This window comes from Nonomuraea sp. LPB2021202275-12-8, assembly GCF_037044575.1.
Lineage (GTDB): Bacteria > Actinomycetota > Actinomycetes > Streptosporangiales > Streptosporangiaceae > Nonomuraea.
Genome location: NZ_JBAHWD010000003.1, coordinates 342795 through 398210 on the forward strand (window position 1 = coordinate 342795; position 55416 = coordinate 398210).

General features: G+C 71.6%; 57 protein-coding genes (2 of these 57 running past the window's edge). 28 read left to right on the top strand and 29 right to left on the bottom strand.

Going from position 1 to position 55416, the window contains the following annotated elements:
- From V5E28_RS07855 to V5E28_RS07865, 3 genes are all read right to left on the bottom strand, one after another.
- Positions 1-551, bottom strand: the 5' portion of a protein-coding gene (locus V5E28_RS07855; RefSeq protein ID WP_336205732.1) for a YihY/virulence factor BrkB family protein. The gene continues 313 nt to the left of window position 1, outside the view; only the first 551 of its 864 coding nucleotides appear in the window; it begins with the start codon at positions 549-551; its stop codon lies off the left edge, out of view.
- A gap of 109 nt (positions 552-660) precedes the next feature.
- The gene (locus tag V5E28_RS07860) at positions 661-1056 is read right to left on the bottom strand and encodes a YccF domain-containing protein (protein ID WP_336205733.1); all 396 of its coding nucleotides are present in this window, start codon (positions 1054-1056) and stop codon (positions 661-663) included.
- Between the two features lie 42 nt (positions 1057-1098).
- Entirely contained in the window at positions 1099-1863 is a 765-nt protein-coding gene (locus tag V5E28_RS07865; protein ID WP_336205871.1) for a TIGR03084 family metal-binding protein, read from the bottom strand.
- Between the two features lie 241 nt (positions 1864-2104).
- Here V5E28_RS07865 and V5E28_RS49465 point away from each other — a divergent pair, with 241 nt between their 5' ends.
- The 5 genes from V5E28_RS49465 (at position 2105) to V5E28_RS07880 (ending at position 5666) form a co-directional block, all read left to right on the top strand.
- Entirely contained in the window at positions 2105-2188 is an 84-nt protein-coding gene (locus tag V5E28_RS49465; protein ID WP_354532976.1) for a putative leader peptide, read from the top strand.
- A gap of 103 nt (positions 2189-2291) precedes the next feature.
- Positions 2292-3965 carry a nitrite/sulfite reductase gene (locus V5E28_RS07870; protein WP_336205734.1) on the top strand — a complete coding sequence of 558 codons (1674 nt, stop codon included), beginning with the start codon at positions 2292-2294 and terminating at the stop codon, positions 3963-3965.
- The gene (locus V5E28_RS49470) at positions 3962-4105 is read left to right on the top strand and encodes an Insertion element protein (protein ID WP_442945786.1); all 144 of its coding nucleotides are present in this window, start codon (positions 3962-3964) and stop codon (positions 4103-4105) included. The genes V5E28_RS07870 and V5E28_RS49470 overlap by 4 nt, the downstream gene beginning before the upstream one ends.
- Positions 4102-4830, top strand: coding sequence for a phosphoadenylyl-sulfate reductase (locus V5E28_RS07875; protein ID WP_336205735.1), 729 nt, complete (start codon positions 4102-4104; stop codon positions 4828-4830). Before V5E28_RS49470 ends, V5E28_RS07875 begins: the two co-directional genes overlap by 4 nt.
- Before the next feature lie 59 nt (positions 4831-4889).
- A complete protein-coding gene (locus V5E28_RS07880) occupies positions 4890-5666 on the top strand; it encodes a sirohydrochlorin chelatase (protein WP_336205736.1) in 777 nt (258 codons plus the stop codon).
- 73 nt (positions 5667-5739) lie between these two features.
- On the opposite strand, the gene V5E28_RS07885 is transcribed toward V5E28_RS07880, so the two are convergent.
- A complete protein-coding gene (locus V5E28_RS07885) occupies positions 5740-6402 on the bottom strand; it encodes a DUF1707 SHOCT-like domain-containing protein (protein WP_336205737.1) in 663 nt (220 codons plus the stop codon).
- A 157-nt stretch (positions 6403-6559) separates the two neighbouring features.
- Between V5E28_RS07885 and V5E28_RS07890 the strand changes: the two genes are divergently transcribed.
- Positions 6560-7933 (top strand): ankyrin repeat domain-containing protein, encoded by a 1374-nt coding sequence (locus V5E28_RS07890; RefSeq protein WP_336205738.1) that lies wholly within the window; start codon positions 6560-6562, stop codon positions 7931-7933.
- A gap of 7 nt (positions 7934-7940) precedes the next feature.
- On the opposite strand, the gene V5E28_RS07895 is transcribed toward V5E28_RS07890, so the two are convergent.
- Both V5E28_RS07895 and V5E28_RS07900 read right to left on the bottom strand, forming a co-directional pair.
- Positions 7941-8834 (bottom strand): maleylpyruvate isomerase family mycothiol-dependent enzyme, encoded by an 894-nt coding sequence (locus V5E28_RS07895; RefSeq protein WP_336205739.1) that lies wholly within the window; start codon positions 8832-8834, stop codon positions 7941-7943.
- On the bottom strand, positions 8834-9391 hold the full coding sequence (locus V5E28_RS07900) for a sigma-70 family RNA polymerase sigma factor (protein ID WP_336205740.1): 558 nt from the start codon (positions 9389-9391) through the stop codon (positions 8834-8836). Before V5E28_RS07900 ends, V5E28_RS07895 begins: the two co-directional genes overlap by 1 nt.
- Before the next feature lie 150 nt (positions 9392-9541).
- On the opposite strand from V5E28_RS07900, the gene V5E28_RS07905 reads away from it, so the two are divergent.
- The gene (locus tag V5E28_RS07905) at positions 9542-9967 is read left to right on the top strand and encodes an OsmC family protein (RefSeq protein ID WP_336205741.1); all 426 of its coding nucleotides are present in this window, start codon (positions 9542-9544) and stop codon (positions 9965-9967) included.
- Positions 9968-10000: 33 nt separating this feature from the next.
- The gene (glgX, locus tag V5E28_RS07910; RefSeq protein ID WP_336205742.1) at positions 10001-12121 is read left to right on the top strand and encodes a glycogen debranching protein GlgX; all 2121 of its coding nucleotides are present in this window, start codon (positions 10001-10003) and stop codon (positions 12119-12121) included.
- Here glgX and V5E28_RS07915 read toward each other — a convergent pair.
- Entirely contained in the window at positions 12115-12513 is a 399-nt protein-coding gene (locus V5E28_RS07915) for a hypothetical protein (RefSeq protein ID WP_336205743.1), read from the bottom strand. The genes glgX and V5E28_RS07915 overlap by 7 nt on opposite strands.
- A 133-nt stretch (positions 12514-12646) precedes the next feature.
- Between V5E28_RS07915 and V5E28_RS07920 the strand changes: the two genes are divergently transcribed.
- From V5E28_RS07920 to V5E28_RS07930, 3 genes are read left to right on the top strand one after another with little or no spacing between them, the layout of a single operon-like run.
- A complete protein-coding gene (locus tag V5E28_RS07920) occupies positions 12647-13369 on the top strand; it encodes a pyrimidine reductase family protein (protein WP_336205744.1) in 723 nt (240 codons plus the stop codon).
- On the top strand, positions 13362-14576 hold the full coding sequence (locus V5E28_RS07925) for an ATP-dependent DNA ligase (protein ID WP_336205745.1): 1215 nt from the start codon (positions 13362-13364) through the stop codon (positions 14574-14576). Before V5E28_RS07920 ends, V5E28_RS07925 begins: the two co-directional genes overlap by 8 nt.
- Before the next feature lie 26 nt (positions 14577-14602).
- Complete coding sequence (locus V5E28_RS07930; protein ID WP_336205747.1) at positions 14603-14950, top strand: hypothetical protein; 348 nt, start codon at positions 14603-14605, stop codon at positions 14948-14950.
- A gap of 336 nt (positions 14951-15286) precedes the next feature.
- Here the strand turns inward: V5E28_RS07930 and V5E28_RS07935 are convergent, their stop codons facing one another.
- Both V5E28_RS07935 and pgeF read right to left on the bottom strand, forming a co-directional pair.
- A complete protein-coding gene (locus V5E28_RS07935; RefSeq protein ID WP_336205748.1) occupies positions 15287-16510 on the bottom strand; it encodes a beta-ketoacyl-[acyl-carrier-protein] synthase family protein in 1224 nt (407 codons plus the stop codon).
- Between the two features lie 219 nt (positions 16511-16729).
- Positions 16730-17434, bottom strand: coding sequence for a peptidoglycan editing factor PgeF (gene pgeF, locus V5E28_RS07940; protein ID WP_336205749.1), 705 nt, complete (start codon positions 17432-17434; stop codon positions 16730-16732).
- Between the two features lie 135 nt (positions 17435-17569).
- Here pgeF and V5E28_RS07945 point away from each other — a divergent pair, with 135 nt between their 5' ends.
- Together V5E28_RS07945 and V5E28_RS07950 are read left to right on the top strand one after the other, a co-directional pair.
- Complete coding sequence (locus V5E28_RS07945; RefSeq protein WP_336205750.1) at positions 17570-18499, top strand: hypothetical protein; 930 nt, start codon at positions 17570-17572, stop codon at positions 18497-18499.
- 174 nt (positions 18500-18673) lie between these two features.
- Entirely contained in the window at positions 18674-19261 is a 588-nt protein-coding gene (locus V5E28_RS07950; RefSeq protein ID WP_336205751.1) for a histidine phosphatase family protein, read from the top strand.
- A 25-nt stretch (positions 19262-19286) separates the two neighbouring features.
- Here the strand turns inward: V5E28_RS07950 and V5E28_RS07955 are convergent, their stop codons facing one another.
- The 5 genes from V5E28_RS07955 to V5E28_RS07975 form a co-directional block, all read right to left on the bottom strand.
- Entirely contained in the window at positions 19287-20861 is a 1575-nt protein-coding gene (locus V5E28_RS07955) for a pyruvate, phosphate dikinase (protein WP_336205752.1), read from the bottom strand.
- Positions 20858-21484: a transcriptional regulator gene (locus tag V5E28_RS07960; protein WP_336205753.1), complete on the bottom strand. Its 627-nt coding sequence runs from the start codon at positions 21482-21484 to the stop codon at positions 20858-20860. The genes V5E28_RS07955 and V5E28_RS07960 overlap by 4 nt, the downstream gene beginning before the upstream one ends.
- Positions 21481-21981, bottom strand: coding sequence for a hypothetical protein (locus V5E28_RS07965; RefSeq protein WP_336205754.1), 501 nt, complete (start codon positions 21979-21981; stop codon positions 21481-21483). Before V5E28_RS07965 ends, V5E28_RS07960 begins: the two co-directional genes overlap by 4 nt.
- Positions 21982-22112: 131 nt before the next feature.
- Complete coding sequence (locus tag V5E28_RS07970) at positions 22113-22382, bottom strand: hypothetical protein (protein WP_336205755.1); 270 nt, start codon at positions 22380-22382, stop codon at positions 22113-22115.
- 127 nt (positions 22383-22509) lie between these two features.
- Complete coding sequence (locus V5E28_RS07975) at positions 22510-23079, bottom strand: TetR/AcrR family transcriptional regulator (RefSeq protein ID WP_336205756.1); 570 nt, start codon at positions 23077-23079, stop codon at positions 22510-22512.
- A 101-nt stretch (positions 23080-23180) separates the two neighbouring features.
- Between V5E28_RS07975 and V5E28_RS07980 the strand changes: the two genes are divergently transcribed.
- From V5E28_RS07980 to V5E28_RS07990, 3 genes are all read left to right on the top strand, one after another.
- Entirely contained in the window at positions 23181-23363 is a 183-nt protein-coding gene (locus V5E28_RS07980; protein WP_336205757.1) for a hypothetical protein, read from the top strand.
- A gap of 294 nt (positions 23364-23657) precedes the next feature.
- Complete coding sequence (locus V5E28_RS07985; protein WP_336205758.1) at positions 23658-25328, top strand: ABC transporter ATP-binding protein; 1671 nt, start codon at positions 23658-23660, stop codon at positions 25326-25328.
- Positions 25325-27040 carry an ABC transporter ATP-binding protein gene (locus tag V5E28_RS07990; RefSeq protein WP_336205759.1) on the top strand — a complete coding sequence of 572 codons (1716 nt, stop codon included), beginning with the start codon at positions 25325-25327 and terminating at the stop codon, positions 27038-27040. Before V5E28_RS07985 ends, V5E28_RS07990 begins: the two co-directional genes overlap by 4 nt.
- A 144-nt stretch (positions 27041-27184) precedes the next feature.
- On the opposite strand, the gene V5E28_RS07995 is transcribed toward V5E28_RS07990, so the two are convergent.
- Positions 27185-27784 carry a GNAT family N-acetyltransferase gene (locus V5E28_RS07995; protein WP_336205760.1) on the bottom strand — a complete coding sequence of 200 codons (600 nt, stop codon included), beginning with the start codon at positions 27782-27784 and terminating at the stop codon, positions 27185-27187.
- Positions 27785-27872: 88 nt separating this feature from the next.
- On the opposite strand from V5E28_RS07995, the gene V5E28_RS08000 reads away from it, so the two are divergent.
- Together V5E28_RS08000 and V5E28_RS08005 are read left to right on the top strand one after the other, a co-directional pair.
- Positions 27873-29312, top strand: a complete 1440-nt coding sequence (locus tag V5E28_RS08000) for an aldehyde dehydrogenase family protein (RefSeq protein ID WP_336205761.1) — start codon at positions 27873-27875, stop codon at positions 29310-29312.
- Between the two features lie 18 nt (positions 29313-29330).
- Positions 29331-30209: a tetratricopeptide repeat protein gene (locus V5E28_RS08005; protein ID WP_336205762.1), complete on the top strand. Its 879-nt coding sequence runs from the start codon at positions 29331-29333 to the stop codon at positions 30207-30209.
- A 35-nt stretch (positions 30210-30244) separates the two neighbouring features.
- On the opposite strand, the gene V5E28_RS08010 is transcribed toward V5E28_RS08005, so the two are convergent.
- Positions 30245-30670 carry an RNHCP domain-containing protein gene (locus V5E28_RS08010; RefSeq protein ID WP_336205763.1) on the bottom strand — a complete coding sequence of 142 codons (426 nt, stop codon included), beginning with the start codon at positions 30668-30670 and terminating at the stop codon, positions 30245-30247.
- A complete protein-coding gene (locus V5E28_RS08015; RefSeq protein WP_442945789.1) occupies positions 30667-31029 on the bottom strand; it encodes an RNHCP domain-containing protein in 363 nt (120 codons plus the stop codon). The genes V5E28_RS08010 and V5E28_RS08015 overlap by 4 nt, the downstream gene beginning before the upstream one ends.
- A gap of 386 nt (positions 31030-31415) precedes the next feature.
- On the opposite strand from V5E28_RS08015, the gene V5E28_RS08020 reads away from it, so the two are divergent.
- Positions 31416-33551, top strand: a complete 2136-nt coding sequence (locus V5E28_RS08020; protein ID WP_336205764.1) for an acyl-CoA dehydrogenase — start codon at positions 31416-31418, stop codon at positions 33549-33551.
- A gap of 27 nt (positions 33552-33578) precedes the next feature.
- On the opposite strand, the gene ligD is transcribed toward V5E28_RS08020, so the two are convergent.
- Positions 33579-34583 (bottom strand): non-homologous end-joining DNA ligase, encoded by a 1005-nt coding sequence (gene ligD, locus V5E28_RS08025; protein WP_336205765.1) that lies wholly within the window; start codon positions 34581-34583, stop codon positions 33579-33581.
- Positions 34584-34961: 378 nt separating this feature from the next.
- Here ligD and msrB point away from each other — a divergent pair, with 378 nt between their 5' ends.
- Positions 34962-35363 carry a peptide-methionine (R)-S-oxide reductase MsrB gene (gene msrB / locus V5E28_RS08030; RefSeq protein WP_336205766.1) on the top strand — a complete coding sequence of 134 codons (402 nt, stop codon included), beginning with the start codon at positions 34962-34964 and terminating at the stop codon, positions 35361-35363.
- Positions 35364-35531: 168 nt separating this feature from the next.
- On the opposite strand, the gene V5E28_RS08035 is transcribed toward msrB, so the two are convergent.
- The 3 genes from V5E28_RS08035 to hemG all read right to left on the bottom strand — a co-directional run bounded on the left by V5E28_RS08035 (position 35532) and on the right by hemG (position 38926).
- Positions 35532-36299 carry a hypothetical protein gene (locus tag V5E28_RS08035; RefSeq protein ID WP_336205767.1) on the bottom strand — a complete coding sequence of 256 codons (768 nt, stop codon included), beginning with the start codon at positions 36297-36299 and terminating at the stop codon, positions 35532-35534.
- A 517-nt stretch (positions 36300-36816) separates the two neighbouring features.
- The gene (hemQ, locus tag V5E28_RS08040) at positions 36817-37518 is read right to left on the bottom strand and encodes a hydrogen peroxide-dependent heme synthase (RefSeq protein WP_336205768.1); all 702 of its coding nucleotides are present in this window, start codon (positions 37516-37518) and stop codon (positions 36817-36819) included.
- A 4-nt stretch (positions 37519-37522) separates the two neighbouring features.
- Complete coding sequence (hemG, locus tag V5E28_RS08045; protein ID WP_336205769.1) at positions 37523-38926, bottom strand: protoporphyrinogen oxidase; 1404 nt, start codon at positions 38924-38926, stop codon at positions 37523-37525.
- Between the two features lie 107 nt (positions 38927-39033).
- Between hemG and V5E28_RS08050 the strand changes: the two genes are divergently transcribed.
- Positions 39034-40005, top strand: coding sequence for a DUF4349 domain-containing protein (locus tag V5E28_RS08050; protein WP_336205770.1), 972 nt, complete (start codon positions 39034-39036; stop codon positions 40003-40005).
- Positions 40006-40020: 15 nt separating this feature from the next.
- Here the strand turns inward: V5E28_RS08050 and hemE are convergent, their stop codons facing one another.
- On the bottom strand, positions 40021-41043 hold the full coding sequence (gene hemE / locus V5E28_RS08055) for a uroporphyrinogen decarboxylase (protein ID WP_336205771.1): 1023 nt from the start codon (positions 41041-41043) through the stop codon (positions 40021-40023).
- A gap of 327 nt (positions 41044-41370) precedes the next feature.
- Between hemE and V5E28_RS08060 the strand changes: the two genes are divergently transcribed.
- The 6 genes from V5E28_RS08060 to V5E28_RS08085 all read left to right on the top strand — a co-directional run bounded on the left by V5E28_RS08060 (position 41371) and on the right by V5E28_RS08085 (position 46856).
- Positions 41371-41580, top strand: coding sequence for a hypothetical protein (locus V5E28_RS08060; protein ID WP_336205772.1), 210 nt, complete (start codon positions 41371-41373; stop codon positions 41578-41580).
- 60 nt (positions 41581-41640) lie between these two features.
- Positions 41641-42237 carry a DUF3000 domain-containing protein gene (locus V5E28_RS08065; protein WP_336205773.1) on the top strand — a complete coding sequence of 199 codons (597 nt, stop codon included), beginning with the start codon at positions 41641-41643 and terminating at the stop codon, positions 42235-42237.
- 58 nt (positions 42238-42295) lie between these two features.
- Complete coding sequence (locus tag V5E28_RS08070) at positions 42296-43522, top strand: ribonuclease D (protein ID WP_336205774.1); 1227 nt, start codon at positions 42296-42298, stop codon at positions 43520-43522.
- Between the two features lie 79 nt (positions 43523-43601).
- On the top strand, positions 43602-44747 hold the full coding sequence (locus V5E28_RS08075) for a Gfo/Idh/MocA family protein (protein WP_336205775.1): 1146 nt from the start codon (positions 43602-43604) through the stop codon (positions 44745-44747).
- Positions 44744-45907, top strand: a complete 1164-nt coding sequence (locus V5E28_RS08080; protein WP_336205776.1) for a dihydrodipicolinate synthase family protein — start codon at positions 44744-44746, stop codon at positions 45905-45907. The genes V5E28_RS08075 and V5E28_RS08080 overlap by 4 nt, the downstream gene beginning before the upstream one ends.
- 52 nt (positions 45908-45959) lie before the next feature.
- The gene (locus V5E28_RS08085; protein WP_336205777.1) at positions 45960-46856 is read left to right on the top strand and encodes a sugar phosphate isomerase/epimerase family protein; all 897 of its coding nucleotides are present in this window, start codon (positions 45960-45962) and stop codon (positions 46854-46856) included.
- Between the two features lie 47 nt (positions 46857-46903).
- On the opposite strand, the gene V5E28_RS08090 is transcribed toward V5E28_RS08085, so the two are convergent.
- The 6 genes from V5E28_RS08090 to V5E28_RS08115 all read right to left on the bottom strand — a co-directional run bounded on the left by V5E28_RS08090 (position 46904) and on the right by V5E28_RS08115 (position 54117).
- Positions 46904-49495 carry a PEP/pyruvate-binding domain-containing protein gene (locus tag V5E28_RS08090; RefSeq protein WP_336205778.1) on the bottom strand — a complete coding sequence of 864 codons (2592 nt, stop codon included), beginning with the start codon at positions 49493-49495 and terminating at the stop codon, positions 46904-46906.
- A 77-nt stretch (positions 49496-49572) separates the two neighbouring features.
- Positions 49573-50520, bottom strand: a complete 948-nt coding sequence (locus tag V5E28_RS08095) for an alkaline phosphatase family protein (RefSeq protein WP_336205779.1) — start codon at positions 50518-50520, stop codon at positions 49573-49575.
- Between the two features lie 8 nt (positions 50521-50528).
- Positions 50529-51302: a sugar phosphate isomerase/epimerase family protein gene (locus tag V5E28_RS08100; RefSeq protein WP_336205780.1), complete on the bottom strand. Its 774-nt coding sequence runs from the start codon at positions 51300-51302 to the stop codon at positions 50529-50531.
- A gap of 27 nt (positions 51303-51329) precedes the next feature.
- Positions 51330-52322 (bottom strand): LacI family DNA-binding transcriptional regulator, encoded by a 993-nt coding sequence (locus tag V5E28_RS08105; protein ID WP_336205781.1) that lies wholly within the window; start codon positions 52320-52322, stop codon positions 51330-51332.
- Positions 52323-52388: 66 nt separating this feature from the next.
- Complete coding sequence (locus V5E28_RS08110) at positions 52389-53381, bottom strand: hypothetical protein (protein ID WP_336205782.1); 993 nt, start codon at positions 53379-53381, stop codon at positions 52389-52391.
- A 160-nt stretch (positions 53382-53541) separates the two neighbouring features.
- Positions 53542-54117, bottom strand: a complete 576-nt coding sequence (locus V5E28_RS08115; protein WP_442945787.1) for a TetR/AcrR family transcriptional regulator — start codon at positions 54115-54117, stop codon at positions 53542-53544.
- Between the two features lie 75 nt (positions 54118-54192).
- Here V5E28_RS08115 and V5E28_RS08120 point away from each other — a divergent pair, with 75 nt between their 5' ends.
- Complete coding sequence (locus tag V5E28_RS08120; protein ID WP_336205784.1) at positions 54193-54921, top strand: SDR family NAD(P)-dependent oxidoreductase; 729 nt, start codon at positions 54193-54195, stop codon at positions 54919-54921.
- A 45-nt stretch (positions 54922-54966) separates the two neighbouring features.
- Here the strand turns inward: V5E28_RS08120 and V5E28_RS08125 are convergent, their stop codons facing one another.
- Positions 54967-55416, bottom strand: partial view of an LCP family protein gene (locus tag V5E28_RS08125; protein WP_336205785.1) — the final stretch only. Its footprint extends 966 nt past the window's final position; only the last 450 of its 1416 coding nucleotides appear in the window; the start codon falls outside the window, past its right edge — the gene reads right to left on this strand; the stop codon is at positions 54967-54969.

A 55416-nucleotide genomic window follows, 5' to 3' on the forward strand; every position in this document is an offset into this window, starting at 1 on the left:
TAGAGCAGCTCGATCAGGGGGCTGTACTGCTCCGGCACCACGCCCTTGAGCAGGGTCGGGCCGATGACCAGGATGGGCATCACGATGATGCCGATGACCAGGCCGATCACGTACAGGCCGAAGGACATCAGCCGGGTGCGGATGATGCCGCGCTCCTCGCCCAGCCCGTAGGCGACGGAGATGAGGTCGACGTAGACGTACAGCGCCCGCGAGCCCGACCAGAGCGACAGCAGGAAGCCGAGCGAGATGATCGACACCTTGCCGGCGTCGTCCCTCAGCACGTCGGTCAGGAGGGGCCGGACCACGCCGGTGATCGTGTCCTCGGTGAAGAGCAGGCCGGCGCGGTCGATGACCCAGAGCTCGACCTCGCGCACCTGCTGCCTGCCGAGCCAGGTGCCGAGTTTGGCCAGCACGCCGATCAGCCCCAGCACGAACGGCGGCAGCGACAGCAGCGCGAAGAACGCCGCCTCCCCCGCCAGGCCGGTGACCCGGTAGGCCACCCCGGCGTTCGTGGTCGCGCGGATCGTCGCCCACAGCTTCGTGTCGCGCACCCAGCTCAGCCCGTGCCGGGCGTGAGAGACGATTCGCCTCTTGGACCGGTTAGGCGCATCCGTGGACGTCATGGCACCCAACGTTTTCGCAGTGACTCTCCGGGACAGCTTACGTCCCTGATGTCCTGCCCTGGTCGTTGTCGACGATGCGTGCGCCGAGCGGCAGCAGCGACACGGGGATCATCTTGATGTTGGCCACGCCCATCGGGATGCCGATGATCGAGATGAACAGCGGGATGGACGTGACCACGTGCCCGATGGCCAGCCAGATGCCGGCCACGACGCACCAGATGATGTTGCCCAGCAGCGAGAACACCCCGGCGTCCGGGTCGCGCACCACGGTCCTGCCGAACGGCCACAGCGCGTAGGCGGCGATGCGGAACGAGGCGACCCCGAACGGGATCGTGATGATCAGGATGCAGCAGATCACGCCCGCCAGGGCATAGCCGATGGCCAGCCAGATCCCGGCGAAGACGAGCCAGATGACGTTCAGCAGGGTGCGCATGCTCACAGCATGTCACCACCCGGCGCCGTCGATCATCAGGGATCACCCGGATCGTGGCGCCCGGCCCTGTCCCGGCGGACCGGCGAACGCCTGCGCGATCCGCATCCAGTCGCGCGCCGTCTCCCCGGTGATCTCCAGGGCGGTGTCGGCCACGTTGATCCGCTGCGTGACGGCGAGGCAGAAGTCGAGCATCGGGCCGCGCACCACGTCGGCGGCGTCCGGCGGGCCCGCCGTCCACTTCCCGCCGCCGGGCATGGCGAGCTCGGCCCGCACCGGCCGGTCCGGGGCCGGCAGGCCGCGCACGGCGAAGGAGTAGGGCATGGCCATTAACCCGATGCGCGCCACGTGCCGCAGCCGGTCGGTGGGCTTCCTGGTGACGCCGGTCGCGTCGGCGACGTCCTGTCCGTGCGCCCAGGTCTCCATCAGCCGGGCGGTGACGAAGGAGGCCGCCGACATCTCGGTCCCGTACCAGGGCAGCCGGGTGCGGGGGTCGAGCGGGGTGAGCGTGTCGACGAACCGGGCCCGCGCGGTTCCGAACCAGTCGCGCAACTCTCCCGGCGACAGCCCCCTCGCCTGCATGGCCAGCTCGTCGACGGACGTGACGCCGGCCAGGATGGCCTGGAAGGCGGCCGGGTCCGTCACCGCCGTGCAGGCGGCGTCGTCGAACCAGGCCAGATGGCTCACCTGGTCGCGGACGGCCCACCCCTCGGCGGGCGTGGGCAACTCCCAGTCCTCGGGGCGAAGCGGGGCCAGGAGGGTCTCGAACGAGGCGGTTTCGGCACGCACGTCGTCGAGGAGTTCGGCCATGAGATCCACGGCCGAAAGCCTAACCCGAACATTGTTCCAGGAGAATAATGCAGGTGTGATCTGTGAGAGCTGCAAGGAACGACGCCACGAGGAGTGCCGGGGCGGCTCCTGGTGCGACTGCCAGCATCAGCCCCCTGAGCAGCCGAAGGAGTCCGAGCTGGATTGGCCGCGCCAGGGGTGATCCGTCCCAGACTGTGGACCCGGTCTTGGACATACCGGATCGCCGGAGTATCTTCGAGGTATGCCAGCGGACCCCATGCTCGTAGGTCGACGCCACGTCGACCTTCTGCGTGTCCGCAGTGCCATCTGTTGCGACGCCCGCTAACCGCCAATCTTTACCGCTGAGCGCGTCGCATCTCTCTGTTCCCTGCACTCGATGACGAGGCAGGAGGAACGCTGCGCGCGCCCATGAATCAGAAGGACGCGCAATGAGCACCCCTGCCAGCCGGCATCACAAGCGCCCGCGCGGCGAAGGTCAGTGGGCTCTCGGTTACCGGGAGCCGCTCAACAAGAACGAAGAGAACAAGAAGAACGACGACGGGCTCAACGTCCGCCAGCGGATCATCGACGTCTACTCCAAGCAGGGCTTCGACTCGATCGACCCCGCCGACCTCCGGGGCAGGATGCGCTGGTACGGCCTCTACACGCAGCGCAAGCCCGGCATCGACGGCGGCAAGACGGCGATCCTGGAGCCGGAGGAGCTCGACGACCGCTACTTCATGCTGCGGGTGCGCATCGACGGCGGGCAACTCGACCTGCGCCAGCTCCGGACGATCGCCGGCATCGCCAACGACTACGCCAGGGGCACCGCCGACCTGACCGACCGGCAGAACGTGCAGCTGCACTGGATCGAGATCGAGTCGGTGCCCGACATCTGGGAGCGGCTGGAGGCCGTGGGCCTGTCGACGACCGAGGCGTGCGGCGACACCCCGCGGGTGATCCTGGGCTGCCCGCTGGCCGGGATCGACGCCGAGGAGGTGTTCGACGGCAGCGCCGAGATCACCGAGATCAACGAGCGGTTCATCGGCGACCCGGCCTTCTCCAACCTGCCGCGCAAGTTCAAGACCGCGGTCAGCGGCTGCCCGGCGCACTGCACCGTGCACGAGATCAACGACGTGGCGTTCGTGGGCGTGACGAACGAGCGGGGCGAGCAGGGCTACGACCTCTGGGTCGGCGGCGGGCTGTCGACCAACCCGATGCTGGCCAAGCGCCTGGGCGTGTTCGTCCGGCCCGAGCAGGCGAGTGACGTCTGGGCCGGGGTGATCGGGATCTTCCGCGACTACGGCTACCGCCGGCTGCGGCACAGGGCGCGGCTGAAGTTCCTGGTCAACGACTGGGGCGCGGAGAAGTTCCGCGAGGTGCTGGAGACCGAATACCTCAAGGAGGCGCTGCCCGACGGCCCGGCGCCCGAGCTGCCGCGCGGCAGCCGCCGCGACCACGTCGGCGTCTACCCGCAGAAGGACGGCGACTTCTACGTGGGCTTCGCGCCCAGAGTCGGCCGCCTCGACGGCGACAAGCTGCACGCGATCGCCGACATCGCCGAGCGGCACGGCTCCGGCCGGGTCCGCACCACGGTCGAGCAGAAGATGGTCATCCTGGACGTCGCCGCCGATCAGGTCGACTCGCTCGTGGCCGAGCTGGAGGCCGCCGACCTGAGGGTCAAGCCGTCCACGTTCCGCCGCCAGACGATGGCCTGCACCGGCATCGAGTTCTGCAAGCTGGCCATCGTCGAGACCAAGGCCACCGCCTCCGACCTCATCGACGAGCTGGAGAGGCGGCTGCCGACGTTCGACGAGCCGCTCACCATCAACGTCAACGGCTGCCCCAACTCCTGCGCCCGCATCCAGACCGCCGACATCGGTCTCAAGGGCCAGCTCGTCCTGGACGAGAACGGCAAGCAGGTCGAGGGCTTCCAGATCCACCTGGGCGGCTCCCTCGGCGTCAACTCGGGCTTCGGCAGGAAGGTGCGCGGCCTCAAGACCACCGCCGAGGCGCTGCCCGATTACGTGGAGCGCGTCGTGACGCACTACGACGACCAGAAGAAGGAAGGCGAGAGCTTCGCCGACTGGGTGCAGCGCGCGGACGAGGCGGACCTGAAATGACCACCCGGGCCGTCCCGTTCCACTGCCCCTACTGCGGAGACGAGGATCTGGAGCCTTACGAGGGCGACGGCGGCTGGTACTGCCGGTCCTGCGCTCGCGCCTTCAAGCTGAAATTTCTCGGAATCGGAGTGAACATATGACGCTCGTCGACATCGAGGTCGGATTGGGGCAGCAGCGGAGCACGCTCGACCTGCAGGACATCGTCGAGTCTGCCGCGATCTTCCTTGAGGACGCCTCCGCCCGCGAGATCATCCGCTGGGCCGCGGCCACTTTCGGCGATCGGCTCTGCCTGACCTCCTCGATGAGCGACGCGCTGCTCATCGATCTGGTCAGCCGGGTCAAGCCGGGCGTGGACGTGCTGTTCATCGACACCGGCTATCACTTCGCCGAGACGGTCGGCACGCGTGACGCGGTCCAGCAGGTCTACGACGTCAATGTGATCAACGTCAAGCCGTCGCGCACGGTCGAGGAGCAGGACCGCGAGCTCGGCCCGCGCCTGTTCGGCCGCAACCCGGACCTGTGCTGCTTCCTGCGCAAGGTGGAGCCGCTCAACCGGGCCCTGGAGCCCTACCTGGCGTGGATCTCCGGCATCCGCCGCGACGAGTCCTCCAGCCGCACCGGCACCAAGGTCGTGGAGTGGGACGCCAAGCGGCAGATGGTCAAGGTCAACCCGATCGCCGCGTGGACCCAGGACGACGTCGACAACTACATGGCCGACAACGGCGTGCTGATCAACCCGTTGCACTACGACAACTATCCCTCGATCGGCTGCGGTCCCTGCACCCGCCAGGTCGCCGAGGGCGAGGATCCGCGCAGCGGACGCTGGGCGGGGCTGGGGAAGGTCGAATGCGGCATTCACCTGTAACTCCCAGCCGGTGGCCCGCCCCGTTGGCAGACGGGGCGGGCCAGGGCCGAGTTCCGCTGGTGGCGGTGGCTCACGGGTCTCGCGATCCGCGCGCCGCCGCGACCGTGGAGGCGCTGCTGGACGAGGTACGGCGCGCCCGCCCGTGGCTTGAGGTGCGCACCGCCTACCTCGACCACTCGACGCCGACGCTCGCCCAGGCGCTGAACGGCCTGGAGGAGGCCGTGGTGCTGCCGCTGCTGCTGACTGAGGCGTACCACAGCAGGGTGGACCTGCCCGCGGCGCTCAACGAGGCCAGGGCGCGCGAGCCGCGGCTGCGCGTGCGCTACGGCGCGACGCTCGGCCCGCACCCGTTGCTGACGGCCACCCTGACGCGGCGGCTGGCCGAGGCGGGCGTCACGCCGGGTGATCCGGACACCGCGGTCGTCCTGGTCGCGGCCGGCTCCAGCGACGCCCGCGCGAACGCGGTGATCACCGACATGGCTCGCTCCTGGAGCCGCCGCGCCCCCGCGGCGGGCCGGTCCCTGCCGGTCGGCCTCCGCGGGGCCACGCTGGGCGGGCGCGGGTGGTGGGCGGTGACGGCCGCCTACGCCTCCGCCGCGGCTCCCACGCCCGAGCAGGCGGTCGCCCGGCTCAGGCGGGCCGGCGCGCCGCGGGTGGCAGTCGCCCCCTACCTGCTGGCTCCCGGCTACTTCGCCGACAAGGTGCGCCGCACCACCCTCGATGCGGGCGCGGACGTGGTCGCGGACGTGCTCGGGCCGGCGCCGGAGATCGCCCGGGTGCTGCTGGAGCGCTACGAGGCGGCCCTGATGAGCCCGGCGGGCGTGGTGGCGTCGTAGCTCGGCCGGCCCCGGCACAGGTCGAACACGCCCGGGTCCGGGGCGACCGCGAGGACGCCCCGGATCCGTCGCGTCAGTGGCCGCGCTCGATCGAGCGGCCGCTGTCGCGCCAGTCCTCGCCGTGCAGCTCGCGCCAGTGCTCCCGCCAGGCCGCCCAACGGCGCTGGAGCGGCTTGGCGCGCGAGTCGCCGAGCACCTTGACGTCGCCCATCACCGCGTAGGCGCGCACCCTGACGACCGGCGCTTGCGTGCCCGGCGCCGCCTCCTGCACGTCGACGCGCTTGTCACCCATGATCGCCATGCCGTCGAGGTCGACGTTGACGCCGTCGGGGACGATGATCTTGACGTCGCCCATGACCGAGACGGCCAGGATCTCGATCGTGTCCGTGCGGACCTCGGCCTCACGCAGGTCCAGCAGCACGTCGCCCATCACGGCGACCGCGCCGAGCTCCTGGTCGATCCGCCAGGTGCCGCGCCGCTTGGTGTCGCCCATGATGCCCACGAACCAGCGCCGCTTGCCGCCCTCGGACGGCCGGACCGGCGCGGGGGCCGCTCCCGCGGGCAGGTCCTGCGTGAGCAGGGTGAGCTCGGCGTGCGTGGTGGCGGTGTAGGCGGCCTCGGTGCGGTCGGTGAGCTCGGCCAGCGTGAGCCTGCCTTCCACCGAGGCCTCGCGGAGCTGCTCCACGACGGCCTCGCGCTCGGCGTCGGAGGCTCTAACCTCCCCAGGGTCAGTCATACTCGCAACATATCGCGTTTACCGGCTTACCTGCTCCTCCTATGGGAGGAATCATCATCAATCGAACGGATTGAACCCCTGCGGGAGGCGCCGCGTACCAGGACACAGGGCCCAGCCTGGTCCCGCGGCGCGGCCGGGCCAGGCTAGGGTCCCTTTCATGCATGAGGAACAGCTCTACCGGGCGGCGTTGAACGGCGAGTCGGAGACGGTGAGCGAGCTGCTCGCCCAGGGTGCCGACCCCAACCGGGCCAGCGAGGCCGCGGAAGACGCGGCGGGCGGCACCGGGGGCGACACCGGGGACGGCGGCCTGCCGCTGTGCGCGGCGGCGGCCACGGACCGGGTCGAGGTCGCCGAGGCGCTGCTGGCCGCCGGCGCCGAGGTGGACGGCAGGGAGGGCGGCGGCTGGACCGCGCTGCTCTGGGCCGCCGCCAACGGCAACGCCGACACCGCCAGGCTGCTGATCGAGGCCGGGGCCGACGTGGACGCGGCCAACGACGGCGGCGACACGCCCCTGTCGCTGGCCGCCAGGCGCGGCGCCCTCGGCGTCGTGCGCGAGCTGCTGGCGGGCGGCGCCGACCCGCGCCGGTACGACGGCGACGGCGACACCCCGCTCGACATCGCGGCCGACTGGGTGGGCGTGCACCTGGAGAGCGCGCTGCTCGACCAGATCGAGCAGGACGGCTGGGAGTACGTGGTGGCCCGGCAGTACGCCAAGGACGGCACCGAGCTGGTCACCGTGGCGGGCCGTTCGGCCGACGGATCGCAGAGCGAGCAGGTGCAGGCCCAGCGCGGCCACGCCGCGATCGCGACCCTGCTGGAGGAGGCCACGGACGTCTTCACGCCGGTCGATCGGCTCGTGGCCCGCGCCCTGGCGCACCGCGACGTCGACGAGGACGCCGAGACCTGGTGGGCGGTGGCCGACACGCTGGCCAAGCGGTCCGACGACGAGACCTACGAGGCCCTGGCCCAGCTGTGCCTGAGCGAGGACGCCAGGGAGCGCGAGTTCGGGGTGGACGCCATCGCCCAGTTCGGCTTCACCGACGACGACAAGCCGTACCTCGACCGCACGCTCCCGCTGCTGCAGAAGATGACCACCACCGAGGGCAACCCCCAGGTGCTCCGCTCGGTCCTGGCCGGGCTCGGCCACCAGGGCGATGCGCGGGCCCTGCCGCAGGTTCTGGACATCATCGGCCGCCCCGGCCACAAGCGCACGATGACCGACGCGATCGCACTGGCGGACGTGCTGCCGCCGGACCACGCCGGCGGCCTGGCCCTGCTGGTCGACATGACGCGCGACGCCGAGGACGAGGTCCGTGACTGGGCGACGGCGGGGCTGGCCGGGCTGGAGGCCGACACGCCGGAGATCAGGGAGGCGCTCGCCGCCCGGCTCGACGACAGCGACCTGCGTACGGTCGCCGAGGCCACCCGCGGGCTCGCCCGGCGCGGCGACGCGCGGGCCGAGCAGGGCGCCAAGCGGGTCCTGGCGGAGTCCGACGACCCCTACGACAAGGAGCTGGTGACCGAGCCCTGACCCGCGGTCAGGGGCCGGAGAGCGCGGGCGCCGTGGTGAGGACGTCGCGCGCCAGTGCGAGGTCGCCCGCCACGGCGGCCTCGAACGTCTCCGGGTCGCCGCGCCCGCCCAGCAGGAAGCAGAAGCCGACCACGTCCGCCGTGATGCGGGCGTCCGGCTCGCCTGAGGCCGGGCCGTCCTCCACGCCGAGCGCGAGATGCCATTCGCCGCCGCCCGGGCCCGTGAGCTCCAGCAGGAGCGTGCGGCCCGACCCGTCGTGCCCGGACAGGAGCATCGTCCACGGCAGCAGCCTGGCGCACATGTCCGCGGTGGGATGGATGTGCTCGGGGATCGGGTGCGGCAGGCGGAGGCGGGCCGTGCGAGCGGCGTCGTCGGTGTGGATCCACGTCTCCAGGGCCCTGGCCAGGATGTGGTCCATCACGGGGGCGTTCAGGCCGTCGAGGGCGGCGGGGGCGGAGGCGGGCAGGTTCGCCAGGTGGCGGCAGAGGGCGTCCGCCTGGGCCCGCCAGTCCCTGCGCGTCTGCTCGGGATCGCGCGCCCGCTCGTAGGACTGCACGTCGGCCGTGCGGGTCGCCGAGTCGGTGGCGATGAGTTCGGGGCCGAGCACGGGCGCGCCGACCGACGCCGCGAGCAGGCCGTCCTTGGCGGCCAGGTGCGCGACGAGCTCCTGCAGCGTCCAGCCTTCGACGATGCCCCGGGACCAGTCGTCGTCGACGGCAGCGGCCAGCAGCGCGTCCAGGGCGGCGACGCGACCGGCGTACGGCCGGGCCCAGTCGGCCGTGGGAGCCGCCGGCCTGCGCCGCGCCCTCGCCCCGGCCAGCAGTTGCGGCCGCAGCGAGAGCTTCGGCTCCGCCGGTTCGTCCAGCAGCGCGTCCAGGTACAGACGCTCGAGCGGGTCCATCACACCTCTTCCTGTGCCAGCGCGTCGGCCAGCCGGCGCAACGCCAGCCGGATGCGCGACTTGGCCGTGCCCTCCGGCACGCCTAACTCCTCGCCTACCTGCCGGTAGGTCCTGCCCCCGAAATAGGCCAGCTCCACGACCTGGCGCAGGCTGTCGGGCAGCTCCGTGACGGCCTGCCGCACCCGCTGCGCCTCGTCGGCGGCGAGCACCTTGTCCTCCAGCCTGTCAGGCTCCCGCTCGAAGAGCCGGGGCCCCAGCACCGAGACACGCCGGCGTTCCTCCGCCCGCACGTGGTCGACCGCGCGCCGGTGCGCGATCGTGGCGAGCCAGGCCCGCAGCGTGCCCCGTTCGGGGTCGTAGGCCAGCGGGCGTTCCCAGAAGACCAGGAACACCTCCTGCGTTATGTCCTCGGCGATCACACGGTCCCTGGTGACACGCAAAGACAGACCGAAGATCAGCGAGGAGAGCCGATCGTAGATCTCTCCGAGCGCGGCCTCGTCGCCGCCGACCACCCGCTGGTGCAGCAGACGGTCGTCGTACGGTGCCTCCACTGGCACCACACTCCCGTGATCCGGACCTAGGCGGCGAGTGCGCCGCGACCCGAGCATGTCACTATTCGCCGGAAAAGGGCAGACGGATGTCGGAGCGCCGACACTTTGTCGGACCGAGATAATGTCGGAAGTCCACTAAGCAGAAGGAGCACTCGCATGGCCACCACCCGCACTGCCACCACCCAGTGGAAGGGCGCCCTGCTCGACGGCTCGGGCACCGTTTCCCTCGACACCTCCGGTGTCGGGACCTTCGAGGTCTCCTGGCCGTCCAGGGCCGAGGCCGCCAACGGCAAGACCTCGCCCGAGGAGCTCATCGCGGCGGCCCACTCCTCGTGCTTCTCCATGGCGCTCTCGCACGGTCTCGCGGGCGCGGGCACCCCGCCCGAGTCGCTGCAGACCAGTGCGGACGTCACCTTCCAGCCCGGCGAGGGCATCACGGGCATCGTGCTCACCGTGAAGGGCCAGGTGCCCGGCATCAGCGCCGAGCAGTTCCAGCAGGCCGCTGAGACCGCGAAGGCGAACTGCCCGGTCAGCAAGGCTCTGGCGGGCACGACGATCACTTTGAACGCCGAACTGCTCTAGCGGGAGCGCGATCGCATGCGACAATCGGGTCACATGCGCGAAGTCTGGCCGGGCGAACCTTATCCACTCGGCGGCACCTGGGATGGCGTTGGCACCAGTTTTTCGGTGTTCTCCGAGGTCGCCGAGCGGGTCGAGCTATGCCTTTTTCACGATGACGGCTCCGAAGAGCGGGTCGATCTTCCTGAGGTGGATGGGTTCGTCTGGCACGGCTACCTGCCAGGCATCATGCCCGGGCAGCGCTACGGCTATCGCGTGCACGGTCCCCACAACCCGGCCCACGGGCATCGCAGCAACCCGTCCAAGTTGCTGCTCGACCCCTACGCCAAGGCCGTCGACGGGGATCTGACCTGGAACGAGGCGCTGTTCCCCTATCACTTCACCGATCCGTCGAAGATCAACACCGCCGACAGCGCCCCCTTCATGCCGAAGAACGTGGTGATCAATCCGTTCTTCGAGTGGGGCAACGACCGCTCCCCCCGGACTCCGTACCACGAGACGGTGATCTACGAGGCGCATGTGCGCGGGCTGACCATGCGCCATCCCGGCGTGCCCGAGGACCTGCGCGGCAGCTACGCGGGGGTCGGCCATCCGGCGATCATCGACCATCTGCTCTCGCTCGGGGTGACCGCGGTCGAGCTGATGCCGGTGCACCACTACATGCCCGAGCACTTCCTGGTGGCCCGGGGGCTGACCAACTACTGGGGCTACAACACCATGGCCTATCTGGCCCCCCACGGCCGCTACTCCAGCTCCGGCACCCGCGGCGAGCAGGTGACCGAGTTCAAGGCCATGGTGAAGGCGCTGCACGAGGCGGGCATCGAGGTGATCCTCGACGTCGTCTACAACCACACCGCCGAGGGCGACCACATGGGGCCCACGCTCGGTTTCCGTGGCATCGACAACGCCGCCTACTACCGGCTGCACGACGGTGACCGGCGCTATTACCTCGACTACACCGGCTGCGGCAACTCACTCAACGTCCGCTCCCCGCACGCGCTGCAGCTCATCATGGACTCGCTGCGCTACTGGGTGCTGGAGATGCACGTCGACGGGTTCCGCTTCGACCTGGCGGCGGCGCTGGCCAGGGAGCTGCACGACGTCGACCGGCTCAGCGCCTTCTTCGACCTCATCCAGCAGGATCCGGTGATCTCGCAGGTCAAGCTGATCGCCGAGCCGTGGGACGTCGGCCCCGGCGGCTACCAGGTCGGAAATTTCCCGCCTTTGTGGACGGAGTGGAACGGGAAGTTCCGCGACACCGTACGAGACTTCTGGCGGGGCACGCACTCCGCGCTGCCGGAGTTCGCCTCCCGGCTGACCGGCTCGGCCGACCTCTACGAGACCTCCGGCCGCCGCCCCGTGGCCTCGATCAACTTCGTGACCTGCCATGACGGTTTCACCCTCACCGACCTCGTGTCCTACGACCGCAAGCACAACGAGGCCAACGCCGAGGACAACCGCGACGGCACCAACGACAACCGCTCCTGGAACTGCGGCGCCGAGGGCCCCGTGGAGGATCCGGAGATCGTCGGGCTGCGCCACCGCCAGCGGCGCAACTTCCTGGCCACGCTCTTCCTCTCCCAGGGCGTGCCGATGCTCTCCCACGGCGACGAGCTCGGCCGCACCCAGCGGGGCAACAACAACGCCTACTGCCAGGACAACGAGATCGCCTGGATCGACTGGTCGCTGCTGCACACCGAGTCCGACCTGCTGGCGTTCGTCCGCCTGCTGTCGCAGCTGCGGCGCGAGCACCCGGTCTTCCAGCGCCGCCGCTTCTTCCACGGCCGCCATCCCGACAACGGCAAGCGCGACCTGGTCTGGCTCACCCCCGGCGGCACCGAGATGACCGCGGGTGACTGGCATGTGAGCTACGCCAAGTCGCTGATGGTCTATCTGAACGGCGAGGCCATCACCGAGCCGGGGCCGCGCGGCGAGCGCATCGTGGACGACTCGTTCCTGCTGCTGATCAACGCCCATCACGAGGACATGACGTTCACCCTGCCCGGCGAGGCGTTCGGCGCCACCTGGCTGCCCGTGCTCAACACCAGCGACGAGAGCTGCGAGAACCTCTACGTCGACGATGCCTGGCGGCCCGGTGACCTGGTCGCCGTCACCTCGCGCTCCCTGCAGGTCCTGCGCCAGCCCCGGGTTCAGTAGGACAGCGCGGAGCTCGCCGTCAGCAGCACCAGGACGAAGGTGACCAGTCCGGCCACTCCATGCAGGATCACGGCCACCATCGGGAAGCGCGCCCTGCCACCGTGCCGTCCGGAGCCGAGCCATCGGGTGAACATCACGAAGCCCAGCAGCGCCGCCACGGCCAGGCCGCCGAACGCGACCCAGGCCAGTGCGCGGCTGCCGGTGAGCAGGTGGGCGATCCAGCAGGCCAGCGCCGCCACGGCCAGCACCGGATGGGAGAAGATCAACGTCGCCGGCAGCGGGGTGACCTTGGCGGTCTGCCTGCGCAGGCCACCGCCCGCCAGCCAGAGGTAGAGCAGGTAGATGCCGACGAGCGCGGCGAATGACCACGTCACTGCAGTCGCCAGGCCCACATGCCCTCCCTGAGGTCTGCCGCCACGTTATGCACATCTCCCCCGAGGCGTCATTTGATACACCAAAGCGCTATCCATCCGGCCAAAACCACCACTCGCGCTGGTTGTCGGGGGCATGTGCCAAGGTAGAGGGGTGCGCCGGATCCATCCCGACATAGCAGACAACCCGGACATCGAGCAGGCCTACGCCTATCCCCGGGACAGCCCATGGCTGCGCCTCAACATGGTGGCCAGCGCCGACGGCGGCGCCTGGCTGCAGGGGCTGTCCGGCGGCCTGTCCAGCAAGGGCGACAAGCGCGTCTTCGGAGTGCTGCGCGGGCTGGCCGACGTGATCATGGCGGGAGCCGCCACCGTCCGGGCCGAGGGCTACGGCGCCGTCAACCCGCGCGAGTCGTGGCGGGAGATGCGGGCGGGCAGGCCGGCCGCCCCGCCGCTCGCGGTCGTCAGCCGGGGCCTCGACCTCGACCTGACCGGCCCGCTCTTCGGCGGCGTGAGCCGCACCATCATCGTCACGTGCGAGAGCGCGCCGGCCGCCCGGCTCAAGGCCGCGGCCGAAGTGGCCGACGTGATCGTGGCCGGCGACGAGGCCGTCGACCTGCGGGCCGCCGTCGCCGAGCTGCACGAGCGCGGCCTGACCAAGATCCTCTGCGAGGGCGGCCCGAGGATCAACGCCCAGCTCGCGGCGGCCGGGCTGGGCGACGAGCTGTGCCTGTCGGTCAGCCCGATGCTGATCGGCGGGGACGCGGCGCGCATCCTCGACGGCGAGCCGTCGCAGGTCAAGCTGGAGTTGAGGCAGGTGCTGGAGGAGGAGGGCGTCCTCTTCTGCAGCTATACGAGGAGTCGATCAGATGACTGACCCGACCACGGGACCGGCAGCAGAGCCCGACCCGCTCGCGGAGCCTCCGGAGGCGGCGAGCGGGCGCGGGAAGAGGAAGGCCAAGGAGCCCGAGCCGATCCCGGATCTCGATCTCCCGGTGCGGCCGCCGGTGTCGCCGATGCTGGCCAAGCCGGTCAAGGCGATGCCCAAGCAGGACGGCAACCTGCTCTACGAGCCCAAGTGGGACGGGTTCCGGTGCATCGTGTTCCGCGACGGGGACGAGGTCTACCTCGGCAGCCGCAACGAGCGGCCGTTCACCCGTTACTTCCCCGAGCTGGTCGAGGCCGTCAGGGCGGAGCTGCCAGACAAGTGCGTGGTCGACGGCGAGATCGTGCTGCCGCGGGGGGCACAGCTCGACTTCGAGGCGCTCCAGCAGCGCATCCATCCCGCGGCCTCGCGGGTGAAGATGCTGTCGGAGCAGACCCCGGCCTCGTTCGTGGCCTTCGACCTGCTGGCGCTCGGGGACGAGTCGCTGATGGAGACGCCGTTCGCGGAGCGCCGTGCCCGCCTGGAGGGGATCTTTCCGGAGAAGGGACAGTCCATCCGGCTCACGCCCGTCACGACCAACGACGAGCAGGCGGTCGAGTGGTTCGAGATGTTCGAGGGCGCCGGACTCGACGGCATCATCGTCAAACCGGGCGACCAGCCGTACATCCCGGACAAGCGGACCATGTTCAAGGTCAAGCACGAGCGCACCGCCGACGTGGTGATCGCCGGCTACCGCGAGCACAAGACGGGTCCCATCGTGGGCTCGATCCTGCTCGGCCTCTACGGCGACGACGGCAGGCTGCATCACGTGGGCGTGGCGGCCTCGTTCCCGATGGCGCGCAGGGCCGAGCTGGTGGAGGAGCTCCAGCCGTACGCCGCCGACCTGGGCGAGCACCCGTGGGGTCACTGGGCCGAGCAGGCGGCGGCCGGCATCGGCCAGCCCGCGGCGGGGCCCGCGACCGGCGGGCAGCGGGTGCCGGGCGCGATCTCGCGCTGGAACGCCAAGAAGGACCTGTCGTTCATCCCGCTCCGCCCGGAGCTGGTGATCGAGGTGGCCTACGACCAGATGGAGGGCGACCGGTTCCGGCACACCGCCCAGTGGCGGCGCTGGCGGCCCGACCGCACGCCGGAGTCGTGCACGTACGAGCAGCTGGAGCAGCCGGTTTCGTACAACCTCGATGACATCCTTGCCCGATAGCTGCAAATGACGTTATATCTCGACATATGAGCACCGGAGATGAGCTGCGGGCGGCGGTGGGCGCACGCCGCGACCTCGGCCCCGAATTCGAGGACGCCGTCGTCGAGTCGTTCCTCGACAAGATGGGGCAGGAGGTCGACCGGCGAGTGGACGAGCGCCTGGCGGCGGTCACTCCGAAGGCGAAGGACCTGGACCGGCATGACAGGACGCGAGACGCTCAGCGGCTCGCCCTGGCGATCGTCTCGCTGGCCCTCGGCACGGTCGCCACGGTCCTGCTCACCCTGTTCGGCGATGCCAGCAATGGCACGTTTGTCGCCGTCTGGATCGGCATCGTGGTGGTCAACGTGGTGTTCAACAGCCCCCGTTCCCGCTGACCCCGCCTCCACCCACCACCGCGGCCGCCCCGTACGAAGATCAGGACCTGAAGACCGAGATCACCATCTTGTACGGGTCCGCAGGCACGCGCCCACCCGCCGCACGGGCGGGGCCTCCGGGAAGACCGCCGCGGGCCGACAGGCGTCGCACGGTCACCGTCACGTCGCACGGGCACGGCGCACGGGCACGGCGCACGGGCACGGCGCACGGGCACGGCGCACGGGCACGGCGCACGGGCACGGCGCACGGGCACCGGGACGAGGGTTGCGCGACGACCGTCCGGGCTCCGTCACCGGGACGCCCGCGCATCCGCGGGGGCCGGCCGGGGCCGGAGCTCATGGGGTGGTGAAGGCCAGGGAGGTGTTGTGGCCGCCGAAGCCGAAGGAGTTGGTCATCGCGGCCGCCCACCCGCCCTGGCGAGGGGCACCCGTGACGATGTCGAGCTCGATCTGGGGATCCACGTGGTCGAGGTTCTTGGTGGCGGGGACCAGGCCGTCGCGGAGGGCGAGGATGGCGGCGACGCCGCCCAGAGCGCCGGCGGCCCCGCAGAGGTGGCCGGTCATCGACTTGGTGGCGGTGACCGCGGGATGCGTGCCCAGCGCCTCGGCGATCGAACGGCACTCCGTCAGGTCGCCGGTCGGGGTTGAGGTGGCGTGGGCGTTCACGTGCCCGACGTCGAGAGGGTCCAGCCCCGCGGCGGCCAGGGCCAGCCGCATCGCGCGCACCTGGCCGCCCACGTCGGCGGCGGTGATGTGGTGGGCGTCGGAGGTGGTGCCCGCGCCGGCCAGCGTGGCGTACGTCCTGACGCCACGGTCCACGGCGAACCCCTCCCTCTCCAGCACCAGCACGGCGGCCCCCTCGCTGAGCACGAACCCGTCACGCCCGGCGTCGAACGGCCTGGAGGCCTCCTGCGGAGCGTCGTTGCGCGTGGACAGCGCCCTGGCCTGTGCGAACCCGGCGAGAGTCAGCGGATGCAGGCACGCCTCGGCGCCACCGGCGATCACCACGTCGGCGCGGCCCAGGCGAATCAGGTCCAGCCCCATCGCGATCGCCTCGGCACCGGAGGCGCACGCGCTCACCGGCGTGTGCGCACCGGCCCTGGCTCCGAACTCGATGCTGACCACGGCCGCGGCCCCGTTCGGCATCAGCATGGGGACGGTGTACGGCGAGATCCTGCGCGGGCCGGACGCCTCCATGACGTCGTCCTGGGCGAGCATGGTCAGCATCCCGCCCACGCCGGTGCCGATGACCACCGCCAGACGTTCGGGTTCGACCTCGGGGGCTCCGGCGTCGGCCCACGCCTCCCGCGCGGCGACGAGCGCGGCCTGCTGGCAGCGGTCCAGCCGCCTGGCCCGCACCCGCCCCAGCACCTCGGCGGGCTCCACCAGCATCCGCCCGGCGATCCGCGCGGGCAGCCCGTCGGCCCACTCCTCCTCGATCAGGCTGACGCCGGAGCGCCCTTCCAGCATGCCCGCCCAGGTGGAGGCCACATCCCCGCCCAGCGGCGTGGTGGCTCCGAGCCCGGTGACCGAGGCACCCGCCGTCAGCTCGCTCCGCATCAACGCCCCCTTCGTCCGTGGAGCCACCCCGTTTCAGGGCGCTCCTGGATCACGTTGCCAGCACCGGGGGGCACGGGCAGACGCTGTGATCGACGAAAAAGTCGCGGCAGATTTGTCCGCGATGCCATGACCTCCGGCGAGTCGTACGGCTCCTCAGGGAGTGGACGCGAATCTCGGGACATGCGGCAGATCGCCGGATCAACCCGCTTCAAGAGTGGCCTACGCGAGCCAGACGAGGCCGGCGAAGCGGCCCGGGTCCTGGCGGCGGTGCGAGTAGAGCTCGGCCGCCTCGATCGTGCACCGGGCGTCGTGCCGCACGTCGGGGACCCCTGCCGCGAGGAGCTGGGCCTCGATGCCGGCGCGCAGGTCGAGCGCGGGGGTGCCCCAGGAGGTCGTGGAGTGCGCCTGCGGCACCTTGGCCGCCACCTGGTCGCGCAGCTCGGCGGGCACCTCGTAGCAGTGGCCGCACGCTCCCGGCCCGATCAGCGCGACCATCCGCCGCGGGTCCGCGCCCTTGTCGGCCATCGCGCCGACCAGCGCCGCCGCGATGCCCGCCTCCGTCCCAGGACGGCCCGAGTGGGCGGCTCCCACCATGCGCGCCACCGGATCGGCCACCAGCACCGCGGGGCAGTCCGCGCCGAGCGAGGCCAGCGCCAGACCCGGCTCGGTGGTGAAGACGCCGTCGACGGGCGGCGCGTCGCCGCCGAACGGCTCGCTGACGTAGGCCACCTCGGCGCCGTGCACCTGGCGCATGAACACGATGGCCCGCACCCCGAGCTCCGCCGCGACGCCGTCCCGGTTCGCCCGCACGGCGACGGGGTCGTCGCCGGTGAGCCCGCCCAGGTTGCGCGTGTCGTAGGGCGGGGCGCTCACGCCTCCGTGGCGGTCGGTGACGGCGACGTGAACTCCGGGGACCAGCTCCATGCCCCGATCCTATGACCCGCCTCCGGCCTCGCCACGCGTCCGGCGGGGTACCCCTCCGGCGTCGGGCGGGCGAAGCTGGGACCGTGGGACGAAGCCCGACCGTACTGACATGATCTACAGCGAGGAGACCCCCGCATGACCAGCCTTGCCGACCTGCACGCTCTGATGGCCCGGCTCGGCCACCCGGTGATCCAGGTTCCCCTGGTCTCCGGCGCGCGCTTCGCGGACGGTGCCCCGTACAGGTTCGAGATCCCCAGCGTGGAGGGACCGGAGGTGCTGGAGGCCGTGGTCGAGGAGGCGGACCGGCTGGGCGTGTCCGTGGCGCGCACCTCGCAGGGCAGCGGCGTGATGATGCTGTCGGACGCGGAGATCTCCGCGATGGCGGAGCTCGGCGCCGAGCGGGGCATCGAGGTCAACCTGTTCCTCGGCCCCCGCGCCGCCTGGGACACCGGCGGCCAGGCCAAGCTGACGCAGGCGGTCGGCGCGGCGGCGCGCGGCAACTCGATGGTGGCGGCGTGCGTGGCGGACGCTGAGCGGGCCTGCTCGCTGGGCATCCGCAGCCTGCTCGTCGGGGACCTGGGCACGTTGGAGGTGCTGTGGCAGCTCAAGGCCGACGGCACGTTGCCGGCGAACCTGGTGCTGAAGACCTCCGTCCTGATGCCGCTCACGAACGGCCCGACGGCGGCCATCTTCGAGCGGCTCGGCGCCGGCACGCTCAACGTCGGCACCGACCTGACGGTGCCGCAGCTCGCCGAGATCCGCGCCGCCACCAGCCTGCCGATCGACCTCTACCTGGAGGTGCCGGATGATCAGGGCGGGTTCGTACGGTTCTACGAGGCGGTGGAGATCGTCCGGGCGGCGGCGCCGGTCTATCTGAAGATGGGGCTGCGCAACGCCCCGAACATCTACCCCTCGGGCAGGCACCTGGGAGTCATCCCGAAGGAACTCGGGCGGGAGCGGGTGCGCAGGGCGGCGCTGGTGCGGCGGCTGGTGGAACAGCTCGATCCCGCCCTGGCCAAGCCCGCCTCCGGCCGTCCCACCGACCTGGGCGTGCCCGAGGTGTGATGGCCGGGCTCGTTCGCGGGGCACCGCGCCCGGCGAGCGCCGCCGGCGCCGGACGCGGTGTGCCAGCATGAGCCGGTGACCGAGCTGCTGCGGGCCCAGCACTCTCACCGACCTGGCAGATGATGATAACATCTGGATGTTACGAACATCCGAGACTCTGAAGGGGGAGCGCTGATGGCGACGCGGCATCTGTACGTGGTGCGGCACGGCGCGGCTGACCCGTTCGGGGAGTTGACCGAGGCCGGGCGGCGGCAGTCGGAGTTGGTGGCCGACCGGCTCGCCCGCCTGCCGGTCGACGTTGTGTGGCACTCGCCTCTGTCGCGTGCGGCGCGTTCAGCGGGGATCATCGGCGAGCGCCTGCCGGGTGTTCCGGTACGGGAGGCGGCCGAACTGGTCGATCACGTGCCTCATGTGCCGGACCGGGTCCTTCCCGCGTGGGCGGGGTTCTTCGACGGCTACGACGCCGCGGAGGCTGCGGCGGGCGCTCGCATTGCGGATGCCCTGGTCGAACGGTTCGCCCGTCCCACCGAGTCCGAGACCCACGAGGTCCTGGTGACGCATGCGTATCCGGTGGCCTGGTTGGTGCGGCACGCTCTGGACGCGCCACCCGCGCGATGGCTGGGGTTGGACTGCGGCAACGCGGCGTTGACGGCGATCCGGTACCACGATGGTGTGGCGCCGACGGTGCTGGTCTACAACGACATGGGGCACTTGCCGCCCGACCTGCGCTGGACGGGGTTCGGGCCCGGCGTCCGGCTATGAGGTCGGGGCGGCAGGTGCCCCGTGGTCACCCTGGGGGCGCGTGACCGAGCGCGGCGCGGGCCGCGTTGAGGCGCTGGACCTCGTCGCGTTCGGTGCGGTCGCCCGATACCTCGTCCGCCCATGAGAGCAGTCGGCGCAGATGCGCGTCGGCCGTGTCCGTGGTGATCGGAGGGCTGCCGACGGCGACCGTCCCGCTGGTCCCGTCGATGGTGACCAGGGTGCCTTCGCCGATGGTGCGTCCGCCGACCGTCACCGAGGCGCCGGCGGCGTCGATCGCCAGGCCGGTGATGCCGACGACGGCGGGTTTGCTCATCGCCCGCGCGACGACCGCCGCGTGGCTGGCCGGTCCGCCGCGGGCGGTGACGATGCCCGCCGCGGCGGCCAGGCCACGCATGTCGTGCGGGGAGGTCTCGGGGCGTACCAGGATGACGGGGCCGTCGGCGGCCATCCGTACCGCCGCGTCGGTCGTGGTCGCGACCTTGCCGACCGCAACGCCGGGACACGCCCCCACCCCTCGGGCCAGCACGTCGGCCTGCGCGGACGCTGCGATGCGCGGGGTACGGACGTGCCGGAGGTGTTGCGGTGAGATCCTGCGCAGCGCTTCGTGGCGGGTGATCAGATGCTCGTCGGCCAGGTCCGCCGCGACGCGTACCCCGGCCGCGCCACCGTACCGGCCGGGCCGGACCTGCAACAGCCACAACTCGCCGGCCTGGAAGGTGAACTCGACGTAGCAGGCGTCGCGGTGGTGCCGCTCCAGCCGGGCCAGGGCATCGGTCAGGGCGGCCCACACGGCCGGTTCTCGCGAGTGGAGTTCGTGCAGGGGCCGGGCCGATGACCGGCCCGAGACGACGTCCTCGCCCTGGTGGCCGAACAGGACGTCGCCGAACGGGACGTTCTTCCCGGTGTTGGGGTCGCGGCTGAAGGCGACTCCGGTGCCGCTGCGGTCGTCGCGGTTCCCGAACACCATGGCCTGCACGATCACGGCGGTGCCGAGATCGTGCGGGATGCCGTGGAGTTCGCGGTAGGTTCGCGCGCGCGGCGCGTTCCATGACGAGAACACGGTCTCGACCGCCAGCTCCAGTTGCCGGGACACGTCGTCCGGAATCGATTCGCCGCGTCGCTGCTGGGTCGCCTGGATCGCCTCATCGAGGCGCCCGGCGGCGCCGGTGTCGGCGAGCGCGGAGGCGAAGCCGGACAGCAACCGCAGCCGCGAGTCGCGGGCGAACTGCGCGTCGCCGGTCTCGGCCGCCAGTGCCTCCGTCGCTTCGTTCGTGAGACCGAGGTTGAGGATGGTGTTCATCATGCCGGGCATCGACACGCTCGCCCCGGAGCGGACCGACACGGTCAGCGGGGTCCGTGTACCGCCGAAACGTCGTCCCGTCGCGGCTTCCAGGCCGCTCATCGCGGTCGCGAGTTCGGCGTCGAGTCCGGCGGGAAGGCGCCCTTCGCTCAGGAAGGCCCTGCATGCCTCGGTGGTGACGACGAACGCGGCGGGCACCGGTAGTTCCAAACGGTGCAGTGCCACGAGTCCGTGTGCTTTGGCGCCCAGGGTCTCGGCGGATTCCTCGACCTGCGCGGAGATCTGGCGGATCCACTTCATCGGGGGATCCCGAGGGTGGCGAGCAGGTCTTCGTGCAGTTCGGCCCACACGGCGTGGTACGACGCGATGTGGTCGGCCACGTACTCCAGCTGCCCCGAGGCGGCACGGGTGAGGGCGCCGGCGAGGCGGTGCCGGTAGAGGCCGAAGCGGGGCACCGCCGCCGCCAGTTCGGCGCACACGGCCGCGGCCCGCCGGTCCAGGTCGGTGAATCGGCCGAGAACCCGGGCGTCGTAGGAGGGATCGCCGTGGTCGTTGACGGTCATGACGCCGTCGACGGGTTTCAGTTGCCAGGCCGTGCAAAGGTCGAGCAGCTCCGGGTTGAGCACCATGAACCGCTCGTACGCCCCGGCCACGGCCGCGCGGGCGCCGGCTGCTTCGAGCTGGTGGGCGATGCGCTCGGCGTCCGCGACGCGGCCGGCGTCCGTCAGCCCCCATGCGCTGAACGCGCCGGGCTCGTAGGTGACGAGCCCGGCGACCGCGAGGTCGATCAGCTCGGACTCGACCGCGGACTCGTCCATGCCGGTGGCGGCCGCCAGGCGTGCGGTGCCCGTGTGGCCGCAGCAGCGCAAGGCGTGCAGCACCAGCAGGTCGTTGTCGATTGAAGAAGGTCCAGGCGAAGTCATGTTCCTGCTTTCCGTGACCGTGGCGCGTGCGCGGTGTTGGCGGTGGCGGCCGCGTGGGCGGCGCCTCGCCCCTGGGCTCGGGCGACGATCGCCCCGTCCTGGATCCGAACCGCGGCCTCGGTCCTGTCGTTGGTATCGGTCAGGCCGACGGCCGTCGCCGCTACGGCTGCGTCGTCGATGACCAGCCGGAAGTGCCGCCAGACCTCGGAGGGGAACACGCGGCGCAGGCAGAAGGCGAGGTCCGGCGACTCCGTTCGGCGCGCAGCTCTCCAGCCCGATGGCCAGTAGCAGCGCGTCCAGCCGGGCGATCTGTGCCGGCACGGTGCGGCTCTGCTCGTCGTCGATGACCTCCGCCGCCCCGGGTCAGCTGCGCCCGTCGCGGCGATCTGGTCGACCTTCGCCAGGGCGTAAGCCTGCTCGATGAACTCCTGCCTGGCCGCCGCCAGCACCGGTGCGCGCGTGCATGCCTGCCGCTGGACCCGTGTCAGCCGGGACATCACCACTCCCTCCCTTCGGCAACCCTCTCAAGATACTGCCACCATCTGAATGGTGACACCATCTGAAAGTCGATCGTCCCTCCGAGACCGAGGGGACGATCGACGAGAAGGGAGGGCAGGCGCATGGAGGACTACGCGCGTTCCAGACCGAAGGGCTGGTCAAGGGGTTCGGGACCACCACCGCTCTGGCCGGGGTCGATCTGCCCGCTCGCCCCGGGACAATGCCGGGCGTGCTGGGACCCAACGGCGCCTCGGCCGGCACGCCCGCCTACCCACACGTTGTGGGACATGCCGCTCGTGCCTGCCTGTTCGGCGGCCGGATTCAGGAGGGCGTCCAGGCTCAGGACGTGGAAGGTGCCCTCCAGGGTGCCGAGGGCGAGCCAACTGACCTGCCGTGACATGGTGTTCCACACCGAGGCGGAAGGACCCGTTGTGGTTATCGGCGTTGAGGGCTGATCTGCGGGCCGGCGAAGTCAGAGCCTTGGCGGAAGGCTGCGTACTCGGCGTGGGCCTGTTCAATTTCCTTGATCAATGCGTCGTGCCGAAGAGGAGCCGGATCACCGACCGGGCCAGGGTCTCTGGATCACTGTGGGCGGTTTCGGGCAGGGCGCCGCTCAGCCAAAGGCCGGCAAAGCCGTGGGCCAGAGACCAGCCGGCGATGGTGGTCAAGCGGTCTTGCCCCGGACCCGGCGACAGCCTGCCTGCGCTGGTGACGAGCACATGGGCCGCGCGCTCACGCGCCGTTTCCACGCTGGGATCATCCACTCGGTACAACTCCGGCCGGAACATCACCTCGAAGTAGGGCCGATGGCTGATGGCGAAACGGACATAGGTAACTCCGACCTCCAGCGCGTCATCGGCCGCTCGCTCCAAGGCGTCGGCGAACACCTCGAATCCCTCGGCAGCCACGGCCGTCAGCAGTCCGGCCCTGTCGCCGAAGTGGTGGGCGGGGGCAGCGTGCGAGACGCCCGCGCGTCGGGCCAGCTCGCGCAGGCTCCATCCGGCCGGGCCGGATTCCGTGATGGCCTGGAGAGCGGCGTCGATGATGGCGCGCCGCAGGTTGCCGTGGTGGTAGGCGGTCCGCTTGATCTGCCTCACCTCCGCCTTTCCGCGATAGAGGGTGCCACCCTCATCATATCTTGACGTTGACAAGATAGGGACTCTCCTCCAATCTATCCGATGACAAGATTGGAGGAGCGATGGTTCCGTTCATCGCCCTGATCGGCAGTTTTGCCGTCTTGCGGCTGCTCGGCCTGGCCGGCATCGACACTGGCCGGCTCCGCCGGGCTGCTGGTCCCGCCCCTGGCGCCCTGGGCCGCGATCGGGCTCGCGCTGCTCATGATGGCCGCCATGTTCCCGCCGCCATCGCCGCGGCCGCGTAGGTCACGGCCCGAGCGCTCCGCGCCTCACCCGTCCGCGCACACCGCGACAGTCACCGCCAGCATCTGTCGGTCACGGGCACGCTCGACAGGCCCACACCCCGCACCGAACGGCGTGGACATCCGCGCCCTCCCTATGAGTTCGACGAAGAAAGGAGGGCGATGACCGCCACCGGCTTCGCCCAGGCCAGAGAACAGTCCCCACCGCCATCAGATGCCGACCCCGAGACGGGACAGAGCATGACGCGGCTGTTGCGTCCGTATGGATGGCCTTTCGCGCTCGTTGTCATCCTGCAGATGATCGGCGCTCTTGCGGGTTTGGCGCCGCTGCTGGCGGTCGTCGAACTGGGTCGTGCCCTGTTGGCCCCCGGCCCGATCCATCACGGTCATGTGTGGCCGGTGGTGATCGGGGGTGTGGTCGGCTTGCTGGTCCGGCTGGTGTTCACGGCCGCGTCGTCCGGCCTCGGGCATCTTCTCGACGGCCGGGTGCAGCTGTCGTTGCGGCGGCAGTTGGCCGCGCGGCTGGGGCGGGTGCCGATTGGCTGGTTCTTCCGGCGCCGGACAGGCGAACTGGCCAAGGTGGTGGGTGAGGACGTCAGTGCCGTGCACCCGTTCATCGCCCACGCGCCGGGCGAGGTCGTCTCCGCATTCATGGTGCCGCTGGTGTCGCTGATCTACCTGTTCGCCGTCGACTGGCGGCTCACGCTGATCACGCTGATACCGGTGATGATGGCGATACTGCTGGTCCCACTGCTGATGCTCCCCGCACGGCAGCGCGAGCAGGAGGAGTTCGACGCGGCCATGGGACGGATCGCGGGTTCGGTCGTCGAGTTCGTGCAGGGCATCGCGGTGGTCAAGGCGTTCGGCGGATCCGAGCGCGCGCACCATAAGTTCCTCAAGGCCACCGACGATTTCGTCAGCGTCTTCTCCCGGTGGGTGCGTGGCATGTCCCTGGTCGCCGCCGGGATGCAGCTGGCGCTGTCGCCGCCGTTCGTGCTGCTGGTCGTGCTGATCGGCGGCGCGGCTCTGATCACGCGCGGATCCCTGACCCCCGCGGACCTACTGCCCTTCCTGCTGCTCGGACTGGGCCTGACCGCGCCGGTGGCGGCCCTCGGCCACGGCTTCGACGACATGCAGGCCGCCCGGCGCGCGGTCGGCCGGATCCGCGACGTGCTCCAGGTGTCGCCGCTGCCGGAGCCCGCGCACCCGGTCGCGCCACGGGGGCACCGGGTGGAACTGCGCGGCGTCCGCTTCGCCTACGAGGCCGGTCACGAGGTGCTGCGCGGGATCGACCTGGTCCTCGAACCGGGGACGGTCACCGCGCTCGTCGGCTCGTCGGGAAGCGGGAAGTCCACGCTGGTCCAGTTGTTGCCGAGGTTCTTCGACCCGACCCACGGCTCGGTACGGCTGGGCGGTGTCGACCTGCGCGAGATCGGCAGCCGGGACCTCTACCGGACGGTCTCCTTCGTCTTCCAGGACGTTCGCCTGCTGCGCGCCTCGGTCACCGACAACATCGCGCTGGCCGTACCGCATGCCGACCGTGACGACGTGGTACGCGCCGCCCGGCAGGCCAACATTCATGACCGAATTCTTCAGCTGCCGCGCGGGTACGACACGGTGATCGGCCAAGAGGCCCGGCTCTCGGGTGGCGAGGCACAGCGCATCTCGCTCGCCCGCGCGCTGCTCGCCGACGCGCCCGTTCTGGTGTTGGACGAGGCGACCTCCTTCGCCGACCCGCAGACCGAACAGGCGGTGCGCCGGGCTCTGGCGAAGTCGGCGGGTGATCGGACCCTTCTGGTCATCGCGCATCGCCTGGAGACGGTCGCCGACGCCGACACCGTCGTAGTGCTGGACAACGGGTCGATCGTCGAGCGCGGCAGCCCCGCCGACCTGCTGGCACAGAACGGCAGGTTCGCCGCGCTCTGGCGATCCCACCAAGCCGCGATCCAAGGAGACCAGCCCCGATGATCCGAATGCTGCTGCGCGTGCTGGGACACCAGTACGCCAGGGCCATGCGCGCCACCGTGGCCCTCATGACGGCGACCGCCATCGCCGAGGGCCTGTCCTACGCCCTGCTGATCCCGGTACTGCGGGCACTGCTCGGCAGCACGCCGGCCGATGCCGGGCCGTGGCTGATCGCGTTCGGCACCGCGGTCGCGGCCTACGCCGTTCTGCGCTACTTCAGCGATCTGTCCGGTATGCGGGTGGGGACCACCATGCTGCGTGGCATGTACCACCGGCTCGGCGAGCACCTGGCCCGACTGCCCATCGGCTGGTACGACACCGGGCGGGTCGGCGAGGTGTCCGTCATGGCCAGCCGCGGCCTCCTGGAGGCGATGGGCGTGGCGGCGCACCTGCTGGCGCCGTTCATCTCCGCCCTCGTGACTCCCGTGACGATCGTCGCCGTGATGCTCGCCTTCAACTGGCAACTGGGGCTGGCCGCGCTGCTGGCCGCACCCGTCGTGGCGGCGATCATGGCCTGGACGGCACGCTCGGTGGCCGCCACCGATGCCGAGCGGCACGAACGCGACAAGGAAGCCACCGGGCGGGTCATCGAGTATCTTCAGGCCCAGCCGGTGCTGCGAGCCGGCGGACGGACCGGCGAACGGTTCACGATGCTCGACGACTCGCTGCGGGAGGTCCAGCGCGCCTCCCGCCGTACCGTGCTGGCGACGCTGCCCGGCATGGTGGGCCTGACGCTCACGGTGCAAGCGATCTTCACCGCCCTGCTGGTCCTGGGCGGCTACCTCGCGCTCGGCGGGAACATCGGCGCGGCGGAGCTCCTGACGATCCTGGTGCTCGCCGCCCGCTGCGCCGATCCGCTGCTGTCGCTGTCTGACATCGGCGGCAAACTGCGCAGCGCACGGTCCGAGCTGGACAGGCTCGACCAGGTGTTGCGCACCGAGCCGCTGCCGGAACCCCGCGAACCGATCCGGCCGGAGCGCTATGACCTGGAGTTCGAGTCCGTCTCCTTCCGGCACGGCGACCGTACGGTGATCGACGACCTGTCGCTGTCCGTGCCGCAGGGGCAGCGGCTGGCCGTCGTCGGGCCGTCGGGGGCGGGCAAGAGCACCCTGCTGCAGTTGCTCGCCCGGTTCTACGACGTGGACGCGGGCGCAGTGCGCATGGGAGGTGTGGACGTGCGCGCGATCAGCACCGAGGTGTTGATGGAGCAGATCGCCATCGTCTTCCAGGACGTCTATCTCTTCGACGGCACGATCGAGGAGAACGTGCGCCTCGGCCGTCCCGACGCCTCCGAGGCCGAGGTACGGGCGGCGGCGACCGCGGCGCGGCTGGACGAGGTGATCGAGCGACTGCCCGGCGGATGGGCGACCAACGTCGGCGAGGGCGGCGCACTGCTGTCGGGCGGTGAGCGCCAGCGTGTCTCGATCGCGCGAGCGCTGCTGAAGAACGCGCCCATCGTGCTGCTCGACGAGGTCACCTCCGCGCTCGACCCGGTGAACGAGGCGGCCCTCCACGAGGGCATCGAACGCCTGATGGCGGGCCGGACGGTGGTGATGGTGGCGCACCGGCTGCGCACCGTCCGGCGCGCTGACCGCATCGTCTTCCTGGACGACGGCCGGATCGCGGAGGATGGCGCCCACGACGAACTGCTGCACCGCGGTGGCCGCTACGCCGACTTCTGGTCTGTCTCCGCGGCGCCCGCGCTGGGTGATTGAACCCGTGTGAAGCCAGGCAGCGCGGGTACCGGTGGTCGCCCGATGTCCCACAGCAGCACGAGGTCGTCGCGGCCGCCGGTGGCCAGAAGCTCCCCGCCGGCGGCTGAAGCCATCGGACCGCCTGCGAGGCGATGGACGCGGAGGTCAGAGGGAGCCGGCCGCCGGTCTGCGGGGGGACGAGCCGGGGCCGCCGGGGGCGGAGCCGTGCAGGATGACGTCCGGCGCCTTGCCGAGGTCGAGGAACATGTGCACCTCGTCGAAGCGCCGCCTGCCCACTTCGACCACGTTCGGGAGCCGGCCCCACTCCTTGAACCCGAGCGCCTCGTACAGCCCGATCGCGCCGTGGTTGTTGCCCCGGACGCTGAGCCTGAGCGTTTCGATGCCGGCCTCGCGGGCGCTGGCGGTGAGCGCGGAGACGATCCGCCCGCCCAGGCCGAGGCCCCGGGCCGACGGGTGGGCCATGATCTTGCCCACCTCCGCCGAGTGGGCGAACACGGCCACCGGTTCGCGCCGCCACAGGCCCATGCCTTCGACGACCCCGTCCACCGTGGCGAGGGCGAGGCGGGCGTCGCCGTTCCTGACGGCTTTCAGCGTCTCCTCCACCCAGGGGTCGGTCTGTTCGCGGCCGGGCGGCTCGAGGTAGCCGATGGCTCCGCCGAGCTCGGCGACGGCGTGCATCACCCGGTGCACGGCGGACAGCAGGGCTTCGTCGGCGGTATCCGGCCAGGTCAGCTCAGTTCGCACGATTGGACATTATGCCGCTCGGCGGACTGCCGGCCGCCGGCGGGCCCGCCCCTGGCCGCGCACATCAAGCAAGCATATGCTTGGTCACGTGGCTGACTACAGGAACCTGATCGGCGGCGAACTGGTCCCCGCGACCGGCGGCGCGACCATGGACTCGGTGAACCCGGCGACCGGCGAGGTGTGGACGCAGGTGCCGGCGAGCGGACGCCCCGACGCCGAGGCCGCCGTCGAGGCGGCGCGGCGGGCGTTCCCCGGCTGGGCGGCGATGCCCGCGCTGGGCAGGGCGCGCTTCCTGCGCAAGGTGGCGCAGGTCTTCGCCGAGCACGCCGAGGAGCTCGCCAGGCTGGAGACCAGGGACAACGGCAGGATCCTGCGCGACACCCTGAAGAAGGACCTGCCCGGCATGACGTACCTGTGGGAGATCGCGGCGGGCCAGTGCCTGGACGCGGTCAAGGGCGACACGGTGATCCTGGGGCCGGACCAGCTCGGCCTGACGCGGCGGGAGCCGTACGGGGTGGCCGTCTGTGTCATTCCGTGGAACTCCCCCATCTCGACGTTCTCGGCCAAGGCCGCCTACGCGCTGGCAGCGGGGAACACGGTGATCGTCAAGCCGGCCGAGCAGGCGAGCGCCTCGGTGCTACGGCTGGGCGAGCTGCTGGCGGGGGTGTTCCCGCCCGGGGTGCTGAACATCGTCAGCGGGCTGGGCGAGGAGGTGGGCGACGCTCTGGTGCGGCACCGCGGGGTGGGCAAGGTCAGCCTGACGGGTTCGACGGCGACGGGACAGGCGATCACCAGGGCCTCGGCCGACGCGCTCAAGCCGCTCACGTTCGAACTGGGCGGCAAATCCCCAAATATCGTCTTTCAGGATGCTGATCTGGACGCGGCCGCCGAAGGCGTCACCGTGAACTCCATCTACACCGGGAACGCCGGCCAGGTCTGCGTGGCCGGCTCGCGGATCCTCGTCCATCGCGCCGTCTGGGACGACCTGCTGGCGCGGATCGAACTGATCGCCGGCGGCCTGGTGCTGGACGACCCGCTGGACCTCGCGACCACGATGGGCCCGATCGTCTCGGCCGAGCAGTACGAGCGCGTCACGTCCTATCTGGGCATCGCCGAGAAGGAGGGCGCCGAGCTGCTCTTCGGCGGCAGGACGGGCGCCGACGTGGTGCCGCACCTGCCGGGCGGCTACTGGGTGTCCCCCACGCTCTACACGGTGACGGACAACTCGCTGCGCGTCTGCCAGGAGGAGATCTTCGGCCCGGTGGCGGTGGCGATCCCGTTCGAGTCGGACGAGGAGGCGCTGGAGATCGCCAACGACTCCGTCTACGGCCTGGCCGCCGGGGTGTGGACGCGCGATCTGGGGCGCGCGCACCGGTTCGTACGGGATCTGCAGAGCGGCACGGTGTGGGTGAACACCTTCCGGCAGATGCCCCCGGGCCTGCCGTTCGGGGGCATCAAGGACAGCGGGTACGGCCACGACGCCGTCCTCGAATACACGCGTGAAAAGGCAGCCATTATCAGCATTTAGTCAGATAGATTTCCGGTCATGAGCGAGGGGATCATCGACCAGCCGGAGCGGTCCGAGGCCGCGGCCCAGTCGCGCGCCTCCGTGCTGCGCAGCCGCGCCGAATCGTACATCGCGCTGGGCCGCCATGATGCGGCGATCGCGGATCTGACCGAGTCGATCGCCCTCGTGCCCGACAACGCCAGGGCGTGGCGGCTGCGCGGGGAGAGCCACCGGATCATCGACAGGTACGAGGCCGCGATCTCCGACTTCGACGAGTCGCTCAAGCTGGAGCCGGACAGCTCCTACGCCCTCGGCTCGCGCGGCCAGGCCCACGCCGCGCTCGGGCGCTTCGAGGAGGCCCTGGCCGACTTCGAGCACGCCCTGACGCTGACGCCGGAGTCGCTGTGGATCCTGGAGGCGAAGGCGGACGCGCTGGCCGACCTGGACCGGCTTGAGGACGCGCTGGATCTGCACGCCAGGATCATCGTCCTGAACGAGGATCTCGCCTACTCCTGGCTGGCCCGCGGCGACCTCTACCAGCGCATGGGCCTGTACGCCGAGGCCATCGCCGACTACTCCACCGCGCTGGAGGCAGAGCCCGGGTACGTGCGCGCGTACAGCAGGCGGGGCGAGGCGCTGCGCATGATCGACCGCTACGAGGAGGCGCTGGAGGACCTGAACCGGGCGGTCGAGCTGGACCCGGACAACGACCGGGCGCTGGGCAGCCGCGGCGCGGTGCTGAGCGAGATGGGCGACAACGAGGGCGCGCTGAAGGACCTGGACCGGGCGATCGAGTTGGACGAGGACTACATCTGGGCCTACCGCGTGCGCGGCGAGATCTACCAGGAGCTGGACCGGCACGAGGAGGCGGTGGCCGACTTCACCCGCGCCCTGCAGCTGGAGTTCGGCGACGACTGACGCCCGTGCCGGCGGCGGGCCGCCGGCACGGGCTCTCAGAGGGCGAGCAGGGCGTTGACGGGCATCCTGCTGTCCGACAGCGGCCTGATCGCGATGCGGAGCAGGGCGAGCGCGTTGTCGTCGCCCGCGATGCGGTTGGCGCTGAGGCCGCCGCAGGACTGGCAGTGGTGGATGATCAGCCACTCGCCGTCCTGGCGGACCGAGACGCTCAGCGCCGCCATCCGGCCCCGGCAGCTCGCCCGCCGGTCACCGGGGATCCGGTGATCGACGTGCAGGCTGGTCAGGCAGTGCGGGCAGTGGTTGCGGTGGGCGGTGCCGGGCGCGATGACCGGCACGTCCAGCCGGCAGCCGACGCAGCGGAACGCGTCGCCCGGCTCGCCGTGCCTGACGTCCTTGCGCCGTTGCGGCCTGCGCCCGGCGCGTTTCCTTCGAGGCGCGCGTCCTCCGTCCGGGCTCGTCACAGGTCACCGAACGTTTCCAGCGGGAACGGCGGCTGCGCGAGCGGGCGGACGGCCATCCGCATGAGGATGAGCTGGTTGTCGTCCCCGCAGATCGGGTTGGACGTCAGCTCGCCGCAGCGGGTGCAGCGATGGATGATCATCCAGTCGCCGGTCCGCAGCACCGCGATCGAGATCGGCGTCATCCGCGACCCGCACTCCGACGGCCCGCCCTCGGCGCGGTCGAAGACGTGCAGCGAGTGCAGGCAGCTCGGGCAGTGGTTACGGCGAGAGCCGTCGGGAGCGGCGGCGGTCACGGTCAGGCCACAGCGCACGCATGGGAACGTACTGGTCAGGACGGAACGGGTCTTGTTGTTGGACACCTTGGGGTACTCCTTGCCGGAATGGTGAAGAAAGAGCAGCAAGGAAGCGCCATGCGGGCCTCGCGACCGGTGCCCGCGTGCGCGGGCACGGCGATACGGGGCGCGTACGTGGGCACGCGCGTACGGCCGGTCAGAGGTGACGTGTCAGTGGCGGGATCGGACCACGGTACGACGAGGCGCGCTTGGCGCGGACCGAGGCATAGACCCCCCGCTTTCCAGGGCATGACAGCCCAGTGACGTATCCAACGGACATCGGCGAGCGTAACCGCCCGGTCTCCCGGATCGCCATCGATTTATCGGCGTCACGAAGCCGGAGGCGCGCGGCCACCATGTTGCCTGTCCGCGACCCCTGGAGATTGACCGAATAAGGTTCTAGATTCGGGCCCATGGCTATCGGGCTGACCGAGGAACATCGGGCACTCGCCGAGTCCGTTCGCGGGCTGGCGGGGCGCACCGTGGCGCATGAGGCACTGGCCGGGCAGGGCGTGCTCGGGCTGCACCTGCCGGAGGAGCACGGCGGGCAGGGCTACGGGCTGCTGGAGCTGTGCGTGGCGCTGGAGGTGCTCGGCGAGCGGCGCGCGTCCGGCGCCTACCTGCCCGCCGTGCTCGCCGCAGCGGTCGCCGCCCGCTCCCCCGCGGCCGATGGCCTGCTCGGCGGGCTCGCCGACGGCTCGCTGACCGCGGCCGTCGTCCTGCACGACCGCGATCCCGCGCCCGCGGGCTCCGCACCGTCCATGGCCGGCGGAGGTGGCCTCGCACTCGGGGCGGCGGACGCCGATCTGTTCCTGGTGCCCGCAGGCGACGGCGAGTGGGCGTTGCTCGATCGCGACGACGTGTCGGCCGAGCCGGTCGGCGGGGTGGACCCGGATCGCGCCCTCTGCCAGGTGGTGCCGCGCGCCGTACGCCCCGAGCGGGTGCTCGGCGCGGTGCCGGTGCGGGAGCTGGCCGCGGTGGTGCTCGGCGCGGATGCGTGCGGGCTGGCCGCCTGGGCGGTGGCGACCGCCGCCGATCATGCCAGGGTGCGCGAGCAGTTCGGGCGGCCGATCGGGCAGTTCCAGGGCGTCAAGCACCGGGTGGCCGCCGCGCTGGTGGCCTTGGAGCAGGCTCGGGCCGCCGTCTGGGATGCGGCCAGAGCGCTGGACGAGCACGCGGACCGTACCTCGCGAGCTTTGGCCGAAGCGCGGGACGGACGTGCGGGCCGGACCACCGCCGAGGACGTCCGGACGCCGGGCGAGGTGTCGCTGGCGGCCGGCGTGGCGGCGGTGCTGGCGCCGGACGCGGCCGTGCGCTGCGCGGCCGACGCGATCCAGGTGCTGGGCGGCATCGGCTACACCTTCGAGCACGACGCGCACCGCTACTACCGCAGAGCGCTGTCCGACCGGATGCTGACCGGCGATCCCGGCGTGTGGGCCGGGGAGGTCGCGGAGCTGGCGGTCGCCGGGGTCCGGCGGCGGATGGAGCCGGACCTGCCCGAGGAGGCCGCGGCGGTCCGGGACGCGATCAGGGCGCAAGCGGAGTCGTTGCGGGCCGAGGAGCCGGCGGACAGGAGGCAGCGGTTCGCGCGGGAAGGGTGGATCATGCCCTACCTGCCGGAGCCGTGGGGACGGGGGGCATCGCCGCTGCAGCAGGTGATCATCCACCAGGAGTTCCGCGACCTCAAGCGGCCGAACCTGGGCATCGCCGCCTGGGCGGTGCCGTCCATCGTCGGCTACGGCACGCGCGAGCAGCAGGAACGGTTCCTGCCGGGGACGTTCGGCGGTGAGATCGTGTGGTGCCAGCTCTTCAGCGAACCGGGGGCCGGTTCCGATCTGGCGGGACTGTCGACCAGGGCGACGCGGGTGGAGGGCGGGTGGAGCCTGACGGGGCAGAAGATCTGGACGTCGCTGGCGCAGTACGCCCACTGGGGAATCTGCCTCGCCCGGACATCACCGGAAAAATCCAAGCATGAGGGGATTACGTACTTCCTGGTGGAGATGTCATCTCCGGGGGTCACCGTCAAGCCGCTCAAGGAGATCAACGGCGAGGAGATCTTCAACGAGGTCTTCCTCGACGACGTGTTCGTCCCCGACGAGCTGGTCGTCGGGGAGGTGGACGGCGGCTGGCGGGTCGCCCGCGACACGCTCTCGCATGAGCGGGTCGCGCTGGGCGACTCCTGGGGCCCCGGGTCCCAGCACACGGACATGGTCAAGCTCATCGCCGGACTCGGGCCGTTGCGCGAGTCGCAGCGCGAGCAGGCGGGCCGCCTCTGGGCCGAAGGTCAGGCCATCTCGGCGCTCGGCCTGCGCGTGACGCTCTCCCAGCTCTCGGGCGGCGGTGGCGGCACCGCCTCCAGCGTGCGCAAGCTGCTCGGCATGCGTCACTCCCAGGCGATCTCGGAGTTCTGCTGGTCGCTGGACCCGGCGAGCCCTCACTGGAGCCGCATGATCCTGACCACCCGCGCGTTCACCATCGGCGGCGGCACCACCGAGGTCCAGCTCAACATCATCGCCGAACGCGCTCTCGGCCTGCCCCGCGACCCGTGACCGCGGCGGGCGTGGCGCCCCCGCCGGTCATTCCTCGTCGTGGCGTGCCTTGCTCGGCTGCACTCGCTTGGGCTCGCCGGGCATCTTCGGATAGTTCGGCGGATAAGGCATATCTCCGCGTTCGTCCTTCTGGTACCAGTCGAGCAGCGCCTCGATGGAGTACGCGCGGTCGTCGATGGCGGCGTGCACGTCCCCCAGCTCGGCGAAGCGGGCCGGCACGGTCCGGATGTCGAAGTCACGCGGGTCGGCGTCGGCCAGCTCGTCCCAGGTGAGCGGTGTGGAGACGGGCGCGTGCGGCTGAGCCCTGACGGAGTAGGCGCTGGCGATGGTCCGGTCGCGGGCGTTCTGGTTGAAGTCGATGAAGACGCGCTCGCCCCGCTCCTCCTTCCACCAGGCGGTGGTCACCAGGTCCGGGTCGCGCTCCTCCACCGCCCTGGCCAGGGCGATCCCCGCGTGCCGCACCTCGACGAAGTCCCAGCGCGGCTCGATGCGCACCGCGATGTGCACGCCCCGGTTGCCCGACGTCTTCACGAACCCGGTCATACCGAGCTCCTCCAGCACCTCCCGCGCCAGGAACGCCGCCTTCCGCGCCGCCTCGAAGCCCATCCCCGGCTGCGGGTCCAGATCGAGACGCAGCTCGTCCGGATGCTCCACGTCGGCCGCGCGCACCTGCCACGGGTGGAAGTCGATGGTCCCCAGATTCGCGCAGTAGGCGATGGCGGCGACCTCGGTCACCCTCAACGAGTCGGCCTTGCGCCCGCTGGGAAAGGTGACGGTGACGGTCTCGAGCCAGTCGGGATGCTTGGGCGGCATCCTCTTCTGGTAGATCGCCTCACTCTGCACCCCGTCGGGATGCCGCTTGAGATTCGTGGGCCGATCCTTCAAGGCCCGCAGCGCCCCCTCGCCCACGCTCACGTAGTACTCGACGAGCTCGCGCTTCGTGGCGCCGATCTCCGGAAAGTACACCTTGTCGGGGTTGGTGACCTTAACGGTCCTCTCCCCCACCTCAAGCTCTATGTACGGCGAAGCCATGAAACGAACCTACCGCCAATCCACCGAAGATCACCGTCTCGCGACACCTCGAAACGGGACACAGCCGGCCGGAGCCCTCAGGCACGGACGGGGGCCCGCCCCGGAGCCGCCTCGGTGGCGGGACCGGGGGCTCGACGGGACGGGCTTCTTGAGATCACCCGCACGCCGTTCCGGGCGCTGGCGCGCCACCCGGCCGGCCTGTTGACCGTCGGCGGCTCCAGCACGGGCGTGGGCTGTGCCGCTCGGGCGATCAGGCGAACGATCTCCCCCCTGCAGGAGGCGATGACACCCCCTTGCCTACAAAGACGCAAATTCATCCCAGAAAGGATGCTTCCCCCTGCGGAAATCTCTTTTTGCCGCATCTCGTACGCTGGTCGTATGGACAAGGTGGTCAAGAGCGAGAACGAGTGGCGGGTGCAGCTCTCGCCGGAGGAGTTCCACGTGCTCAGGCAGGCGGGCACCGAGCGGCCCTACACCGGCGAGTACGTGGACACCAAGACGCAAGGCGTCTACACCTGCCGCGCCTGCGGAGCCGAGGTGTTCAGGTCCGACACGAAGTTCGACTCGCACTGCGGCTGGCCCAGCTTCTACCAGCCGTCGGAGTCGGACGCGGTGACGCTGATCGAGGATCGCACCCACGGGATGGTGCGCACGGAGGTGCGGTGCGCCCGGTGTGACTCGCATCTTGGGCACGTGTTCCACGGCGAGGGTTATGCGACGCCGACGGATGATCGCTACTGCATCAACTCGGTGTCGCTCAAGCTCGATCCCTCGGAGTGATCGTCCGGCGACGGTGCGTATCGATCGCCACCCGAGGGTAATGGCCAGCTGTGAGCCCTGTCCATTTTCGTCATCGTTGGGTGACGATCGAGACAATAGGCCGCGTGGTCACCCAACGGTGCAAGGTGTGCTGGAAGACCCGGGTGCGGGTGCGCTAGCGGGGACGCGTCAGGGGCGTCGGTTCGGGGCGGGGTGGGTGACGCGGCAGTCGCGGTCTGCGGGGCCGAGGATGTTGGCGAGCACCGGGTTACCGTTCTCTCCGAACCTCGCCTGCACGAACACCACCGGCTCGGCGATCCCGCCCTCCTTGAGGTACTTCAGCCCCCGCCGGCAGAGGGTGAGGGCACGGGATGAGTTTCCCGCCGTTTCCGGCAAATCGGTGTAAATGCGTAAATAGCGGCCTACGGTGCGGATGTCCTTGATGTGGCGGGTCGCCTTGTCGCCGCTCCCCCACGTGCCGCGGAAGAAGTCGATGGCCCGCCGGTCGGTGTGCCTGGACGGGCCGTCGGCCTTGTAGCCGGACGTGTCGCCCGGATCGGGGTCCACCAGACCGGGATCGTCCGGGCCGCTCGTCTCGGCGGGGGTGGCCCGCACCGCCTGATCGCCCGCGAGGTCGGGGTCGGCCGCCATGTACTCGGGATCCCGCCCACCCGTCGCGGCCCGTGCGTCCTGTGGCTCCTTCGACGCGGTCCCGGGCGTGCTGCTCGCCACGTTCCCGGACTTCGACGCCCGCCGCGCGTCGGTATCGGAGGGCACCGTCCCGCCGCCCGCCCTGCTCTCCTCCGCGCCCGAAGACCCTTCGGCGTGCGCGCCGCCACCTTCGGCGCTCGAGCGTGGCTCGGCCGCGGTGGCCGCGAGCAGGCCACCGAGCGGGCCCGCTCCGAACACACCCGTGATCCCGAACGCGAGCGCGAGCAGTCCCGCCGCCGCGCCCACCGTCCACGCGCCGCGCCCCCGACCACGCCACCGCCCGCCGGCCCCTGGCCCGTACGCGCGCCACCCGTGCGCACGCCGCCCCTGTGCACGCCGCCCCTGTGCACGCCGCCCCTGTGCACGCAGCCCGTGTGCACGCCGCCCGGGAGTTCGCCGTCCACCAGCCCGCCGCCCGGAGGCATGCCTCCCCCGCCCAGAACCCACCCGGCCGGACAGCCCGGCCGTGTCCCCGTCGCGCCGCTCCGCCGCGTCCCCCTCGCGCCGCCGGGCCGCGGGGCGGGCGTGCTCATGCCGGTACGGTTGCCGGCCTACGCGCTCCTCCACTTGGGCGCCCCCTTGGACCGTGCCACTAGCGCCACCCCGTGCCCGCCCCGTACCGAGCATGAGAATTCCCCTGATTGTGACAAACAGGGCGAGATCAAATCCGCGGGACGACAACTTCGGTCTTGTTCGTCCCGCGCGGCCACGGGATATGGCAGGTCGCGCACGCGCCGCGGCGGCTGTGCGGCGCGCTGACCTGTTAGGGCAGGTCGGAGACGAGCTCACGCACCGGCTTGCGGATGCCGGTGTAGAAGGGGATCTCCAGCCGGGTGTGGCGCCTGGCCTGGGCTCCGCGCAGGGTGCGCATCAGGTCGACGATGCGGTGCAGGTCGTCGGCCTCGAAGGCGAGCATCCACTCGTAGTCGTTGAGCGAGAAGCAGGCGACGGTGTTGGCGCGCACGTCGGGGTAGTCGCGCGCCATCCGGCCGTGCTCGGCCAGCATCGCGCGGCGCTCGGCGTCGTCGAGGAGGTACCACTCCAGGGAGCGGACGAACGGGTAGACGCTCACGTAGGCCCTGGGCTCCTCCTCCGCCAGGAACGCCGGGATGTGCGACTTGTTGAACTCGGCGGGCCGGTGCAGCGCCATCGCCGACCAGACGGGCGTGCTGTGGCGGCCCAGCTCGGTGCGGCGGAAGCGGGAGTAGACGTCCTGCAGGTCCTCCGGCGACGGGGCGTGCCACCAGAACATGTAGTCGGCGTCGGCCCGGAGCCCGGCCACGTCGTAGAGGCCGCGGGTGACCACGTCCTTGCCGGCCGCCTGCTCCAGGAGCTCCTCGACCTCCTCCGACATGCTCTCGCGACCGCCGGGAACCGGCCCGGTCGCCTTGAAGACCGACCACATGGTGTAGCGGATCACCTGGTTGAGATCGCGGGCCTTCGGCCGCGCAGCGCCCTCTGTCATGCCTTCATTCTCCTGCCTGCGCCAGGTGGTCCAGAATCCGGGAGGCGGCCGTGCGAGCAGTGGCGACGCAGGCGGGGATGCCGAGCCCGTCATAGGCGGCGCCGCACACGGCGAGCGCCGGCTGCATGGCCACCGCGGCGTGGACGCGGGCCACCCGGTCCAGGTGGCCCACGTTGTACTGCGGCAGCGCGCCGCCCCAGCGGGTGACGCGGCTGTCGACGGGCAGTGCCCGCACGCCCATCACCTCGCCCATCTCGGCCATGGCGACCGACACCAGCTCGGCGTCGTCGCGGTGGAGCAGGTGCTCCTCGCCGATCCTGCCGATCGAGCAGCGCAGGATCACCAGGTCGCGTGTCAGGTGGGGCCACTTGACCGAGCTGAACGTGACCGCCTTGACCGCCCGGCCCTCTACCGGGGGGACGAGGTAGCCGCTGCCGGTGGGCGGCTCGGGGAAGGCGTCGAGGGCGTACGCGAGCGTGACGACGGCCATGCTGGCGTACTCCATCCTGGCCAGCTCGCTCGCCGCCTTGGGCACCTCCGCCTTGAGCAGCCGGGCCGCGGCGGGCCCCGGCACGGCCACGATCACCGCGTCGGCCTCGATCACCTCGGGCCGCGGCACCGGTCCGGTGACGATCCGCCAGCCGTGCTCGGTCCGGTGCAGCTCGCGTGCGGTGACGCCGGTCCTGATGTCTGCTCCCGAGGCCTTGGCCACCGCTTCCGGCAGGCTGCCGACGCCGTTTCTGAGCGTGGTGAAGACGGGGCCCGCGTCCTTGGGCGCCTCCTCGACGATCTGCCTGGCGGCGGTGAGCAGCGAGCGCTCGGAGCGGGCGGCGGCGGCCACCCGCGGCATCGTCGCCTCCAGCGACAGCAGATCGGCCCGGCCCGCGTAGACGCCGCCGAGCAGCGGCTCCACCAGCCTCTCGACCACCTCGCCGCCCATCCGGGCGCGGATGTAGGCGGCGACGGACACGTCGGTGCGCACCAGCGTGGGGGGCAGGATCTGGTCGAGCGGCACCCGCACCAGCCCGCCCGGGGACAGGATGCCGGACCTCGCCAGCGCGCTCAGGTCGGCCGGCACGCCCATGAACTGGCCCTTGGGCAGCGCGCGCAGCGTCCCCCTGGTGTAGACGGCCGAGCTGGTGGTGCCCGGGGTCATCAGGTCGTCGCCGAGCCCGACCGCCTTGGCCAGCTCCTTGCCCTCCGGGCGTCTGGCCAGCATGGCCTCCGCGCCCGCGTCGACGCTGACGCCGGCCACTTCCGAGGCGTGCAGCTTGCCGCCGAGGCGGGGCGCGCCTTCGAGCACCGTCACCTTGATCCGCTCGCCCGCGCCCTGTCTGAGATGCCATGCCGCGGCCAGGCCGGAGATCCCGCCTCCGATGACGACCACGTGGGCACGCTTGCCTTCCACGTCTCCTGACGCTACCGCCTCACCGGCCCGCCCGGCTGCTCGGGGCACGTGACCGTACCGTGACGCCGCCGTTCAAACCGGCGCGTGCGGGCGTCCGTCTTACGGTCATGAGGAGACATCAGATCGGCGTGGCGCTGACGGCCGCCTGCGCGGCCCTGCTCTTATCGGGGTGCGGCTCGGGCGCCACCATGGCGCCCGCGTCCTCCGCCGACAGCGCGGGCGGGGCCCCGGAGCACGGGCAGGTCCCCGATGCCGAGGCGCAGGCCAGAGCGCCCAGGGAGACCGCGGCCGACAGCGACCTGAGCCGGCCGGTCCCGGAGAAGACCGGAGGCGCCGGGAACATCGCGTCCAAGGTCCAGGTCACCCAGCAGGAACGGCAGGTCATCTACACGGCGAGCATGACCGTGCGGGCCAAGGACGTCACCGCCTCCGCCCAGCAGGCCAAGCAGATCGTCACCACCGCGGGCGGACATCTGGCCAGGGAGGAGAGCAGCTCGGCCGAGGAGACCTCGGCCAAGGCCCTTCTGGAGTTCAAGATCCCGCCGGCGCGCTACCCCGAGGTGCTGGGCTCACTGGGCAAGAACCTGGGCAAGCAGCTCAGGCTCGAGCAGGGCACCCAGGACGTCACGCTCCAGGTCGCCGACGTCGAGAGCCGCCTCAAGTCCGCGCAGCAGGCCTTGGACTCGCTCCGCACGCTGCTGAAGAAGGCCGACACGATCGGTCAGGTGCTGCAGGTGGAGCGGGAGATCGCCGGTCGCGAGGCGGACCTGGAGTCGCTGCAGGCTCAGCAGAAGGAGCTCGCCACCCAGGTCGGCATGGCCACGCTCACGCTCCAGCTGGTCGGCCCCGCGGCCGTGGTGACGGAGCCCACCGAGGAGCCGGCCGGGTTCCTCGGCGGACTCAAGTCGGGCTGGGAGTCGCTGGTGGCCTTCCTGAAGGTCCTGCTCACCGTCCTCGGCACGGTCCTGCCGTGGCTGGTCGTGGTGGCGCCGGTGCTGGTGCTCGCGATCGTGCTGCTGCGGCGCCGCCGCCCGGAGCGGCAGGCCGCCGTGCCCGCCGCCGAGACCCAGCCTTCGTGACCGGCCGTGGCCGGCTCAGCCCTCGTGCACCAGGTCGGTGAGCCGCTTGAGCTGGTCGGGGTCGGTCGAGGGCAACACGCCGTGGCCGAGGTTGAACACGTGGCCCTCGGCCGCCTCGCCGCGGCGTAGCACCTCGCGGGCCTTGCGCTCCACGACCTCCCAGGGCGCCAGCAGGATGGCCGGGTCCAGGTTGCCCTGCAGCGCCCTGCCCGGCCCCACCCGGCGGGCGGCCTCGTCCAGCGGCACCCGCCAGTCCACGCCCACCACGTCCGCCCCGGCCTCACCGAGCACGCCGAGCAGCTCGCCGGTGCCGACGCCGAAGTGGATGCGCGGCACGTCGAGGTCCGCCAGCCCGTCGAAGATCCGGCGCGTGTGCGGCAGCACGAATTCGCGGTAGTCGTCGGCCGCCACCGCCCCGACCCACGAGTCGAACAGCTGGATCGCCGAGGCGCCCGCCCTGATCTGGATGCGCAGGTGCTCCAGCACGATGCCGCTGAGCCGATCCATCAGCGCGTGCCACAGCTTGGGCTCGCCGTACATCATGGCCTTGGTGCGGTCGTGGTTCTTCGACGGCCCGCCCTCGATGAGGTAGGAGCCGAGGGTGAACGGCGCGCCCGCGAAGCCGATCAGCGGCGTCCCGCCGAGCTCGCCGGTCAGCGCCTGGATGGCCTCGGTGACGTACGGCACGTCGCCGGGCTCCAGCGGGCGCAGGACCTCCAGCCCGGCGGCGTCGCGGATCGGGTCGGCCACGACCGGGCCGACGCCGGGCTTGATGTCGAGGTCGACGCCGATGGCCTTGAGCGGCACCACGATGTCGCTGAAGAAGATGGCCGCGTCGACGCCGTAGCGACGGACCGGCTGCATGGTGATCTCGACGATGAGGTCCGGCGTGCTGCACGCGGTGAGCATCGGCACGCCCTCGCGGACCTTCAGGTATTCAGGCAGCGAGCGGCCGGCCTGGCGCATGTACCAGACGGGGGTGTGCGGGACGGGCTTGCGGCGGCAGGCACGGAGGAAGACGGAGTCGGCGAGATTCACCTCTCAAGGGTGCCATGACCGGGCGCCGGTCCCGCCACCGGACGCGGTGTCGGAAAAGTACGCCTAGGACAGCCAAATTCATGATCAGATAGCTGGATGGATGTTTACCGGCCGGCTCGGCATCAGGGCCCCGCGCGGGTCGACCACACCCCATGGGCGATCAGAAAGCCGGTCTCGACTGGACAAAAGATTCGCAAAGCCACCGCGCGGCATCGATTCAGCATCCACTTTCGGGACACGCCGAGCGCGTTGCGGGGAATTGTCAGCGGCTCGTGCCAACGTCGAAGCCACGACCCGAAGAAAGGCCCCGGTTCGATGACTGGTGCGATGACCCCGTTGTGGAGTTCCCCGGAGCACCGCAGTGAGCGCTGCGCGTCCTGCGCGGGCGAGCGGCTGTTCGAGCAGCCGGAGTGCCTCGACGGGCACGAGCCGGGCCAATGCCCCGAGTGGGCGTGCGTCGCGTGCGGGCACGCGATCATCCTGGGCCTGGCCGAGTCCGCGCGGCCGGTCCGCCTGCTGGTGACGGCAGCGGTTTGATCGCCGACGATGAGCACCCCCGTGGTCCCCTTCCGCCCCACTTCGACCTACTCTTCGACTATGACCCTCGGTGACCAGCCGCCGGCCCCGGCCGCGTTCAGACGCGCGGTCGAGAGCCTGCGTCCGATCGAGGTCAGGCCGGAGATCGAGCTCGAAGACCTGCCCGCCCCGCAGCGGCTCGCCCCGCACTCGGCGGCCATCGGCGCGTCCGTCTACCGCGACGACGAGGAGCTCGCGGTCGGCCGGTTGATCCTGCTCTACGACCCCGACGGCCAGCGTGGCTGGGAGGGCCCCTTCAGGCTGGTGGCCTACGTCAGGGCCGACATGGAGCCGGAGATCACCTCCGACCCGCTGCTGGGCCCCGTCGCGTGGAGCTGGCTGACCGAAGCGCTCGACGCGCATCACGCCGACTACTCCGCCGCTGGCGGTACGGTGACAAGAGCGGTGTCCGAGGGTTTCGGCAACAAGGCCGAGGACCCGGTCACCACAGAGCTCGAGCTGCGGGCGTCCTGGTCCCCCGCCCAGGAGGATCTGTCCGGGCATGTCGCCGCCTGGTGCGACCTCATGTGCGTGGCGGCCGGGATCCCACCGCTCCCGCCCGATGTGGCCGCCATGCCCCGGCGACGCGAAGATCCGGAGAGTGACCGTACGAAGTGAGGCCACCCGTCAACACAGCAGTCTCTGATATGTGGGCCGTCATGAGGGGTGGGCCCTCATGACAGAAGAGCGCACCGTGCTCCCGCTGCTCGAACCACGCGACGGCATCCCGCCCGTCGTCGCCGACGCCGCCTCCCTGGCGCGGGTCGTCGACGCCTTCGCGGCGGGCACCGGCCCGGTGGCCGTCGACGCCGAGCGCGCCTCGGGTTACCGCTACGGCAACCGCGCCTACCTGGTGCAACTGCGCCGTGCCGGAGCCGGCACCGCGCTGGTCGACCCCATCGCCTGCCCGGACCTGTCGGCGCTGGACGCGGCCGTGGCCGAGGCGGAGATCGTGCTGCACGCCGCGTCCCAGGACCTGCCGTGCCTGATGGAGGTCGGGTTCAGGCCGCGCGACATGTTCGACACCGAGCTCGCGGGCCGGCTGCTCGGCTACGAGCGGGTGGGGCTCGGCACCATGGTCGAGACCGTGCTCGGGCTCCGGCTGGAGAAGGGGCACTCGGCGGCCGACTGGTCCACCAGGCCACTGCCCGAAGACTGGTTGCGTTACGCCGCGCTCGACGTCGAGGTGCTGGTAGAGCTCCGTGACGTGCTGCACCGGGAGCTGTCGGAGAGCGGCAAGCTGGAGTGGGCGCGCGAGGAGTTCGACGCCGTGCTCAACACGCCGCCGCCCGCGCCCAGGTCCGACCCGTGGCGGCGCACCTCCGGCATCCACAAGGTGCGCAGCGTGCGGGCGCTGGCGATCGTGCGCGAGCTGTGGACGATGCGCGACAGCATCGCCCGCGAGAACGACCTCGCCCCCGGCAGGGTGCTGCCCGACGCCGCGATCGTCACCGCCGCCCTGGAGGGACCGCGCACCAAGAAGGCGCTCACCGAGATCTCCGCCTTCACCGGGCGCAGCGCCCGCAGGCACATCAACGACTGGCTCGCGGCGGTGGGCAGGGCCCGCACCCTGCCTGACAGTCAGCTCCCGCAGCCCAGCACGGCGGGTGACGGCCCGCCGCCGGCCAACCGCTGGGCCGACCGCGATCCCGCCGCCGCCAAGAGGCTGGCGGCGGCCCGTGCCGTGGTGTCCGCGCTGGCCGACGAGCATCACATGCCCACAGAAAACCTGCTGCAGCCCGACGCGGTGCGCAGGCTCACGTGGGAGCCGCCGGAGGAGATCACCGACGAGAGCGTCGCCGCCAGGCTGCGCAAGCTCGGCGCCCGCGAATGGCAGCTCTCGCTGGCCGCCCACCCCATCGCCAAGGCGCTGGCCAGGCTGGAGTCCAGGGCCGAAGGCTAGATACGGCCCCGGTCGCACTTGACGCCTCCGGCGGCTCAGCCGTACCGTTCGGGAAAGCGCTTTCCCTGAAAGGACTCCCATGAGCGTGCGCACCATCGGCGTCGTGATGAACGGCGTCACCGGACGGATGGGCTACCGCCAGCACCTGGTCCGCTCCGTTCTGGCGATCAACGAGCAGGGCGGTGTGACGCTCGCCGACGGCAGCCGGGTCAAGCTCCGGCCGGTCCTGGTCGGCAGGAACGCGGACAAGCTGGCCAGGCTCGCCGCCGACCACGGCATCGCCGACCACACCACCGACCTCGACGCCGCGCTGGCCGACGACGACAACCTGATCTACTTCGACGCCCAGGTGACCTCCGCCCGGGTGAAGGCCGTGCTCAAGGCCATCGAGGCCGGCAAGCACATCTACGCCGAGAAGCCCACCGCCGAGTCGGTGCAGGAGGCGGTCGAGCTGGCCGAGGCCGCCACCGCCAGGGGAGTCAAGAACGGGGTCGTGCAGGACAAGCTGTTCCTGCCTGGCCTGCTGAAGCTCAAGCGGCTCATCGACGGGGGCTTCTTCGGCCGCATCCTGTCGGTGCGCGGCGAGTTCGGCTACTGGGTGTTCGAGGGCGACTGGCAGGAGGCGCAGCGCCCGTCGTGGAACTACCGGGCCGAGGACGGCGGCGGCATCGTGCTCGACATGTTCCCGCACTGGCACTACGTGATGGAGAACCTGTTCGGCCGGGTGGAGTCCGTCTACGCCAAGGCGACCACCCACGTGGCCGAGCGCGTCGACGAGCAGGGCCGGACCTACCAGGCGACCGCCGACGACGCCGCCTACGGCATCTTCGAGCTGGAGGGCGGCGTCGTCGCCCAGATCAACTCGTCCTGGACGGTCCGGGTGAACCGCGACGAGCTGGTGGAGTTCCAGGTGGACGGTACGCACGGCAGCGCCGTCGCGGGCCTGCGCAACTGCCGCGCGCAGCACCGCGCCGCCACCCCCAAACCGGTCTGGAACCCCGACCTGCCCGCCACCGCCCGCTTCCGTGACGGCTGGCAGGAGGTGCCCGACAACGCCGAGTTCGACAACGGCTTCAAGATCCAGTGGGAGCTGTTCATCAGGCACGTGCTGGAGGACGCCCCCTTCCCGTACGACTTCGCAGCCGGCGCTCGCGGCGTGCAGCTCGCCGAGCTGGGCCTGCGCTCGTCCGCCGAGGGGCGCAGGATCGAGGTGCCGGGCCTGTGAACATCGACCTGCCCGGCGGCTCCTACACCCTGCGCGAGCCGGTGACCTGGCCGTCCGTCGACGGCCCCGCCACGAGCAGGGTGGTGTACGCCGCAGCGCACGTGGTGGCCGACCCGCTCGGTGACAACACGCCCGGTTCCCCCGCCGCCGTCGACTGGGACGCCACCCTGCGCTTCCGCCGTCATCTGTGGTCGTACGGGCTGCGGGTCGCCGACGCGATGGACACCGCCCAGCGCAACATGGGCCTGGACTGGGCGGTCACCCGCGAGCTCATCGGGCGCAGCGCCGCCGAGGCCCGGGAGTTCGGCGACCCCGCGACGCTGGTCGCGTGCGGCGCCGGCACCGACCACGCGCCGGACGCCGCGGACCTCGACGCGATCACGGCCGCGTACGCCGAGCAGCTGGAGACCGTCCAGTCGACGGGCGCCGGGGTGATCGTCATGGCCTCGCGCCAGCTCGCCAGGGTGGCGAGCGGGCCGAAGGACTATCACCAGGTGTACGGCAAGCTGTTCGGGCTCGCCGACCGGCCGGTGATCCTGCACTGGCTCGGCGAGATGTTCGACCCGCAGCTCGCCGGTTACTGGGGCTCGCGTGACGTGCCCGCCGCCACCGAGGCGTTCCTGGAGCTGATCCACGCGCACGCCCCGATGGTGGACGGGGTGAAGGTGTCGCTGCTGGACGAGGAGCACGAGGTCGGGCTGCGCGCCGCGCTGCCCGAAGGCGTCCGGCTCTACACCGGTGACGACTTCAACTACCCGTCCCTGATCAGGTCGGGCTCGCACGCGCTGCTCGGCATCTTCGACGCCATCGCCCCCGCCGCCGCGGCGGCCCTGCAGGTGCTGGACGCCGCCGAGGCCGCCTGTGACGACGCCGGTCGTGACCGCCTGCTCGCCGCCTACGACGAGATCCTGGCCCCGACCGTCCCGCTGTCGCGCAAGATCTTCGAGACGCCGACGTACAACTACAAGACCGGGATCGTCTTCCTGGCCTGGCTGAACGGCCACCAGGACGCGTTCGCCATGGTCAACGGCGCCCAGTCGGCGCGCTCGCTGACGCATCTGGCCGAGGTGTTCCGGCTGGCCGACCAGGCGGGACTGCTGGCGGACCAGGAACTGGCCGTACACCGGATGAAGGCCCTGCTGGCGGTGAACGGCCAGTGAGCGAGGGAGCCATGAGACACGGCAGCCTGACAGGGCCGACGGAGGAGGTCCTGTGAGGCTCTCGTTGAATCAGCGGACGACCAGACGCTGGTCCGTGGCCGAGGCGGTGGACGGGTGCGTGCGGCACGGCCTGGAGGCGGTCGGGCTGTGGCGGGAGGAGGTCGCCGAGCAGGGGCTCGCCGAGAGCGTGAAGCTGGTCCGGGAGGCCGGGCTGCGGGTGTCGTCGCTGTGCCGCGGCGGCTTCCTGACGGCGGGCGGGCTGCCCGGCGACGCGGGCCGTCGCGCCTTCGCGCGGGCGCTGGAGGACAACCGGCGGGCCATCGACGAGGCGGCCGAGCTGTCGGCGGCGTGCCTGGTGATGGTGGTGGGCGGCCTGCCGGGCGTGCGGCCCGGCGAGCCGCTGCCCGCGGCATCCGCTCGGGAGCCGGCCGCGGGCGGCTTCTCGCGCGATCTGGCGGGGGCGCGCGAGCGGGTGGCGGAGGCGCTGGCGGAGCTGGCCCCCTACGCCGGGGAGCGGGGCGTCAAGCTGGCCCTCGAACCGCTGCACCCGATCTACTGCCCGGACCGGGCGGTGCTGTCCACGCTCGGCCAGGCGCTCGACCTGAGCCTGCCGTACCCGGAGGAGCAGGTCGGCGTGGTGGTCGACACCTTCCACGTGTGGTGGGACCCGAGGCTGTTCGAGGACATCGCCCGGGCGGGCCGCAGGATCGCGTCCTACCAGGTGTGCGACTACCTGCATCCGCTGCCGGCGGACGTGCTGCTCGGGCGGGGCATGATGGGCGACGGCGTGATCGACTTCCGGCCGATCACGCGGGCGGTCCAGGCCGCCGGCTACACCGGCGACATCGAGGTGGAGATCTTCAACGCCGAGATCTGGGCGGCGGACCCGGACGAGGTGGTGGCCACGGTGAAGGCCCGCTACGAGGACGTGGTGCTCGCCACCGGATGAAGCTCCTGGTCCGGGAGAGCCCGAGGGCGGGCGGAGGTCGCGGAGCCTCAGTCGGCCGGAGTCACGGTCCCCGCCGCTCCGTTCACGGTGATCCGCTGCCCGGTGGTGATGCGGTGGGTGGCGCCGGCGACGCCGACGATGGCCGGGATGCCGTACTCCCTGGCCACCACCGCGCCGTGCGACATCGCGCCGCCCATCTCCATCACGAGCCCGCCCGCCGTGAGGAACAGCGGTGTCCAGCCGGGGTCCGTCGAGGGGCAGATGAGGATCTCGCCGGGCTCCAGGTGCGCGCCGACCGGGTCGAGGACCACCCGCGCGGTCCCGGTCACCGTGCCCGCCGAGGCGGGGGTGCCGATCAGCGCGCCGTCCGCGGCGGCGGTCGCGAGCGCTTCGGGCTCGGTGCCGTCGGACAGCAGCACCCTCGGCACGTGCCTGCGGCGCGTCTCCTGCTCGTAGGCCGCCCGCCGTTCCGCCACGAGCGCGCGCAGGTCGCCGCCGCCCAGAGCCACTCTGGTCTCCGCCAGGTCCAGGAAGAACACCTCCTGTGGCGAGTCCAGGACGCCGACGCCCACCAGGTGCTCCCCGACCTCCAGCAGGCTGCGCCGAACGCCGGCGAGGACCTTGACCGCGTAGAACTTGGGCAGCTCACGCAGCCCGGCGAACCGCCGCGTGCGGCCGAGCGCGAACCGCACCACGGGGGCCCGCCACCGGCCCTTGCGCCGGGCCTCGGACGCCACCTGGGCGATCGCCGCCCGTGCCTGCCGCGCGCCCTTGGCGAACAGCGTGGAAGGCGCGAGGCCGCCGTCCATGCGCAGGTAGTTGGCCAGCACGCCGAGGATGTGCGCGGGCTCCTCCGACCAGCGGGGCAGGCCCAGGTCGATCTCGGCCACGCCGCGGTGACCGTACTTGTCCAGGAACGCGGTGATCTCGCGCTGGGCGATCGGCGGCAGCGCGCCGGCGCGGTAGAGGCGGACCAGCTCGGCGACCTGCTCCCGCCTGAACGGCTCCGGCTCGATGCGGGTGGCCAGCTCCCACAGCTCCAGGTCCATCTCGGTGGTCGGGTTGTGCGGGACGCTGCGCAGGACGTCCTGCATGTCGCTCGCCGGCACGCCGGATAGCCGCGAGGCCAGGGCGAACAGCCCGTAGCCGGTGACCACGACGGGCATGATCGAGACGATGGCGGGGAAGGTGCCGGCGAGCACGCGTTCGGCGTGGTCCAGGCGCTGCTCCGGGGTGGCGCCGGCGGGCACCAGGAGCCGTCTGTCCAGGTCCTCGCCGACGCGGGCTGCGTAGTCGAGGGCCCGCTGCGGCCTGGTCAGCGCCAGCAGCACCCGGGAGGGGGCGTGGACGCGGCCGGCGAACCGGCGCAGGCCGCGGATGACCGGGCGGCGGGAGGTGTGCGTGAGCGGCAGCCGGGGGTCCCGCGTCAGCTGGTCGAAGACGGGGGCGGTGCGCGCCTCGCCGAGCATCAGCATGCGCGGCAGGATGACGCGGCCGGCGCGGCTGCGGACGGCCGTGGTGAGGTCGATCCACATGCGCTGCCCCGACTCGGTCACGAACGGGGCGCCGTCGGCCGGCCTGGCGGGACCGTAGCCGAACAGGTTCGCCGCCCCGGCGGTGATCAGCCGGAACGCCGACAGGCCCATGGGCGTGAGCGGCCCCATGACGCCCTGGGCCACGTTGACGGAGAAGTACACGCGCAGGCCCGGCCTGGTCGGCTCGGGCAGCGGGTAGAGGGTGGTGATCGGCCGCGCCTGGGTGAGCCAGACCTCGCCGTCGCGGTCGACGGCCCACTCGGTGTCCTGGGGGGCGCCGTAGTGGTCCTCGACGCGGGCGCCCAGGCGCGCCAGGGCGAGCACCTCGTCGTCAGTCAGGCAGAGCCCGTCCTGGGCGTTCTCGAGGCGTTCGGTGCCGCCGCCGGGCAGGCCGCGGATCGTCACCCGCTTGTCCCCTTCGTCCCGCTCGACGATCTCGCCGCGGGTCGTGTCCACGACGAACCGGTCCGGGTTGACCGCGCCGGACACCACGGCCTCGCCGAGTCCGGGAGCCGCGTCGATGACCGCCTCGTGCCGCCGGCCCGTCACCGGGTTCGCGGTGAACATCACGCCGGCCACCCGCGCGTCCACCATGGCCTGCACGACGACGGCCAGCCGCACCGAGGCGTGGTCGATGCCGTTGGACTGGCGGTAGGCCACGGCGCGGTCGGTCCACAGGGAGGCCCAGCAGCGGCGTACGGCGTCCAGCACGGCCCGCGTCCCGACCACGTTGAGGAAGGTGTCCTGCTGCCCGGCGAAGCTCGCGAAGGGCAGGTCCTCCGCGGTGGCCGAGGAGCGGACCGCCACCGCCGCCCCCTCCCCCAGCAGGCCGTACGACTCCCGTACGGCCTGCTCGACAGCCGGTGGCACCGGCGCTTCGAGCAGCAGCCTCCTGGCGGCCTCCGCCATCCCGTCGCCGCCCGCCGCGATGATCGCGTCCAGGCCGGCCGCCTCGGCGGCCTCGTGATAGGCCCGCGTGGTGAGCGTCCAGCCGGGCGGGACCGGCAGGCCCGCCCTGGTGAGCTCGCCGAGGTTGGCCGCCTTGCCGCCCACCTCGTCGAGCATCCCGCCGTCGATGTGGGAAAAGTCCAGTGCCAGCTTCATCGGATGTTCTCCCGCCGTTCAGCGCCTGGATACGAGTCTGGCGCTTCCGGTCGAATAATTCAACACCCGATGAGATATCAGAATGCCAGCGGCACCCCGTCCAGTCCCCAGGCCGGGTCCGTCGCGATGCCCAGCTCCGCCAGCGCCGTCGGGCCGACGTCCACGAGCCTCGGCTCACCCAGCGACTTCCCGCCCAGGTCCGCGTCCAGCCGGTTGGCGATGACGAAGACCGTGCGCTCCTCGTCCGACGTCCCGCCGTGCCCGCCGGCGTCGACGTGGCCATGGTCGGTGGTGACCAGCACGGTCCAGCGCTCGCCGGCATAGGAGGGCCGGGCCCGCACCGCGTCGAGGAACCGGCCGAGCGAGGCGTCCTGGGCCAGCAGGGCGCCGGTGTACTCGGGGCAGTGCGGGCCGAGATCGTGGGCGACCTCGTCGGTGTCGCCCAGATAGACGAAGGCGAGGTCGGGGCCGGTCTCGGCGAGGTGGCGCCCGGCCGCCTCGGCGATCTGCCGGTCGGCGGCGGTGAAGGTCAGGGCGAACCCGTCGAGCACGACCCTGGTGTCGATGGCCGGGCCGAACGCGCCGTGCTCGTCCAGCGCCGCCCAGGAGAACAGCGCCGACGTGGTCAGCTCGGGGCGCGCGACCTTGGCCCGGGTCAAGAAATCCGGATATTTCAGGAACTGGGCACCAGCGAACCCGTTGTCCACCACGCCGTGCTTGTCAGGCCACACCCCGGTCGCGATCGACGACCATCCGGGCCCCGAATCGGTCCGCGCCCGGATCACCCGCCCGGCGTCCGCACCCGCCTCGGCGCGCTCCGGAACGATCTCGCCGGGGGACTCGGTGCGCGGGGCGTCGTGCTCGCCGTAGGGAAGCAGCGCGGTGCCGTACGCGCCGGTGGACATCAGCGCGGTCAGGACCGGGGGACGCACCGCCAGGAGCCGGTCGAAGCGCAGGCCGTCCATGCCGACGACCAGCACCTTGCTGTTGGGGGGACTGTCAGGGGGGCTCTGCAGAGGGGACATCCCCCCATCTAAGCCCCGAAGCGCCGCACCCACTCGGCGGCCCCCGGCAGGATCTCCTCCACCGGCGCCACCTGGGGATACCAGGTGCGCTCCCACTCCAGCGACACCCACCCGTCATAGCCCGCGGCGCGCAGCAGCTCGCCCGCCTCGTCCAGTGGCACGGAGCCCTCCCACATCGGCACCGGCGTCGTGTCCTGGGCAGAGACTGCGTCCTTGACCTGGACGTAGGCGAGGTAGGGGGCGAGCGCGGCCAGCGTGTCGGCCGGCGCCTCGCCGTGCCGCCACGGGTGCAGCAGGTCCCACAGCGCTCCGGCCGTCCCGGAGGCGCCCGCCGCGGCGAGCAGCTCGGCCACGGCCGCGCCGGTGGACATCTTGTCGTGCGTCTCCACCAGCACGCGCACGCCGAGCTCGGCCGCCGTACCGGAGACCGCCTTGAGGCGGCGCGCCCCGACGGCGGGATCGCCGCCGCGCGGGAACACCCGCACCCCGGGCGCGCCCAGGTCGGCGGCGAGCGCCAGGTCGGCGAGCAGCGCCTCGACGACGGGCTCGTCCGCCCCCGGCTGGCACACGCCGACGTAGCCGGCGAGCGCGGCCACCTCCAGCCCCGCCCGCTCGACCCGCCGCCGGACCGACAGACGCTCCTCGTGCCGCAGGCCGGCATGTACCCCGGTGTCCGGATGCAGGCGTAGCTCAAGGCCCTGGCAGCCGTGCCGGACACCCACCTCGATCGCCTCGTCGAGCCCCGCACCCGGCATCCCGAGCGTGCTGACCGCCAGCCTCATCAAGCGCTCCCCACCATCAGGTCGACGTCACCGCAGGTCCGCGACGCTCTCACGGAGCACCACCTCGCCCGCCACGTGCTCCACCACGACGGACTCCCCGCCCGACAGCGCCAGCTCCAGGGCGCGCGCCCCCATGTCCTTCAGCGGCAGCCGTACGGTCGTCAGGGCGGGCACCTGGTCGCGAAGCGTGGCGATGTCGTCGAACCCGGCCACCGACACGTCCTGCGGCACCCGGATCCCGTGCTCCCGGTAAGCCGCGAGCGCCCCCACCGCCATGACGTCGTTGACCGCGAACACGCAGGTCGCATCGCCGGTCTGGCGCGCCGCGGCGTAACCGCCGTCGCGGTCGAACGGCCCCGCGACCACGCGCGGCTCCGGCAGCCCGAGCTCCTTGATCGCCGTCACGAACCCGGCGCACCGGTCGGCGGCCGTCATCAGGTGCGGCGGCCCGGCCAGCACGGCGAAGCGGGTGTGGCCGAGGCCGGCCAGCGAGCGGGCGAGCGCGGCGGCGCCCTCGTAATTGGCCGGGGCGACGGTGTCGACGCCGAGCAGGTCCTGACCGACGCAGGCCACCCGCCCGCCGCTCGCCTGGTATTTCACCAGTTCGCCGGCGAGGCGTGCGGTGATCCTCTCGTCGGCGACGCGGGATCCGGCGAGCAGCACCGCGCGCACGCGCTGGGCGTGCAGCGTGGCCACGTACGCGATCTCCTGCTCGGGGTCGCGGTGGGTGGTGCCGACCATCACGAGCAGGCCCTCACCGGAGGCGGCTCGCATCGCGCCGTCGGCCAGCGCGGCGAAGTAGGGGTCGGTCAGGTCGTGAACGACGATGCCGATGACGTTGCTCGCGCCCCGGGCCAGCGTCTGGGCGGCGCTGTTGGCGCGGTAGCCCAGCTCGTCGGCGGCGAGCTCGACGCGCGCCCGCAGCGCGGACCCCACCTGGCGGGTGCTGCCGTTCAGCACCCGCGAGGCGGTCGCGAGCGAGACGCCCGCCTGCTTGGCGACGTCCTCCAGCGTGACCACGAGACCTCCCGGAAAACGGTTTCCCAGTGTGCCAGATCGGCACCCGGGTCCGCATCCTTACACGTCTCAGGCCCAGGGGAACAGGATGTCGAGCAGGCCCTTCCGCTCGGTGGGAGTCGGCATGGGAGCCTGGGTCGGCGTCTGCGCCTGCTCGGTCTCGAACGACCCGGCGGGCGAGTCCGCGGCGGTCTCCTGATCCTTCGGCTGGGACCGGGTGTCGGCGTCGTCGATCTCGTTCACCGGCGCCTCGGTGGCCCTGATGGTCGGCTTGGCCGTGGGCTCCGCCGTCCTGGTGGGCTTGCGCTCCCTTGTGGGGGTCGGGGTGGAACGGACCCTGACCCTCGTCGGCGCGGAGGTGGGGGTTACGGCCTCGGAGACCGTCGGATCAGGCGTGGCCGTATCCGTGGCTTCGTCGATTGGGACGTCCGATTCCTCCTCCGCCGGCGCCGAGGAGGAATGGTTCAGGTCGCCGACGCTGGCGCAGTGGCCGCCCGCGCAGGGGTCGTCGGACGACGTGCCGGTGAGCATCCACCCCGCACCGCCTCCGATGAGCACCACCGCGACGGCCGCCACCAGCAGGAGCCTGGTGCGGCGGCGCACTTCCCTGTCGCCCCTGCCGGGCTCGTCGCCGGAGTGCTCGGTCCAGCCGGAGCCGAGGAAGCCGCGCCTGGGCTCCTCCGGCTCCTCGTCGTAGGCCCCCTCGTAGCTCTTGTCCAGCGGCAGGTAGGGGGCCTCGCCCGCGTCCCCGTCGGTGTACTGGGGGCCGCTCGGGGCGTCGCCCGCGTAGCGGCCGTCGGGCTGCGCCTCCGTCAGGTGCGAGCCGGCCTCGGCCTCGGCGTAGCCGGTCTGGCCGTCCGGGTAGGCGGTCTCCCCGCCGTCGACCGGCACTCCCTTGTCAGGAGGAAGGATGTAGGTCTCGTTGCCCGAGACCTGGATGGCCGGCTGCTCGTCGGTGTCGTCGGTGCTCCAGCGCGGAGACAGCACGTCGCCGGTCAAATCGGGGTTTGACGACCTCCCCTGCCCATCCTCATACGGCCTGTCGTTCTCGTCGCGAGCCACGCTGAACCTCTCTAGTACGAATACGGACCGCAACCTTTCTTAACAGAATCGACCCCATCTTGTCCGGAAATTTCACATGTTTCCCTAAAATCACTCTCCGTAACATTGGCCCCAAGAGTCGTTTCACGCCCGTCTTAGACGGGTATCGACACTCGTCCCGTCACGCGGCCAGCAGCCCGTCGAGGAGGCCGTCCAGCGCGGACTTCACCCGCTCGACGCCCACCCCGCACTCGCGCGTCCGGTAGGCCAGCAGCGGGGCGGCCAGCGGCGCCAGCAGGGCGTCGGCCAGGCAGGCGGTGTCCGCATCCGGCCTCAGCCGCCCGATCAGCATGGCCAGATGAGCGTGGTGGGCGTCGTAGGCGCCGCCGAAGCGGGCGAACGCACCGCTGGTCTCGGCCATCAGCAGCAGGTCGAGCTGCGCCACGGTCCTGTCGGCGAGAGCGTGCAGGAACGCGCGGACCCGCGCCCCGGGCTCGGCGCCGGGCCCGAGCGGCGGCGGCCCTTCGATGAACGCCGACTGGAACTCGCGCTCCCGCTCGTCGATGAGCGCGTAGGCCAGCCCGGACCGGTCGCCGAACCTGCGGTAGAGCGTGCCGACGCCCACGCCCGCGGCGGCGGCCACCTCGGCCATCGACAGCCCCTGCACGCCGTGGACGGCCACGATGCCGGCCGCCGCGGCCAGGATCTTCGCCCGGTTGCGGCTGGCGTCGCTGCGCTCACGTCTCACGGCGTCCATCCTTCCACCCCTTGCATACGGAATCCGTTCCGCTTACGGTGGAAAGCGGAACGGATTCCACTTATTGGAGGACTCATGGGCAAGGTCGCACTGGTCACGGGTGGCAGCAGGGGCATCGGCGCGGCCGTCGCGCGGCGCCTGGCGGCGGACGGCTTCGACGTGGCGATCACCTACGCCGTCGCCGCCGATCGGGCCGACGCGGTGGTCAAGGAGGTCGAGGCGGCGGGCCGGCGCGCGTTGAGCCTGCGGGCGCAGGCGGCCGAGGCGGCCGAGCTGGTCGCCGCGGTCGAGCGCACGGTCGCCGTGCTGGGCAGGCTGGACGTCGTGGTGAGCAACGCGGGCATCGCCCCCTACGGCCCGCTGGAGGAGGTGACGCTCGACGAGGTCGACCGCACCCTGGCCGTGCACGCGCGCGCCTCGTTCGTGCTGGCCCAGGCGGCGGCGCGGCACCTGCCCGCGGGCGGCAGGATCGTCATGATCGGCAGCAGCCTGGCCGAAAGGGTGCCCTACCCCGGCTGGACCCTCTACGCGATGAGCAAGTCCGCCCTGACGGGGCTCACCAAGGGTCTCGCCCGCGACCTCGGCCCGCGCGGCATCACCGCCAACCTGGTGCACCCCGGCTCGACCGACACCGAGATGAACCCGGCCGACGGCCCGGAGGCGGACGAGGAGCGCCGGTTCACGGCGCTCGACCGCTACTGCTCACCCGACGACATCGCCGCGACCGTGGCCCATCTCGCGGGCGAGGGCGGTCGTCACATCACCGGCGCCGCCATCGCGGTGGACGCGGGCGTCACCGCCTGACCGGGCTGCCCGGTTCGCGGGACTGCCGGCCTGCCCCGGACCGGCTCACAGGCACGGGTTGGTCGTGGTGTCGACCACCTTGTCCTTGAGCGAGTCCGGGATCGTGGACACCACCCGGACGCCGGGCCAGTCCGCGCCGATGACGAGCTGGATCACCGGACCGGTCGGACGCGGGACCGCGGGCCTGGCGGTGGCGTCGGCGTTGGCGGCGGTGACGGCGGGCTTGTAGACGTCGGCGGTCAGCGCCTTGACCTTGCCCGCCACGGGGGCGCGCTTGTCCTTCGACAGCCTGGCCGCCACGGCGTCGCCGTAGGCGGGACCCTCGGTGTCCTTCCTGGCGTAGCGGATGGTGGTGGCGGGCGCCGGGGCGGCGTTGCCGACGTGGGTCACGACGAACCCCTGGGCCGCCAGCTCGTCGGCCACCTTGGTCGCCTTGCCGGCCTCGCCGGTGGCGTTCAGCACCTGGACCCGCACCTGCTCGTTCTTGACCTTGGG

Bases quoted from the DNA above. Each gene is read 5' to 3' on its own strand.
- V5E28_RS07990 (WP_336205759.1), top strand. From the start codon at position 25,325: ATGATCCGAATGCTGCTGCGCGTGCTGGGACACCAGTACGCCAGGGCC.
- V5E28_RS08005 (WP_336205762.1), top strand. From the start codon at position 29,331: ATGAGCGAGGGGATCATCGACCAGCCGGAGCGGTCCGAGGCCGCGGCC.
- hemQ (WP_336205768.1), bottom strand. From the start codon at position 37,518: ATGACAGAGGGCGCTGCGCGGCCGAAGGCCCGCGATCTCAACCAGGTG.
- V5E28_RS08100 (WP_336205780.1), bottom strand. From the start codon at position 51,302: ATGAGGCTGGCGGTCAGCACGCTCGGGATGCCGGGTGCGGGGCTCGAC.
- V5E28_RS08075 (WP_336205775.1), top strand. From the start codon at position 43,602: ATGAGCGTGCGCACCATCGGCGTCGTGATGAACGGCGTCACCGGACGG.
- V5E28_RS07935 (WP_336205748.1), bottom strand. From the start codon at position 16,510: ATGCGGAGCGAGCTGACGGCGGGTGCCTCGGTCACCGGGCTCGGAGCC.
- V5E28_RS07860 (WP_336205733.1), bottom strand. From the start codon at position 1,056: ATGCGCACCCTGCTGAACGTCATCTGGCTCGTCTTCGCCGGGATCTGG.
- V5E28_RS07925 (WP_336205745.1), top strand. From the start codon at position 13,362: ATGACTGACCCGACCACGGGACCGGCAGCAGAGCCCGACCCGCTCGCG.
- msrB (WP_336205766.1), top strand. From the start codon at position 34,962: ATGGACAAGGTGGTCAAGAGCGAGAACGAGTGGCGGGTGCAGCTCTCG.
- glgX (WP_336205742.1), top strand. From the start codon at position 10,001: ATGCGCGAAGTCTGGCCGGGCGAACCTTATCCACTCGGCGGCACCTGG.
- V5E28_RS07870 (WP_336205734.1), top strand. From the start codon at position 2,292: ATGAGCACCCCTGCCAGCCGGCATCACAAGCGCCCGCGCGGCGAAGGT.
- V5E28_RS07960 (WP_336205753.1), bottom strand. From the start codon at position 21,484: ATGACTTCGCCTGGACCTTCTTCAATCGACAACGACCTGCTGGTGCTG.
- V5E28_RS08070 (WP_336205774.1), top strand. From the start codon at position 42,296: ATGACAGAAGAGCGCACCGTGCTCCCGCTGCTCGAACCACGCGACGGC.
- V5E28_RS07970 (WP_336205755.1), bottom strand. From the start codon at position 22,382: ATGTCACGGCAGGTCAGTTGGCTCGCCCTCGGCACCCTGGAGGGCACC.
- ligD (WP_336205765.1), bottom strand. From the start codon at position 34,583: ATGGCTTCGCCGTACATAGAGCTTGAGGTGGGGGAGAGGACCGTTAAG.
- V5E28_RS08050 (WP_336205770.1), top strand. From the start codon at position 39,034: ATGAGGAGACATCAGATCGGCGTGGCGCTGACGGCCGCCTGCGCGGCC.
- V5E28_RS07955 (WP_336205752.1), bottom strand. From the start codon at position 20,861: ATGAAGTGGATCCGCCAGATCTCCGCGCAGGTCGAGGAATCCGCCGAG.
- V5E28_RS07875 (WP_336205735.1), top strand. From the start codon at position 4,102: ATGACGCTCGTCGACATCGAGGTCGGATTGGGGCAGCAGCGGAGCACG.
- V5E28_RS08120 (WP_336205784.1), top strand. From the start codon at position 54,193: ATGGGCAAGGTCGCACTGGTCACGGGTGGCAGCAGGGGCATCGGCGCG.
- V5E28_RS08060 (WP_336205772.1), top strand. From the start codon at position 41,371: ATGACCCCGTTGTGGAGTTCCCCGGAGCACCGCAGTGAGCGCTGCGCG.
- V5E28_RS07890 (WP_336205738.1), top strand. From the start codon at position 6,560: ATGCATGAGGAACAGCTCTACCGGGCGGCGTTGAACGGCGAGTCGGAG.
- V5E28_RS07965 (WP_336205754.1), bottom strand. From the start codon at position 21,981: ATGTCCCGGCTGACACGGGTCCAGCGGCAGGCATGCACGCGCGCACCG.
- pgeF (WP_336205749.1), bottom strand. From the start codon at position 17,434: ATGGAGCTGGTCCCCGGAGTTCACGTCGCCGTCACCGACCGCCACGGA.
- V5E28_RS07980 (WP_336205757.1), top strand. From the start codon at position 23,181: ATGGTTCCGTTCATCGCCCTGATCGGCAGTTTTGCCGTCTTGCGGCTG.
- V5E28_RS07885 (WP_336205737.1), bottom strand. From the start codon at position 6,402: ATGACTGACCCTGGGGAGGTTAGAGCCTCCGACGCCGAGCGCGAGGCC.
- V5E28_RS07985 (WP_336205758.1), top strand. From the start codon at position 23,658: ATGATCGGCGCTCTTGCGGGTTTGGCGCCGCTGCTGGCGGTCGTCGAA.
- V5E28_RS07865 (WP_336205871.1), bottom strand. From the start codon at position 1,863: ATGGCCGAACTCCTCGACGACGTGCGTGCCGAAACCGCCTCGTTCGAG.
- V5E28_RS07905 (WP_336205741.1), top strand. From the start codon at position 9,542: ATGGCCACCACCCGCACTGCCACCACCCAGTGGAAGGGCGCCCTGCTC.
- V5E28_RS08020 (WP_336205764.1), top strand. From the start codon at position 31,416: ATGGCTATCGGGCTGACCGAGGAACATCGGGCACTCGCCGAGTCCGTT.
- V5E28_RS08065 (WP_336205773.1), top strand. From the start codon at position 41,641: ATGACCCTCGGTGACCAGCCGCCGGCCCCGGCCGCGTTCAGACGCGCG.
- V5E28_RS07945 (WP_336205750.1), top strand. From the start codon at position 17,570: ATGACCAGCCTTGCCGACCTGCACGCTCTGATGGCCCGGCTCGGCCAC.
- V5E28_RS08095 (WP_336205779.1), bottom strand. From the start codon at position 50,520: ATGTCCCCTCTGCAGAGCCCCCCTGACAGTCCCCCCAACAGCAAGGTG.
- V5E28_RS49470 (WP_442945786.1), top strand. From the start codon at position 3,962: ATGACCACCCGGGCCGTCCCGTTCCACTGCCCCTACTGCGGAGACGAG.
- V5E28_RS08090 (WP_336205778.1), bottom strand. From the start codon at position 49,495: ATGAAGCTGGCACTGGACTTTTCCCACATCGACGGCGGGATGCTCGAC.
- V5E28_RS07930 (WP_336205747.1), top strand. From the start codon at position 14,603: ATGAGCACCGGAGATGAGCTGCGGGCGGCGGTGGGCGCACGCCGCGAC.
- V5E28_RS07950 (WP_336205751.1), top strand. From the start codon at position 18,674: ATGGCGACGCGGCATCTGTACGTGGTGCGGCACGGCGCGGCTGACCCG.
- V5E28_RS49465 (WP_354532976.1), top strand. From the start codon at position 2,105: ATGCCAGCGGACCCCATGCTCGTAGGTCGACGCCACGTCGACCTTCTG.
- V5E28_RS07895 (WP_336205739.1), bottom strand. From the start codon at position 8,834: ATGGACCCGCTCGAGCGTCTGTACCTGGACGCGCTGCTGGACGAACCG.
- V5E28_RS08115 (WP_442945787.1), bottom strand. From the start codon at position 54,117: ATGGACGCCGTGAGACGTGAGCGCAGCGACGCCAGCCGCAACCGGGCG.